Annotated in this window: 51 protein-coding genes (2 of these 51 only partly in view); 21 read left to right on the top strand and 30 right to left on the bottom strand. The window is 68.2% G+C overall.

Going from position 1 to position 55,924, the window contains the following annotated elements; translation table 11 throughout:
• A protein-coding gene (locus ACERLL_RS05220) for a hypothetical protein (protein ID WP_373655007.1) crosses the window boundary here: on the bottom strand, positions 1-731 show its 5' portion. 610 nt of this gene lie to the left of the window's left edge; 731 of the gene's 1,341 nt are visible here — the first part of the coding sequence; the start codon lies at positions 729-731; its stop codon lies off the left edge, out of view.
• A 108-nt stretch (positions 732-839) separates the two neighbouring features.
• The gene (locus ACERLL_RS05215; protein ID WP_373655006.1) at positions 840-1,160 is read right to left on the bottom strand and encodes a hypothetical protein; all 321 of its coding nucleotides are present in this window, start codon (positions 1,158-1,160) and stop codon (positions 840-842) included.
• An 82-nt stretch (positions 1,161-1,242) separates the two neighbouring features.
• Here ACERLL_RS05215 and ACERLL_RS05210 point away from each other — a divergent pair, with 82 nt between their 5' ends.
• Entirely contained in the window at positions 1,243-1,740 is a 498-nt protein-coding gene (locus tag ACERLL_RS05210) for a Fur family transcriptional regulator (protein ID WP_373655005.1), read from the top strand.
• Positions 1,741-1,752: 12 nt separating this feature from the next.
• Here ACERLL_RS05210 and ACERLL_RS05205 read toward each other — a convergent pair whose 3' ends face one another.
• The 5 genes from ACERLL_RS05205 to ACERLL_RS05185 all read right to left on the bottom strand — a co-directional run bounded on the left by ACERLL_RS05205 (position 1,753) and on the right by ACERLL_RS05185 (position 6,381).
• Positions 1,753-2,913: a hypothetical protein gene (locus ACERLL_RS05205; protein ID WP_373655004.1), complete on the bottom strand. Its 1,161-nt coding sequence runs from the start codon at positions 2,911-2,913 to the stop codon at positions 1,753-1,755.
• A 460-nt stretch (positions 2,914-3,373) separates the two neighbouring features.
• Positions 3,374-3,856 carry an FKBP-type peptidyl-prolyl cis-trans isomerase gene (locus tag ACERLL_RS05200; RefSeq protein WP_373655003.1) on the bottom strand — a complete coding sequence of 161 codons (483 nt, stop codon included), beginning with the start codon at positions 3,854-3,856 and terminating at the stop codon, positions 3,374-3,376.
• Positions 3,857-3,978: 122 nt separating this feature from the next.
• Complete coding sequence (locus ACERLL_RS05195; protein WP_373655002.1) at positions 3,979-4,818, bottom strand: FAD/NAD(P)-binding protein; 840 nt, start codon at positions 4,816-4,818, stop codon at positions 3,979-3,981.
• Complete coding sequence (locus ACERLL_RS05190; RefSeq protein WP_373655001.1) at positions 4,811-5,908, bottom strand: 4Fe-4S dicluster domain-containing protein; 1,098 nt, start codon at positions 5,906-5,908, stop codon at positions 4,811-4,813. Before ACERLL_RS05190 ends, ACERLL_RS05195 begins: the two co-directional genes overlap by 8 nt.
• A gap of 116 nt (positions 5,909-6,024) precedes the next feature.
• On the bottom strand, positions 6,025-6,381 hold the full coding sequence (locus ACERLL_RS05185) for a DsrE family protein (protein WP_373655000.1): 357 nt from the start codon (positions 6,379-6,381) through the stop codon (positions 6,025-6,027).
• Between the two features lie 570 nt (positions 6,382-6,951).
• Here ACERLL_RS05185 and ACERLL_RS05180 point away from each other — a divergent pair.
• Positions 6,952-7,299 carry a hypothetical protein gene (locus ACERLL_RS05180; RefSeq protein WP_373654999.1) on the top strand — a complete coding sequence of 116 codons (348 nt, stop codon included), beginning with the start codon at positions 6,952-6,954 and terminating at the stop codon, positions 7,297-7,299.
• Positions 7,300-7,525: 226 nt separating this feature from the next.
• Positions 7,526-8,044, top strand: a complete 519-nt coding sequence (locus ACERLL_RS05175; protein WP_373654998.1) for a retropepsin-like aspartic protease — start codon at positions 7,526-7,528, stop codon at positions 8,042-8,044.
• 81 nt (positions 8,045-8,125) lie between these two features.
• Here the strand turns inward: ACERLL_RS05175 and ACERLL_RS05170 are convergent, their stop codons facing one another.
• From ACERLL_RS05170 to ACERLL_RS05150, 5 genes are all read right to left on the bottom strand, one after another.
• Positions 8,126-8,764, bottom strand: coding sequence for an EF-hand domain-containing protein (locus ACERLL_RS05170; RefSeq protein WP_373654997.1), 639 nt, complete (start codon positions 8,762-8,764; stop codon positions 8,126-8,128).
• A gap of 89 nt (positions 8,765-8,853) precedes the next feature.
• The gene (locus ACERLL_RS05165; RefSeq protein ID WP_373654996.1) at positions 8,854-9,186 is read right to left on the bottom strand and encodes an EF-hand domain-containing protein; all 333 of its coding nucleotides are present in this window, start codon (positions 9,184-9,186) and stop codon (positions 8,854-8,856) included.
• Positions 9,187-9,885: 699 nt separating this feature from the next.
• Complete coding sequence (pepN, locus tag ACERLL_RS05160; protein ID WP_373654995.1) at positions 9,886-12,558, bottom strand: aminopeptidase N; 2,673 nt, start codon at positions 12,556-12,558, stop codon at positions 9,886-9,888.
• Positions 12,559-12,598: 40 nt separating this feature from the next.
• Entirely contained in the window at positions 12,599-13,015 is a 417-nt protein-coding gene (locus tag ACERLL_RS05155; protein ID WP_373654994.1) for a secondary thiamine-phosphate synthase enzyme YjbQ, read from the bottom strand.
• Positions 13,016-13,099: 84 nt separating this feature from the next.
• The gene (locus ACERLL_RS05150) at positions 13,100-13,351 is read right to left on the bottom strand and encodes a hypothetical protein (protein WP_373654993.1); all 252 of its coding nucleotides are present in this window, start codon (positions 13,349-13,351) and stop codon (positions 13,100-13,102) included.
• A 168-nt stretch (positions 13,352-13,519) separates the two neighbouring features.
• Here ACERLL_RS05150 and ACERLL_RS05145 point away from each other — a divergent pair, with 168 nt between their 5' ends.
• The 3 genes from ACERLL_RS05145 (at position 13,520) to ACERLL_RS05135 (ending at position 19,360) form a co-directional block, all read left to right on the top strand.
• Positions 13,520-14,245 (top strand): hemerythrin domain-containing protein, encoded by a 726-nt coding sequence (locus ACERLL_RS05145; RefSeq protein ID WP_373654992.1) that lies wholly within the window; start codon positions 13,520-13,522, stop codon positions 14,243-14,245.
• 453 nt (positions 14,246-14,698) lie between these two features.
• The gene (locus ACERLL_RS05140; RefSeq protein ID WP_373654991.1) at positions 14,699-16,423 is read left to right on the top strand and encodes a potassium/proton antiporter; all 1,725 of its coding nucleotides are present in this window, start codon (positions 14,699-14,701) and stop codon (positions 16,421-16,423) included.
• A 231-nt stretch (positions 16,424-16,654) separates the two neighbouring features.
• Entirely contained in the window at positions 16,655-19,360 is a 2,706-nt protein-coding gene (locus ACERLL_RS05135) for a cation-transporting P-type ATPase (protein WP_373654990.1), read from the top strand.
• Between the two features lie 27 nt (positions 19,361-19,387).
• On the opposite strand, the gene ACERLL_RS05130 is transcribed toward ACERLL_RS05135, so the two are convergent.
• Positions 19,388-21,013: a BCCT family transporter gene (locus ACERLL_RS05130; protein WP_373654989.1), complete on the bottom strand. Its 1,626-nt coding sequence runs from the start codon at positions 21,011-21,013 to the stop codon at positions 19,388-19,390.
• A gap of 126 nt (positions 21,014-21,139) precedes the next feature.
• Here ACERLL_RS05130 and ACERLL_RS05125 point away from each other — a divergent pair, with 126 nt between their 5' ends.
• On the top strand, positions 21,140-22,783 hold the full coding sequence (locus tag ACERLL_RS05125) for a cation:proton antiporter (RefSeq protein WP_373654988.1): 1,644 nt from the start codon (positions 21,140-21,142) through the stop codon (positions 22,781-22,783).
• Between the two features lie 79 nt (positions 22,784-22,862).
• Here the strand turns inward: ACERLL_RS05125 and ACERLL_RS05120 are convergent, their stop codons facing one another.
• The 3 genes from ACERLL_RS05120 to ACERLL_RS05110 are packed head-to-tail and all read right to left on the bottom strand — an operon-like array spanning position 22,863 to position 26,697.
• A complete protein-coding gene (locus tag ACERLL_RS05120) occupies positions 22,863-24,827 on the bottom strand; it encodes a transglutaminase TgpA family protein (RefSeq protein ID WP_373654987.1) in 1,965 nt (654 codons plus the stop codon).
• A complete protein-coding gene (locus ACERLL_RS05115) occupies positions 24,824-25,780 on the bottom strand; it encodes a DUF58 domain-containing protein (RefSeq protein WP_373654986.1) in 957 nt (318 codons plus the stop codon). The genes ACERLL_RS05120 and ACERLL_RS05115 overlap by 4 nt, the downstream gene beginning before the upstream one ends.
• A complete protein-coding gene (locus ACERLL_RS05110) occupies positions 25,780-26,697 on the bottom strand; it encodes an AAA family ATPase (protein WP_373654985.1) in 918 nt (305 codons plus the stop codon). Before ACERLL_RS05110 ends, ACERLL_RS05115 begins: the two co-directional genes overlap by 1 nt.
• 263 nt (positions 26,698-26,960) lie before the next feature.
• Here ACERLL_RS05110 and ACERLL_RS05105 point away from each other — a divergent pair, with 263 nt between their 5' ends.
• The 6 genes from ACERLL_RS05105 to ACERLL_RS05080 all read left to right on the top strand — a co-directional run bounded on the left by ACERLL_RS05105 (position 26,961) and on the right by ACERLL_RS05080 (position 33,738).
• Positions 26,961-27,983: an HlyD family secretion protein gene (locus tag ACERLL_RS05105; protein WP_373654984.1), complete on the top strand. Its 1,023-nt coding sequence runs from the start codon at positions 26,961-26,963 to the stop codon at positions 27,981-27,983.
• On the top strand, positions 27,964-29,760 hold the full coding sequence (locus tag ACERLL_RS05100) for an ATP-binding cassette domain-containing protein (RefSeq protein ID WP_373654983.1): 1,797 nt from the start codon (positions 27,964-27,966) through the stop codon (positions 29,758-29,760). Before ACERLL_RS05105 ends, ACERLL_RS05100 begins: the two co-directional genes overlap by 20 nt.
• A 31-nt stretch (positions 29,761-29,791) precedes the next feature.
• On the top strand, positions 29,792-30,910 hold the full coding sequence (locus ACERLL_RS05095; protein ID WP_373654982.1) for an ABC transporter permease: 1,119 nt from the start codon (positions 29,792-29,794) through the stop codon (positions 30,908-30,910).
• A 10-nt stretch (positions 30,911-30,920) separates the two neighbouring features.
• Positions 30,921-32,024, top strand: a complete 1,104-nt coding sequence (locus ACERLL_RS05090; RefSeq protein ID WP_373655195.1) for an ABC transporter permease — start codon at positions 30,921-30,923, stop codon at positions 32,022-32,024.
• A 95-nt stretch (positions 32,025-32,119) separates the two neighbouring features.
• On the top strand, positions 32,120-33,235 hold the full coding sequence (gene hemH / locus ACERLL_RS05085) for a ferrochelatase (protein ID WP_373654981.1): 1,116 nt from the start codon (positions 32,120-32,122) through the stop codon (positions 33,233-33,235).
• Between the two features lie 95 nt (positions 33,236-33,330).
• Positions 33,331-33,738, top strand: a complete 408-nt coding sequence (locus tag ACERLL_RS05080) for an MAPEG family protein (RefSeq protein WP_373654980.1) — start codon at positions 33,331-33,333, stop codon at positions 33,736-33,738.
• Positions 33,739-33,858: 120 nt separating this feature from the next.
• Here ACERLL_RS05080 and ACERLL_RS05075 read toward each other — a convergent pair whose 3' ends face one another.
• From ACERLL_RS05075 to msrA, 5 genes are all read right to left on the bottom strand, one after another.
• Positions 33,859-34,500: an iron-containing redox enzyme family protein gene (locus tag ACERLL_RS05075; protein WP_373654979.1), complete on the bottom strand. Its 642-nt coding sequence runs from the start codon at positions 34,498-34,500 to the stop codon at positions 33,859-33,861.
• 20 nt (positions 34,501-34,520) lie between these two features.
• Positions 34,521-34,904: a truncated hemoglobin gene (locus ACERLL_RS05070; RefSeq protein WP_373654978.1), complete on the bottom strand. Its 384-nt coding sequence runs from the start codon at positions 34,902-34,904 to the stop codon at positions 34,521-34,523.
• Between the two features lie 8 nt (positions 34,905-34,912).
• Entirely contained in the window at positions 34,913-36,535 is a 1,623-nt protein-coding gene (locus tag ACERLL_RS05065) for a BCCT family transporter (RefSeq protein ID WP_373654977.1), read from the bottom strand.
• Between the two features lie 141 nt (positions 36,536-36,676).
• Positions 36,677-37,057 carry a DUF423 domain-containing protein gene (locus ACERLL_RS05060; RefSeq protein WP_373654976.1) on the bottom strand — a complete coding sequence of 127 codons (381 nt, stop codon included), beginning with the start codon at positions 37,055-37,057 and terminating at the stop codon, positions 36,677-36,679.
• A 629-nt stretch (positions 37,058-37,686) separates the two neighbouring features.
• Positions 37,687-38,139 carry a peptide-methionine (S)-S-oxide reductase MsrA gene (msrA, locus tag ACERLL_RS05055; RefSeq protein WP_373654975.1) on the bottom strand — a complete coding sequence of 151 codons (453 nt, stop codon included), beginning with the start codon at positions 38,137-38,139 and terminating at the stop codon, positions 37,687-37,689.
• A 182-nt stretch (positions 38,140-38,321) separates the two neighbouring features.
• Here msrA and ACERLL_RS05050 point away from each other — a divergent pair, with 182 nt between their 5' ends.
• Both ACERLL_RS05050 and ACERLL_RS05045 read left to right on the top strand, forming a co-directional pair.
• Entirely contained in the window at positions 38,322-39,539 is a 1,218-nt protein-coding gene (locus ACERLL_RS05050) for a BtaA family protein (protein WP_373654974.1), read from the top strand.
• A complete protein-coding gene (locus tag ACERLL_RS05045) occupies positions 39,536-40,180 on the top strand; it encodes a class I SAM-dependent methyltransferase (protein WP_373654973.1) in 645 nt (214 codons plus the stop codon). The genes ACERLL_RS05050 and ACERLL_RS05045 overlap by 4 nt, the downstream gene beginning before the upstream one ends.
• Positions 40,181-40,224: 44 nt before the next feature.
• Here the strand turns inward: ACERLL_RS05045 and ACERLL_RS05040 are convergent, their stop codons facing one another.
• Positions 40,225-41,214 carry a M14 family metallopeptidase gene (locus ACERLL_RS05040; RefSeq protein WP_373655194.1) on the bottom strand — a complete coding sequence of 330 codons (990 nt, stop codon included), beginning with the start codon at positions 41,212-41,214 and terminating at the stop codon, positions 40,225-40,227.
• A 107-nt stretch (positions 41,215-41,321) separates the two neighbouring features.
• The gene (locus tag ACERLL_RS05035; protein WP_373654972.1) at positions 41,322-42,755 is read right to left on the bottom strand and encodes a glutamate-cysteine ligase family protein; all 1,434 of its coding nucleotides are present in this window, start codon (positions 42,753-42,755) and stop codon (positions 41,322-41,324) included.
• A 253-nt stretch (positions 42,756-43,008) separates the two neighbouring features.
• On the opposite strand from ACERLL_RS05035, the gene ACERLL_RS05030 reads away from it, so the two are divergent.
• Positions 43,009-43,407, top strand: coding sequence for a hypothetical protein (locus ACERLL_RS05030; protein WP_373654971.1), 399 nt, complete (start codon positions 43,009-43,011; stop codon positions 43,405-43,407).
• A gap of 43 nt (positions 43,408-43,450) precedes the next feature.
• Entirely contained in the window at positions 43,451-43,828 is a 378-nt protein-coding gene (locus ACERLL_RS05025; protein WP_373654970.1) for a hypothetical protein, read from the top strand.
• Positions 43,829-44,000: 172 nt separating this feature from the next.
• On the opposite strand, the gene ACERLL_RS05020 is transcribed toward ACERLL_RS05025, so the two are convergent.
• Complete coding sequence (locus ACERLL_RS05020) at positions 44,001-44,231, bottom strand: hypothetical protein (protein WP_373654969.1); 231 nt, start codon at positions 44,229-44,231, stop codon at positions 44,001-44,003.
• Positions 44,232-44,843: 612 nt separating this feature from the next.
• Here ACERLL_RS05020 and ACERLL_RS05015 point away from each other — a divergent pair.
• Entirely contained in the window at positions 44,844-46,352 is a 1,509-nt protein-coding gene (locus ACERLL_RS05015) for a R3H domain-containing nucleic acid-binding protein (protein WP_420018518.1), read from the top strand.
• A 57-nt stretch (positions 46,353-46,409) separates the two neighbouring features.
• Positions 46,410-47,492: a methyltransferase domain-containing protein gene (locus tag ACERLL_RS05010; RefSeq protein ID WP_373654967.1), complete on the top strand. Its 1,083-nt coding sequence runs from the start codon at positions 46,410-46,412 to the stop codon at positions 47,490-47,492.
• 118 nt (positions 47,493-47,610) lie between these two features.
• Here the strand turns inward: ACERLL_RS05010 and ACERLL_RS05005 are convergent, their stop codons facing one another.
• The 3 genes from ACERLL_RS05005 to ACERLL_RS04995 all read right to left on the bottom strand — a co-directional run bounded on the left by ACERLL_RS05005 (position 47,611) and on the right by ACERLL_RS04995 (position 50,383).
• Positions 47,611-48,123 carry a hypothetical protein gene (locus ACERLL_RS05005; protein WP_373654966.1) on the bottom strand — a complete coding sequence of 171 codons (513 nt, stop codon included), beginning with the start codon at positions 48,121-48,123 and terminating at the stop codon, positions 47,611-47,613.
• On the bottom strand, positions 48,098-49,003 hold the full coding sequence (locus ACERLL_RS05000) for an RsmB/NOP family class I SAM-dependent RNA methyltransferase (protein WP_373654965.1): 906 nt from the start codon (positions 49,001-49,003) through the stop codon (positions 48,098-48,100). Before ACERLL_RS05000 ends, ACERLL_RS05005 begins: the two co-directional genes overlap by 26 nt.
• A 1,074-nt stretch (positions 49,004-50,077) precedes the next feature.
• Positions 50,078-50,383 (bottom strand): antibiotic biosynthesis monooxygenase family protein, encoded by a 306-nt coding sequence (locus tag ACERLL_RS04995; protein WP_373654964.1) that lies wholly within the window; start codon positions 50,381-50,383, stop codon positions 50,078-50,080.
• 151 nt (positions 50,384-50,534) lie between these two features.
• On the opposite strand from ACERLL_RS04995, the gene ACERLL_RS04990 reads away from it, so the two are divergent.
• Together ACERLL_RS04990 and ACERLL_RS04985 are read left to right on the top strand one after the other, a co-directional pair.
• The gene (locus tag ACERLL_RS04990) at positions 50,535-51,038 is read left to right on the top strand and encodes an Hsp20/alpha crystallin family protein (protein ID WP_373654963.1); all 504 of its coding nucleotides are present in this window, start codon (positions 50,535-50,537) and stop codon (positions 51,036-51,038) included.
• Positions 51,035-51,385, top strand: a complete 351-nt coding sequence (locus tag ACERLL_RS04985) for a hypothetical protein (RefSeq protein WP_373655193.1) — start codon at positions 51,035-51,037, stop codon at positions 51,383-51,385. The genes ACERLL_RS04990 and ACERLL_RS04985 overlap by 4 nt, the downstream gene beginning before the upstream one ends.
• Positions 51,386-51,401: 16 nt before the next feature.
• On the opposite strand, the gene ACERLL_RS04980 is transcribed toward ACERLL_RS04985, so the two are convergent.
• The 3 genes from ACERLL_RS04980 to ACERLL_RS04970 all read right to left on the bottom strand — a co-directional run.
• Positions 51,402-52,832, bottom strand: a complete 1,431-nt coding sequence (locus ACERLL_RS04980; RefSeq protein ID WP_373654962.1) for a sensor domain-containing diguanylate cyclase — start codon at positions 52,830-52,832, stop codon at positions 51,402-51,404.
• Between the two features lie 155 nt (positions 52,833-52,987).
• Positions 52,988-53,581, bottom strand: coding sequence for a hypothetical protein (locus ACERLL_RS04975; RefSeq protein WP_373654961.1), 594 nt, complete (start codon positions 53,579-53,581; stop codon positions 52,988-52,990).
• Between the two features lies 1 nt (position 53,582).
• Positions 53,583-55,924, bottom strand: partial view of an efflux RND transporter permease subunit gene (locus ACERLL_RS04970; protein WP_373654960.1) — the 3' portion only. It continues 805 nt past the right edge of the window; the window shows 2,342 of its 3,147 coding nt (coding positions 806-3,147); the start codon falls outside the window, past its right edge; it ends in the stop codon at positions 53,583-53,585.

Raw genomic sequence — 55,924 nt, 5'->3', positions numbered from 1 at the left:
TCCTCCGGGGTCCCGAGGCGTTCCGCCAAATCCGCGTTAAGCCTCGCATCCTCGATGGCCTCTTCGCCGTCGAAGCGGCCCACCACCTCCTGGTCGCCCTGCAGCGCTTCCACGCCGAAGCGGGTATAGAAAGGCGTGGCGGGGGTCCAGGTGAGCTGAGCCCCGGTATCCATGATGCCGTGGGCCCCCAGCAGGTACTTGTAGGGCAGGTTCTGCTCCATGAATTCCCACTGGTGGCGATGCTTCTCGTTGTGGTAGCCGAACCCGGAGAGGAACTTGCCGCCCTTTGCCTGCAGACCGGCTGGCAAGGCGCGGGTGGTGAAGTAGGCTTCCTCCAGGTTCACCCCGCCGTCGTCCAGGATCACCGCCTGCACGAAAGCGTCGAAGTAGGGATCGACGCTGGCGGAGAAGAACAGCTCCGTGGGCTTGAGGTTGAAGCCCTGGGCCTCGCCCCCGTGGCCATGGCCATCACCGTGCCCGTGCCCCCCGTGGGCATGATTGATGCCCTCGGCCATGCCGGTGAGCTCGTCGGCCTCACCGTCGCGATCGTCCCAATAGGCGTTGCCCTCGAGGATCACCGAGATATCGGGATTGAAACGGTTGCCGGAGGTCACCTCGGCGGAGCTGGCGCCGCTGGCTCCGGCACCCATATAAGGGGCGGATTGCCCCCATGCGGCCTCCCCCCCGCCCAGGGCGAGAGTGAGGCCCAACAGCCAGGCAGTACGCTGCATGGAATTACCCTTTCCATAGCGATCCATTGGCGCGGACAGACGCCCCGCCCGCTTCGCGATGCGGAAACGGTGCTTGGTCTGTACGCGGCAAGCTTGTCGGTATCGTTTCTACGAAAGGGCCGGGGAAGGGGGATCACGGGCGGCTGCCGCCGTGCGGACCGCCTGGGGCCGGATCGGCTGGGGGGGAAGGACGGCAATGACGGGCTGCTTTTCGGGGAGTATTCCGCCGCCGCTGCCGGCCAGTGCCGTGGCGTGGGAGATTACACAGACTTCGCAGACCGGGTCGCCGTCCGCCAGGGCGTGGTCCATGGCGTGCACCTGCATGGCCGCCTGGCCCATGAACAGGCCGAGCAGCAGGAGCACGAGCCGCCAGTAGCGGCCCGGGGCATCCGGGAGCAGGTCGGGATTTCGGCGATTACGGCGGTTCACTGGGCTGCGGCGCCTTGTCGGTGCGAAGTACTGATTCGGAATGTTATACTATAACAACTCTCCACTCACAAGGATCGATCCCTTGTCCGAACAGCTTCCCGCTACCCCCTTCCCGGACGAAGAACCGCCAGAGCTTGCGGAGCGCCTGGAACGGGCCCGCGCGCTCTGCGCCGGCCGGGGCCTCCGGCTCACCGCCATGCGCGAGCAGGTATTGCGGCTCATCCTGGCGGCCCGGAGACCGGTCAAGGCCTACGAGCTGCTGGAACGGCTCCGGGGAGAGCACGGCAAGGTGGCGCCGCCCACTGTCTACCGTGCCCTGGCCTTTCTGGAGGAGGCGGGGCTGGTGCATCGGCTGGAGAGCCGCAGTGCCTTTACCGGCTGCACCGAGCCGGGTCACGGCCATACGCCCCAATTCCTGCTATGCCGCCGGTGCGATACGGCGGCGGAGCTGGCCGTTCCCGGTCTCGTCGGAGAGATCGGCCGCGAGTCGGAGGCACACGGCTTCCTGGTGGAGGATCTGGTGCTTGAGGTGCGGGGGCTCTGCCCGGCCTGCCGCTCGGCGGCTCCGGACCGGGCCTGAGGCGGACCGCCGCTACAGGAAGCCACCCTGGTGGTGGCCGAGGTCCATGTTGTACTGCAGGAAGACCCGGTTGCTGCTGTTCTCGTAGCTTCCCTGCTCGATGTCGGAAAGCGACCAGCGGACCCGCAGGCTGGAATGCTCCGTGGGCGACCAAGTGCCCTGGGCCGCGATGTGGCTGGAGCTGCTCCAGGTCTCGCTTCCGGCCATGCTCTCCTGCCCCTTGCCGCTCACCAGCCCGACCACTTCCAGGCGTACGTCGGCCTTCAGGTTGGGCTCGAACCCGTATCGGGCCTGCAGGTAGTAGCCTTCCTGGCTACCCTCTTCCTCCGTGCCCACCTGGGCCGGATCCTCGCCGTGATAGGCCACATCGAGATCCTTCACCGAATACAGGTACTCGGCGGTCAGCTTAAGCTTGCCCTTGCCGAAGGGGGTGGGATTGCTGAGGCCATAGGCCCAGTTGGTTCCGGCCATCCAGTAATCGCCCTTCAGGAGCTCGGTGGAGGGATCGTAGTTGAGCTCCTGGTGGTCGGTGGAGAAAACGCCGTACACGCTGCCCTGGAGCTCCTGCTTGGCACCGATGTCCGGAGCGACCTCCGCGAAGGCCGTGAACAGGCGCGGCCCGTCCTTGGGCTCTCCGTGCCGGTCCACCAGCTCCTCGCCCAATCCGGCCCCTTTCAGGACCGAGGCACCGTCGAACCGGGTCAGAAGCTCCTCGTCCCCCTGAAAGGCCTCCACGCCGATTCGGGCGTGATAATCGGTACCGGGCTTCCAGGTGAGCTGGATTCCCGTATCCCGCAAGTAAAAGGGCTTCTTCAAGAACCAGTACGGCACGTGGCCCTGGCTGTACCCCCACTGACCCGGATGCTTCCGGTGCGGATAGCCGAGGTCGGAGCGGAAGCGTCCCACCTTCAGTTGCCAGCCCCCTGGACTGGTCCGGCTCTCCAGGTAGGCCTCCTGGAGCTGCACCTCGCCGTTGCCGCCCATGGCGCCCTGGACCAGGGCGTTGAAATAAGGCTCCACGGAGGTGGAGAAGTGGAGGTCGTCCGGACGCAGATTGAAGCCGGGATCGCCGACGGCGCTCAGGCCCGGACCGCCCTCCTCCCCACCGATGGCGTGGATACCCCGCCCCGGCGGAGCGGGCTGGAGAGAAGCGGCGAGCGTATTCTGGGACAAGAGGATAACGAGGCCGGCCAGCAGCCAACGGCGCTTACTGGGTCGCCCCCTACGCCCGAGTAAGGGAGAACGGAAACTGGTGTCCATCGCTGCCGGGGTGAATCCCTATATATATTCCCTAAAGGGATTAGGGTTCTCCTGTAACCGGCGCGATTATGGCACCCCTCGGGCGGCTGTAAAAGGCCCTATTTCGGCCGTACTGGCCTAAAATTTCCTTTTCACATTGAAATCAAATGGTAGCGAATAACTACTCACTTTTCCGGGGGAAGGGAGCGCCCCCCTACGAGGGCGGAAGGAAGAGCATGAATTGTTATTACAAAACGGAATTTCCCGGGCAAAACGCGCCCGTGCCACGGGCGAAAGCCCGCCGGATCCGGTACAAAGCTCGGGGGAGAGGCTGCGTCAGGGGGGGAAGATTGCCCGGCCGGACGGTCCCGTCCGGCCGGCAATCGATGCGGGCTTAGTGGTCGTGACCGCCCGGACCGTGCACGTGGCCGTGATCGAGCTCTTCCTGGGAGGCATCGCGCACGTCCACCACGTTCACGTTGAAGTTCAGGGTAACGCCGGCCAACGGATGGTTACCGTCCACCGTCACCTCCTGGTCGCCGGTCTCCAGCACGGTGAGGATCCGCACGCCCTCGTCGGTCTCCGCCTGGAACTGCATGCCGGGCTCGATCTGGTCCGCACCCTCGAACTGCTCGCGGGGGATCTGCATGACCATGGAATCGTCCCGCTCGCCATACCCCTCCTCGGGGGTTATGGTCACCGCAACGTCCTCGCCGGGACCCTTGCCTTCCAGGGCCCGCTCCAGGCCGGGGATGATCTGTCCGTTTCCATGGATGTAGGCCAGCGGCTCACGGCCCTCGGAGGTGTCGATCACCTGGTCGTCGGCATCCTTCAGGGTGTAGTCGATAGAGACGACCCGGTCTTTAGCAGCCTGCATGATGAATTCCTTCTGCTGAAAAATGGCTCAGTCGGAGGCGTTTCTCCAAGCCTATCCGCCTGATTCAGATACTCGCTACCCTACGATAACCCACCAACCGGAGGGAGACCAACCACTCCGGGCTACAGACCCCGTATTTCCAGCAGATCCCGGATCTCCCCGTAGGAAAAAACCGGACCATCGTGGCAGACGAAGTACGGCCCGATCTGGCAATGCCCGCAACGACCGTTGCCGCAGTGGTGGTTGCGCTCCAGGCTCAGCCAGAGATCGTCCGCGTCGAACCCTCGCCGCTCCAGATCGTGCGCCGCCGCCCGCATCATGGGCTCGGGACCGCACATCATGACGGTGGTCCCTTGCGGCCGGAGAGTGACGCGGTCGAAGAGCTCGGTTACCAGCCCCACGTGGCCCGGCCAGTTGGCCCCGGCCACATCGGCGGCCAGGCCCACCTCCGTGTCCGGCTGCCGCTCCCAATGCTCGTAGCGGGGCCGCCAGAGGAGGTCGGCGCCGTGCTTGACCCCCTGCAGGACGGTCAGATGACCGAAGCGTGCCCGGCGGGCCATGATGTACTCGATGACGGAGACCACCGGCGCGCAGCCCAGGCCGCCGGTTACTACGAGCACGTCCCGCCCCTCCGCCCGCTCCATGGGCCAGCCGCGCCCGAAGGGTCCCCGCAGGCCGAGCCGATCACCCTCGGCCAGGCGGACCAGCGGTGTGGTCACCCGGCCCACGCGTCGTATGGTGTGTCCGATCAGCTCGGGCTCGTCGGGATCGGAGCTGACGGAGATGGCCACCTCCCCCACGCCGAACACGCCGAGCATGTTGAACTGCCCCGGCTGAAAGCGGTAGGCGCGGCGCGCCCCGGGATCGGTGAGGCGCAGCCGCAGGGTGGTGATGTCCGCCCCCTCGGCTACTCGCTCCACAACCTCCGCCTCCTCCGGAAGCCACGCCCCGCCCTTACGCATGGTCCGATTCCCGCCCCAGAGCGGCTATTTCCTCGGTGATATCGATGCCGGTAGGGCACCAGGTGATGCATCGACCGCACCCCACGCAGCCGCTGCGGCCGAACTGGTCGTGCCAGCCGCCGAGCTTGTGGGTCAGCCACTGGCGGTAGCGGTTGGTAGTGGTGGCTCGAACCACGATGCCGTGGATATAGCTGTGGCCGCTGGTGAAGCAGGAGTCCCACTGGCGGACCCGGTCGCTCACCCGACCTTCCAGGTCCGGCACCGTTTCCAGGCTGTGGCAGAAGCAGGTTGGACAGACGTTGGTGCAGTTGCCGCAGGACAGGCAGCGCTCCGCCACCTCCTCCCAGCGCGGGTGGGTCTGGCGCTCGAAAAGGAAGTCGCGGAGGTTGCGTGAAGGCAGACCGCGAACCTGCGCCCGCGCGGCGGCCTCGATCTCGGCATTGGCGCACCGGTTCTGCGCAGCCTCCGCGGACTCGGTGGGAAGGGCCTCGAGCACCGTCCGCCCGGCCTCGCTGCCCCCCTCCACCAGGAAGCCCTCGTCCAGCTCCGAGAGCGCCAGATCGAAGCCGTACTCCGCGCGCGGGCCGTCCCCGGTGGAGGCGCAGAAGCAGGTGTCCGCGGGATGGGTGCAGTTCACCGCCACCAGGAAAAGCCGCTCGCGGCGGGCCTGGTAGTGGGGATCGGGCTCGCCCTCCAGGAAATGCCGGTCCTGAATGGCGAGTCCTGCCAGGTCGCAGGCGCGCACGCCGATGACCGCCAGGGGCTCCACGTCCACCTCCTCGGCCTCGAAATGCAGACCGTCTTCCTCCCGCCGCGCCCGCCAGAGGGTCTCCCGGGGGGCGAAGGTGAGCGGCTTGAGCGCCGTGGGCCCATTGGCCCAGGCGAAGTAGCGGCCCGTCCCCTCCTCCAGCCGATAGCTGCCCGGGGCCTGCCGATCCCGCAGACCGAAGCAGAGGTCATCCACCCCGACGACCTCTTCCATGACGATGGCCCCTTCCCGGACCCGCGGGCCCAGACAACGGTAACCGCCATCCTGCAGGACGCCGAGCAGGGCAGAGAAACGTTCGCGGGGCAGAAATCGGTCGGCCATCCGGGAACCCCAGGCGCTGGACTCCCCGACCTTTTTACCCCCGCGCCGCCCCCTCTGCCAATGACAAAAAAGCCCGCCGCTGGGCGGCGGGCCGGATCTCGCGTGCCGAGCCCGGATCAGAAGTCGATGTTCTTGTCGGCTTCCAGCGCGGCGCCCACGAAGTCGCCCATGGTCTTGTAGGAGGCGGTGGCCACCCAGTTCGACTCTCCGACGTCCCGGGCCACCCCGCAGGCCTTGCAGACCCAGACGGGCACGCCCTTATCCACCAGGGCCTCCATGGCGTCCTTCATGGCGGGCATGTTCACCCCCTGCACATGGGGATACACATTCTTGTTGGCCAGAACGGCGCCTTCCCCCTGCAGCCACACGGTCACTTCGTGGCCCTGATCCGCGGCGGCCTTGGCGGCCAGCACGCCGAGGGTGGCCTGGGTAGGGTCATCAGTACCGTGCGTCACGGATACGACCACTTTCATGGCGGATTTACCTCATCTTGCCGGTTCGGTTGGTACAGCGAATGCGGTTCATAGCGGCACAAAGAACCGATTTTAACGCATGGATCGCCCTTACGGACCCCTACGGGGTACTCCGGAAACGCATTGGGCGTGTTCTTGTCCCTCCGTGCCCATCTTTGGGGGATGCCCGAAATACGCAGCACCGATACGGAGAAAAAATTAATCATTTCAATTCAATCACCTGCGTACCAGTAGCCCGCCTTCGCGGTGCTAAAGGGTTTTATTTTGGCTATAAACCCCGGAATTGCCTCCATAAGCAATTCTTTTCGGGTAGCGGATGGTACTGCTTTGTTACTTAGCCTGTCCGACCCCGAAGGCACCTGTAGGAGCGGTCTCCTGGCCGCGACCGTGGACCCGGTTTCGGGAGGTCGCGACCTGGAGGTCGCTCCCACAAGGGCAAATCGAGGCCAATTCAGCCCTCTAACAAAGCAACAATAGGCGGGCGTGCCATCTGGACGAAAAGTGGCATCCCGTCTACATTAATCTTGACAATACCTTACCGCTTTCCTTGGTTAATGGGCGGAGCGACCAATGACCGATACGGTGCATCTTCGCGAAAGCCTCCGGGCGGCGGGGACCCCCGAATTCGAGCAGACCCTGCGGGAGGAGATCCTGCGCAACAACTGGGGCGTGCCGTTGGAGGATTTCTGCCCCATGGAGGCCTGGCCCGGCTTCGATGTGGACCTGAGCCTCTCGGTACACCGCCTGGAGGAAGTGGACCGGACCCTCCGGGTGAAGGCCTTCGTTTCCTTCACCGGGCGCATACCCTCCTATTGCGCCGACCATGCCCATACCGTGCCCGCGGATGGGTTCCTGCGCATCGCCATCGACAAGGATACCGCCGAGGCGCACTTCGAGACCGACCCTATGGGCGCCTGACCGGACTGACAGGCCGCCTTTTCCCGGAATCCGCTTTGATTCCGGTGCGGGACCCATCCGCGCCGCATCCCCTGCCCGCCGGAAGACCGGGCACTGGCGCCAACCCTTTCTTTTCCCGGGTACTCCGGTCCATTCCTCAGGAAAATAAGGGAAGACCCTAGACGGGCCGAACCGGAGCGTGAGAGTATGCGCTCACTTTCAAGAAAGCTCCGGGTACTTGGGACTGATGACCACTTCGCGCGTTGCCCGTCTTGTCATGCTGCTCGTGCTCGCCGCCCCCCTGGCCGCATTGGCGGAGGACACCCAGATCCCCATGCGCCAGAAGAAGACCGCCACCTTCTACGTGCCGGTTCAACTGGGGAGCTCCTTTTCCGGGGAGTTCCTCGTGGATACCGGATCCAGCCACATGGCCATCCGCGAATCCACCCTGCGGGATCTGCAGGAGCAGGGGCATGCGCGCTTCGTCAAGAATCTGGCGGGCCGCATGGCCGATGGCAGCCGCAAGGTAGTGCCCGTTTACCGCATCGACCAGGTCCGGATCGGCAAGAACTGCCTCATAGAAGGTGTGGAAGCGGCCGTATTTCCGGACAGTGCCCGCCCCATCCTGGGACTGAGCGCCCTTCGCCAGGCGGCTCCGGTACGGTTCTCCATGAATCCGCCCACTCTGCAGCTGAGCCGGTGCGGCGGCCGCACCGCCGCCACCGGCGGATCGGGCGCCGTGGCCCAGGCCGAATCCCGCGAGTAGCCCTACCCTACTGAAAAGCCGGGAGGACGGGCCTCCCGGCTTTTCTTGCTCGCAAGCGCACGGACGCGGGAAGGGCGGATCTCACATGCCGCCGCCCTGGCGCTTCTGCATGCCGCCCTCCTCCTGGGCCCGAAGGTCCGCCTCGAACTGGGCGAACTCGCCCTCGTCGAGGTTCTCGTCCTCGTCGGTGTCGTATTGCCCGAAATTCTCGGAGAGCATGTGGGGGCCGGCTTCCTCGGCCTCTTCCAGGCTCACCACACCGTCACCGTTGGTATCGTATTCCTCGAACTTCGGGCTTTCCTCCGTCATACCGGTCTGATCCTCCTCGAACTGGGCGAACTCGCCCTCGTCGAGGCTTTCGTCCTCGTCCCGGTCGTAATCCTCGAGATTGCCGGAGAGCGACTCGGGGCCGTACTCCTCCGCTTCGGCGGCACTGATCTCCCCGTCGTTGTTGACGTCGTACTCGTCGAAGTTGAGCAGCTGCGTGCCCTCGAAGCGGGCGAACTCCCCCTGATCCAGGCGGTCATTGTCGTCCGCATCGTACTGCTCGAATTCCTCGGCGAGCATATCCGATTCGGCTTCCCGGGCCTCCTCCAGGCTTATGGTTCCGTCCCCGTCGGCATCGATTTCATTGAACTTTCCCGCGTCGCCGGCGTGGGCGGCCCCCACCGGTCCGATCAGCAGGACGGCGAGCAAGGCGAGACTGCGATTCCATTGCATGCCGCAATTCCTTTGCTGAGGGATGCAGTGACATTACACAAAAGGGGCCCGTGCAGGCCCCTTATAGGCTGCGGGCGGGAGTAGCGGGCCTACATGCCGCCGCCACCTCCTTCTTCCATACCCCCGTCTTCTTCCTGCATGCCACCCCCTTCCTGGGTCTCCTCGGCCTCGAAGCGGGCGAACTCCCCCTGATCCAATTCCTGGTTGCCGTTTTCGTCGTACTGCTCGAAATTCTCGGACAGCTTCTGGGATTCGGCGCTCTGGGCCTCTTCCATGCTGATCTTGCCGTCGCCGTCCTTGTCGTATTCCTGGAACTTGCTGGTTCCTCCCCCATGCTCCCCTTCATGCATCTCCGCCTGGACGGCGCCGGCGGATCCGATCAGGAGGGCGGCGAACAGGGCAAGGCTGCGATTCCATTGCATGAGCAATTTCCCCATTGGTTGACGGTTGCAATGTCGCACGAGGCGCCCATGCGGGCCCTCTACCCGGGAGTTGCCAAGGTCGTGCCAAACCGTCGGTATCGTTTAATAACAGCGGACTGGACCGGCGCCGCCAGCACGCCTTGCCGCGGGCGGCCCGGGAGGTGTTCAAAAAGCTGACGGCGGAACGCCCGTTCGGGCAGCGTCCGTTACCGCCTCGAATAGGGGGAATCCTTACTCGCAGGGCCCATGCCGATAAGCATATGCATGGAGAGGCATAGGGGGTACTCCGATCCTACTCTACCCCTCCCCCGCCAAGGCCGTACCGGGTCACTGACCCCATTCAACAACAGGTAGATAAGCGGCTATCCGATCCCCGGGGAAAGCGGCGGGAGCGATTCTTGTAAAGAATTTCGACAGCGGGACCATGGGGCCGGAATCGGGCTTCCCCGACAGGACGTTGGCGGCCGCCCGAAGCGCCTTCCGGCCCGATCGGGGGAAAACCGGAGGGCCCCGAAGCCGGGCTCCGCAACGAGGGAGGAAGGGGCTTTCGAGGTTGTGACCGCATCTTGAAGGACTATCGGGCAGGCCGGGGGCGGACGGCGTCGTCCACGGGGAGAAGGGGCGCGGATCCGGGACCGGATCGTCAAATTTGTTGACATCCGCCGGTCCCGGGTCGCGCTGCCGGTCCGACGAGGGGAGTTATCCCCCCTCGCCGTCGCCCAAGCTCTTAGTGACGATCTCGAAGGTGTCGCGGGAGAGCTGGGGCTCCCGGCGGATGCGCTCGAGCTGCTCGCGCATGAGCCGCTGCCGCTCCTCGTCGTAGCGGCGGAAGCGGCTGAAGCCCCGCGCCAGCGCGGCCGCCATCTGCGGATTGATGCCGTCCATGTGCAGCACCTGGTCCGCGAAGAAGGCATAGGCCGTCCCGTCCGCGGCATGGAAGCGGTAGGGGTTGCCGCGGGCGAAGGCGCCCAGCACCGCCCGAACCTTGTTGGGATTCTTGTGGTTGAAGGCGGGATGGTCCAGCAGCGCCTTGATCCGGTCCAGGGTACCGTAGACCGGCGAGGAGGCCTGGATGGCGAACCATTTGTCCACCACCTCGGCTTCGTCCTTCCATTGCTCGTAGAAGGATTCCAGCGCCCCCCCGGTCCCGGCCACGTCCTCGGCCACCATGGGCCGCAGGGCGCCCAGCCGGTCGGTCATGTTGGTGGCCTGGCGGAACTGCTCCCGGGCCGCCTCGATCCCGGCCTCGTCGCCGCCCGCCACCAGATAGGCCAGGGACAGGTTCTTGAGCCGCCGCCGGGCGATGGCCTCCGGATCCGCGGAATATTCACCATCGGCCTGATGGGCCCGGTAATTGTAGAGGAAGTCGTCCCGCAGGGCCTGCGCCAGGCGCACCCGGATGGAGCGCCGCGCATGGTGGATGGCCTCCGGGTCCACGGGCCAGTCCATGAGATCGGCCAGATAGCTCTCGTCCGGCTGGGTGAGGGCCTCCGCCACCAGGGCCTTGTCCCCGGTTCCGCCGCGGAGCAGGGCACCGAAGGCATCCACCAGGGTACCCTCCAGCTCGATCTCCGCACCGGACCGGTAAGCGGTCATGGCCCGGAATAGCGCCCGGCGGGCCAGCTCCTGGCCGGCTTCCCAGCGGTTGAAGAGGTCCTCATCGTTGGCCAGCAGGAAGGCGAGATCCTCATCCCGATAACCGAACTCCAGACGCACCGGGGCGGAAAAGCTGCGCAGCAGCGAAGGTACCGGCTCCTCGGGGATCCCGGAGAAGGTGAAGGACTGCTCCGCCTCCCGCAGCTCCAGCATGCGGGTGGTCTCCGCCCGCTCGCCCTCGCCGGTGAGCCGCGGCGCCAGGCCGTTGCCGTCGCCGTCCAGCAGCCCCACGGCGATGGGGATGTGCATGGGCTCCTTTTGCCGCTGTCCGGGCGTTTCCGGTATCTCCTGGCGCATGTGCAGGGTGTAGGTGCCTGCCTCCGGATCGTAGTCGCCGTCCACGTGGATGCGCGGGGTCCCGGCCTGGGTGTACCACAGCCGGAACTGGGAGAGATCCCGCTCGCTGGCGTCCTCCAGCGCCCGTGCAAACTCCTCGGTGGTTACCGCCTGGCCGTCGTGGCGCTGAAAGTACAGGTCCGTGCCCCGGCGGAAGTCCTCGGCGCCCAGGAGGTTGTACATCATGCGGATCACTTCCGCGCCCTTCTCGTACACGGTGGGCGTATAGAAGTTGCTGATCTCGATGTAGGAGTCCGGACGGACCGGATGGGCGGTGGGCCCGTCGTCTTCGGGGAACTGGGCGGTGCGCAGCCGGCGAACGTCCTCGATGCGCTGCACCGGCGCGGAGTAGCGGTCGCCGGCGAACTGCTGCTCGCGGAAGACGGTGAAGCCCTCCTTCAGGGAGAGCTGGAACCAGTCGCGCAGCGTGACCCGGTTGCCGGACCAGTTGTGGAAGTACTCGTGGCCGATGATGGCCTCGATGCGCTGGAAATCCGCGTCGGTGGCCGTTTCCGGCTTGGCGAGGATGGCACTGGTGTTGAAGATGTTGAGGCCCTTGTTCTCCATGGCCCCCATGTTGAAGTCCTCCACCGCAACCACCTGGTAGACGTCCAGGTCGCATTCGCGGCCGTAGGCGGTCTCGTCCCAGGCCATGGCTGCCTTCAGGGAGCGCATGGCATGGTCCACCTTGTCCTCGTTGCCGTGCTCCACGTAGATGTGCAGGGCCACCTCGCGTCCGGACAGAGTGGTGAAGGCATCGCTCACGCGTGCCAGGTCGCCGGCCACCAGGGCGAACAGGTAGGAGGGCTTGGGATGGGGATCCTCCCACTGCACCCAATGGCGCCCCCCGGGGAGCGTGCCGGCGCCGATGCGGTTTCCGTTGGAGAGCAGCACGGGGTAGCGCTCCGCGTCCGCCACGATGGTGGTGGTGTAACGGGCCATGACGTCGCTGCGGTCCGGGAAGTAGGTGATGCGCCGGAAGCCTTCGGGCTCGCACTGGGTACAGAAGGTGCCGCTGGACTTGTAGAGCCCCTCCAGGGCGGTGTTCTCCTGCGGCCGTATGCTGGTGGTGATCTCCAGGGTGAAGTGCTCCGGGACCCCGTGGAGGGTCAGCGATTCCTCGTTCAGCTCATAGTCCGTTTCCGGCCAGGGGCGGCCGTCGACGGCCACTTCCAGCAGCTCCATCTCCCGGCCGTTCAAGAACAGCGCCCCGGGCTCGGCCCGGTCCGGGTTGGCCCGGACGGCCAGGCGGGCGTGCACGCTGGTCCACTCCTCTCCCAGCTCGAAGTGCAGATCGACGGTATCCACCACGTAGGCTGGCGGGGTGTACTCCGCCAGCCGCACGGGCTGCGGCTGTTGGGTATTGCGAACGTCTGCCATGACGGTCCTTCCCGGTTTATGAACGGGGATTGCGCGTAGGTTATTCGCCCTGAACAGTCACGGTGATCCGGCGCCGGAAGCCGTCGTAGCGGTGCTCCCACAGGTAGACCCCCTGCCAGGTGCCCAGCATGCAGCGGCCCTCGGAGACGGGGAGGGTCACCTCCGTGCTGGTGAGGACGCTGCGGATGTGCGCGGCCATGTCGTCGGGCCCTTCCAGGTCGTGGCGGTAGGCCGGATCGCCGTCGGGCGCTAGACGCTCGGCGATGGTCTCCAGGTCCCGCCGCACGGTGGGGTCGGCGTTCTCCGTGACGATCAGAGAGGCGCTTGTATGATGTTGGAAAACGTGACAGGTGCCGCGGTTGCATCCCGACTGCCGCACGAGGTCCTGGATGCGCTCGGTGATCTCATAGGTGCCCCGGCCGTCGGTGGCGATGCTGAAGGTCTCCTGGACCACCATGGTGCTACCCTCCCGTGCGCGTCGATAAACACGACAAGGTACCCCGAACCCGGCGGGGGAGCAAAAGGAGGCATCCCCGCGGAGCTATGCCTCCGGCGACGGCAGCCCGCGCTTCTCCCGCTGCTTCTCCACCAGCAGCAGCAGCGGCTGGAGATTGATCTTCTCCTGCGCGGTCACCTGCGCGTCCTCGTAGATGGCATGCCGGCCCAGGCGCTCCACTTCCAGGAGCTCCTCGTCGCTGAGCGCATCGAAGGAGAAGTCCCCGCTGGCGTCGGCGTATTTCGCTTCCAGCGCATCGAAGTAGTCGGCGAGGGCGGGCCTGTAATCATCGCTCATGTCGTTTGCTCTCCGCGCAGGTGGGGGTAGGCTGGCCATCACCGGGTCCGGTCGCCGCCGACCGGACCCGGGATACTACAATTAGGCAATGGGACCACAGGACCGGCGGGCCGTTTCGGCGCCCCCTGGAACAGCCCGCCAGCGTAGACCCTAAGGGAGCTCGAGACCATGACGGAACCCGCCCAGCCTCGGAATCTGGACCTCCGCGACGAGCCGCGCCCTCGCATGGCCGCCCTGGCCGCCGTTCAGCAGCGGGAGGGCGGCGTCCCTCTGGAGATCCTGTTCGCGGAAGAGCCTACCCTGCTCATGCAGGCGGTATCCCTCATGGTGCGCAACCGGATCCACTGGGACCTAGTGGACGGCGAGGAGGAAGCCTGGCGGGTGCGGGTGGTGGACCGGGATTCCGTGGAGCCCGACTCCCTCACCGACCTCCTGTCCCGCGATCACGAGCGCCTGGACCGCCTGTTCGGCATCGCCTTGCAGCATGCCAACAAGGGCGAGATCGCCGCCGCCCTTCCGCTCGTGGAGGCCTGCCATCAGGGACTGCGCCGCCACATCTACTGCGAGAACGACGTCCTCGCCCCCCATTTCGGCATACCGGAGGCAACGGCCCAGGACGACCCCACCAGCACCATGATCCAAGAGCATCGGACCATCCTGCAGGAGATGGCGGAGATCCGCGACATGGCCCGCCTGGAGGAGGCCGCTGATGCCTCCATGATCGCCGCCCTCATGGGCATCCTTTCCGGAAGCCTGGCCAAGCACGAAGGCCGGGAAGAGCAGAACCTTTTCCCGAAGTGGGAGGCGGCAATGCGCCGGGATCCCCACCCGGAGCTGCTGGCGCGGGCCAAGACCATCCTGGACGGCGGCGAGGACGGCCTGCTGCCCGAATAACTCCCGCGGCTCACTCGCCGTCCCGGATCCGTTCCATCCTCGATCAAGTAAAGAAGACGGATTACCACACGGCCCGCTTGCAGCGGATTTTTGGGCATCCGGGCGCGCAGATTTTCAATACGGGAGCTCGTGCTCTGTCGCAGAAATTCGTAACCAAAATGGGGTCCCCGGGAGGCGGGGCAAGCCCTCAGGCTCCAGGGGGCCCTGCCCTGCGGGCATCCCTGCAGTCGCTTTCCGGGCTTATCCCGCCTCCCGGGTCCGACCCAAGGAATAGAGAAAGAATTTCTGCGACAGAAAACTCGGTGCAATTTTCCATTTTTTTCACGCTTCCGGGCCATGCTCGGATTTGTCCAAAAATTGCGGCTGACCGCAATCTTTATGGGCTGCCATTGGCGAGCGAATTAACACACTCGGCGGAGCGGAACCTGCCCCGCTGGGCTTCTCTAATAAACCATGGGTGACATCAATTCCTTCATCCTGGCCGCCGGGATTCTGGTACTCTCCAGCATCCTTCTGAGCAGCCTGTCAGCGCGTATGGGGCTGCCCCTCCTCCTCATCTTCCTGGTGGTGGGAATGCTGGCAGGGGAGGACGGTCCCGGGGGCATCGATTTCGATGATTTCAGCACCGCCTTCCTGGTGGGGAATCTGGCCCTGGCCATCATCCTTTTGGACGGCGGCCTGCGTACCCGCTTTGCCACCTTTCGGGTGGCGCTCAGGCCGGCGACCATCCTGGCCACTTGGGGGGTATTCCTCACCACGGCCCTGGTGGGGGGCTTCGCCACCCTTGCATTCGGGGTGGATTGGCGTTACGGACTGCTTCTGGGCGGCATGGTGGCTTCCACGGACGCAGCCGCCGTTTTCTCCCTCCTGCGGCACAGCACGGTACAGCTCAATGAACGGGTTCGATCCACCCTGGAGATCGAATCCGGACTGAACGATCCGCTGGCGGTGTTCCTGGTGGTCGGCCTCGTGGGGCTCATCCTGGAGCCCCGGGAAACCACCGTGCCCGGGCTCATCCTTTCCCTGGCCCAGCAATTCGTGCTGGGGGGCCTCGGCGGACTGCTCGGGGGCTGGCTGGTGGGCATGCTCGGCGAGCGGGCCCGGCTCACCGAAGGGCTCTTCGCCCTGCTCATCGCCTCCGGCGGCTTGGTGGTATTTGCCGGGGTCAACCAAATCGGCGGCAGCGGATTCCTGGCCATCTACATACTCGGACTGGTCACGGGGAACTGGCGCCATCGCCCCCTCGACCCGACGCTCCAGGCCATGGATGGGCTGGCCTGGCTCTCCCAGGGCGGAATGTTCCTGCTTTTGGGACTCCTGGTAACCCCCTCCGAGCTTCTGAAACATCTGGGCACCGCCCTGGCCGTGGCGTTTTTCCTGATCCTGGTGGCCCGCCCTGCGGCAATCTTCACGGGGCTTTCGCCGCTGCGCTTTCCCTGGCGGGAAATGGCGTTCATCTCCTGGAACGGTCTTCGCGGCGCGGTTCCCATTATCCTTGCCATTTTCCCGGTCACGGCGGGCCTGGACGATTCCAGGCTGCTTTTCGATATTGTTTTCGCCGTGGTCCTGGTCTCCCTATTGGTGCAGGGGCCGACTCTCCCCTGGGCGGCCCGAATGCTGAAGGTGGCGGTTCCTAGCCGGGGTGAGCCAGCGACGCGCCGTGAGCTTTGGAGGGGCGAGCGCCGCACCATCGAGCTGATGCAATTGCAAGTGGGCGAGAACGCAGCGGCGGTGGGCCGCAATCCCGGGCAGATGCTTGCGGCGGCCATGGACCCGTGTGCCGCCGCCGTAATGGTGGTGCGTGATGGCTGGCCCTGGCTTCCGGGGAAAATCCGTGCGGTGCGTTCCGGAGACCGGATCTGGGTCATCGGCGATCCGGACAAGCTGGCCCATTTGTTCCCGCTCTTCGCCACCAGGGAGCCCGCCGGGGAGCTGGCGGAGACGGAATTTTTCGGGGAGTTCGCCGTGCGGGGAGACGCGCCGGGCGAAGATCTGGCGCTTATGTATGGAATCCCGCTCACGCAGGAGGAGCGGGGAATGGCCCTCGGAAACGTGTTTGCCGTCCGCATCGGCCGGGTTCCGGTGGTCGGCGACCGCGTGCAAGTGGGCCGAATCCAGCTGGTGGCGCGGGAGGTACAGGGAACAACGGTCAGCAGGATCGGCCTGAAGCTCCATTGACCGGCCGGAATAGAGCGGACCATCCAGGCCCGCCCATGGCTTCCCGGGAAAGTGGTGATTGATGTCCGCACAGAGGGCGGGCGGAGAAAACGGTAGCAAGGTTGGACAGTGGCACGCCCTCAGGCAGTCCGGCCGGTGGACCATTGCAAGCCGGGAGGCCAGCCCTGTTACAAGCGGCTTTTCTGGGACACGCTGGGCTTGAAAGTGATTTCCGGCTCCCAGGAGGCCCTGTTGCGGACAGCAGAAGGCCAGTGCCGCTGGCACGCAGCTCCCATCGGACAGGTTTTCGAGCTCCTGGATACCGGGCCGGAGGGCCTGAGCTCCGGGGAGGCCAGGATCCGGCTGGAGAGGCATGGCCTGAACCGGCTGCCGCAGCCGCGACGCCGGGGGCCGTTGGCGCGCTTCCTGGCGCAGTTCTCCAACCTGCTTATCCAGGTGCTGCTCGCGGCGGCGGTGATCACGGGCCTGCTGGGCCATTGGGCCGATACTCTGGTGATCGGCGGCGTGGTGCTGTTGAACGCCGTTATCGGCTTCGTCCAGGAGGGCAAGGCAGAAAATGCCCTCCAGGCTATCCGTAATATGCTCTCCCCCCAGGCGGCGGCATTTCGCGATGGCCATGTAACCACGCTGCCGGCCGAAGAGCTGGTGCCCGGGGACGTCGTCCAGCTCCAGGCCGGGGACAAAGTTCCCGCTGACCTCCGTCTCTTTCGTGCCAAGGGCCTGTCCATCCAGGAGTCGGTGCTCACGGGGGAGTCGGTTCCCGTGGCCAAGGGCAGCTTAGCGGTGACTGCCGACGCCCCACTCGGCGACCGGAGTGCCCTCGCCTATTCGGGCACGTTGGTAACCTCCGGACAGGGGTTCGGAGTGGTAGCAGCCACCGGGGCGGAGACGGAGATCGGCCGGATCAGCGGCATGCTCGCCGAGGTGGATAGCCTGACCACGCCGCTTCTGCGGCAGATGGAGGTCTTCGCCCGCTGGCTGACCGGTGTGGTTCTGGCCGTGGCGGCGCTGCTGTTCGGTTTCGGGATGCTGGTGCGGGATTTCGATGCCGCCGAGGCCTTCATGACAGTGGTGGGCATCGCCGTGGCGGCCATTCCGGAGGGGCTGCCCGCCATCCTTACCGTGACCCTCGCCATCGGCGTCCAGGGCATGGCGCGGCGCAATGCCATCATCCGCCGCCTCCCCGCGGTGGAGACGCTCGGCTCGGTTTCGGTGATCTGCAGCGACAAGACCGGCACCCTCACCCGCAACGAGATGACCGCGCGTGCCGTGATGACGCCCGCAGAAACCTTCGCCGTGGCCGGCACCGGCTATGACCCCCACGGCGACTTCGAGCGGGAGGGCGAGGCCGTTGAGCCGGGCGCCCAGCCGTTTTTGATGGAAGTGCTGCGGGCCGGGGTGCTCTGTAACGACGCCGGCGTCCGGCAAGACGACGGCGGAAACTGGCAGGTCGGGGGCGACCCCATGGAGGGCGCCCTCCTGGTGCTGGGGCGCAAGGCGGGGATCGACCAGGACGACCTGAAAGGCCGCCTGCCGCGCACCGACGAGATCCCCTTCGAGTCGGAGCACCGCTTCATGGCCACCCTCCACCACGACCACGAAGGGAACGCCACGGCCTTCCTCAAAGGGGCTCCAGAGCAGGTCCTGGAGATGTGCCAGTGGCAGGGCTCGCGGGAAGAAGGCGCCCCCCTCGATCGTGAGTATTGGCGGCAGGGCATCGAAGAGCTCGCCCGAGGGGGCATGCGGGTCCTCGCCATTGCCGCCAAGCCCCTGCCGAAACATGCCCAGGAATTAACCTTCGGGGCCGCCGAGGAGGGGCTGACCCTGCTGGGCCTGGTGGGTCTTCAGGACCCGCCGCGCGAGGAGGCCGTGGAGGCGGTGGCCGAGTGCCAGGCCGCCGGGATCCGGGTCAAGATGATCACCGGCGACCATGCGAGTACCGCGCGGGCCATCGCCGGACAGCTCGCCGTGCACAACAGCGGCGATGTGCTCACCGGTGCCGATCTCGAGCGGTTATCCGACGCGGAGCTGTTCGAGCGGGTGGCGGACACGGACGTCTACGCCCGTACCACGCCGGAGAACAAGCTGCGGTTGGTGGAAACCCTCCAGCGCCACGGCCTGACCGTTGCCATGACCGGTGACGGCGTCAACGATGCCCCGGCCCTCAAGAGGGCCGACATCGGCATCGCCATGGGCCGGAAAGGAACCGAGGCGGCCAAGGAGGCGGCGGAGATGGTGCTGGCCGACGACAACTTCGCCTCCATCTCCCGGGCGGTGCGGGCGGGGCGCACGGTCTACGACAACCTGAAAAAGGCCATCGCTTTCCTCCTACCGGTCAACGGCGGCGAGTCGCTGAGTATCGTCGGCGCCCTGTTGATCGGCCTGACCCTGCCCATCACGCCTCTGCAGATCCTCTGGGTCAACATGGTCAGCTCGGTGGCGCTGGCCATGGCGCTGGCCTTCGAGCCGGCGGAGCCGGGGGTGATGAAGCGTCCGCCCCGACCCGCGAAGGAGCCCCTGCTTTCCGGCTTTCTCCTCTGGCGGGTGGTGTTCGTCTCAACCCTGTTCTTCACTGCCATACTCGGCATCTTCGCCTGGTCCGTGGAGCATGGCTCCACACTGGAGGAGGCGCGCACCTATTCAGTCAACACGCTGGTTCTGCTGGAGGTGCTCTATCTATTCAGTATCCGCTACCTCCACGCGCCGGCCCTGAGCCGGAGCGGCATTCGTATAACCCGCGCTGCCGGCATCTCGGTGCTGGTGGTGGTCCTTCTGCAGCTGATCTTCACCTACGCCCCCTTCATGGAGGCCTTTTTCGAAACGCGGCCCATCGACTTCCTGCACGGCGCCGAAATCCTGGGTATAGGAGTCCTGTTCTTCGGCCTGCTGGAGGTGGAAAAGCGGGTGCGGCGGCGCACGGGCTGGGGAATCCGGTAAACGTTTGGCAAAGCCCGCCGAGGCCGGCTACAGCCGCTCCTCCTCATGCGCTCTCCAGGTCGCCGTTTCCGTATCCACCCCCGTCCAGGGCTCCTCGGGGAGGTGGTGCTTAATGCCCTCGCGCGGGGCGAAGCGCTCCTCGCGCAAGCCTTTCAGTACTCCGGCCATCATCAGGAGCATGATGAAGGAGAAAGGCAGCGCCGCGGCGATGACGGCGTCCTGCAGGGTCTGGGTGCCGCCGCCCACCACCAGCACGGCGGTGAGCACGCCGATGCCCAGGCCCCAGGCGATGCGATGGCGCAGGGGCGGGCTGGGGTCACCGTAGGCCATGATGGTGTTGATCACCAGGGTTCCGGAGTCGGCGGAAGTGATGAAGAAAATGGCGATGAGCAGGGTGGCCAGGACGGCGGTACCCGTGGCCAGGGCCTCGACGCTGGTGAGCGCCTCGATGGTGCGGTACAGGGCCACGGTGACGTCCTGCTGCACGGCGCCGGCGATGGCCACCGTGTCGTTCATCTCCAGGTCGATGGCGGTGCCGCCGAGGGCGGCGATCCAGAGGAAGTTGAACACCGCGGGCAGCAACAGAACGCCGAACACGAACTCACGCAGGGTGCGCCCGCGGGAGATCCGGGCGATGAACATGCCCACGAAGGGCGACCAGGCGATCCACCAGCCCCAGTAGAATACGGTCCACTCGGTATGCCAGTCGCGGTGGCCGTCCATGCCGGTCCAGAAAGAGCGGCTGATGAGATTCTGGAAGTAGTCGCCGCCGGCCTGCAGGAGATAGCCGAACAGCTGCCAGGTGGGACCCAATACCAGAAAAAGCACAAGCAGCAGAACGGCCAGCCATAGGTTGAGCTCAGACAGGCGCCGCACGCCGCGGCGCACCCCCGAGGCCACGGAGGCGGTGGCGGCCAGGGTAACTGCGGCGATGATGGCGAGCTGCAGGGCCTGGCTGCGCTCGATGCCGAGCAGTTCGGAGAGGCCCGTTTCCATCTGCTGGGCGCCAAAGCCCAGGGTGGTGGCCACGCCGAACACCGTGGCCAGCACGGCGAAGATGTCCACCAGGTGTCCGGCAGTTCCGTGGATTCGGTGGCCGAGCAGTGGATGGAGGGCGGAGCGCAGGGTCAGCGGCAGGCCCTGGCGGTAGGCGAAGTAAGCCAGGGATAGGGCCACCACGGCGAACACGCTCCATGCGGACAGTCCCCAGTGGAAGAAAGTGAGCCGCAGCGCCGCCGTCGCCGCTTCCGGCGTGCCGGCCGCCTCCACCAGCGGGTTGTCGCCGAGGTGCAGTATGGGCTCGGCGACGCTCCAGAACAGCAGGCCAACGCCGGTGCCGGCGGCGAACAGCATGGCCAGCCAGGGGATCAGGGTGAACTCCGGCTGCTCCAGGTCGCCACCCAGGCGGACGTTCTTGTAGCGGCCCACGCCAAGCCAGAGGACGAAGGCGAGGATGAAGGCCACGAGCCCCACGTAGTACCAGGCCAGGAAGGGGTTTATCTGTTCACGCAGGTCGGCCAGGAGCCGGGCGGTCTCGCCGCTGACCAGGGTGCCGAGCAGGAGCATGGCCACCATGAGGGTGGCGGCCCCCAGGTAGACCACCGGGCTCATGCCCTTGAGAGGGCCGCGCGCGGCCCGTTTCCCTCCCTCCATGCCATCTCCCGTGCTTGCATTCGTGGACATACCCCGGATGGACCTCCCGATGCGATCCGCATCGGTTCCTGCCGCCGCGCGCAGGCCCTAGAATGAGGAAACCCTTGACGCCCACCGGGAATACGCATGCACTCCACCTACCACGAGATCGCCCTGCTGCTGCTCATCTCCGCGGCCGTGGGCCTGCTGGGCATACGGCTGCGTCAGCCGCTGATCGTGGCCTTCATCGTGGTGGGGCTGACGGTCGGTCCCGCCGGGCTGGGGCTGGTGAGTGCCCACGACCAGATCGATCTTTTGGCGCAGATCGGCATCACCATCCTGCTGTTCCTGGTGGGGCTGAAGCTGGACCTTCACCTGGTGCGCCGGCTGGGACCGGTGGCCCTGGCCACCGGGCTCGGCCAGCTCACCTTCACGATTCTGTTCGGCTTCCTGCTCAGCCTGGCCCTCGGCCTGGACACCATGACAGCGCTGTACGTGGCGGTGGCCCTCACCTTCTCCAGCACCATCATCATCGTCAAGCTCCTGTCCGACAAGCGCGAGATCGACGCGCTGCACGGCCGCATCGCCATGGGCTTTTTGATCGTGCAGGACATCGCCGTGGTGGCGGCAATGGCCCTGCTCGGCGCTTCGGGGAGTCAAGAGGGCGGACTGGTAACCGCGCTCACCGCGGCCGGCACACTGGTAGCGGTACTGGGCGCGCTGCTGCTGCTCATGCGCTACGTCTTCCCGCGTCTGGTGCAGACGCTCGGCCAGTCCCACGACTTGCTGCTGATCTTCGCCGTGGCCTGGGGCACCGGCCTGGCGAGCCTGGGCGAGGTGGCCGGCTTCGGCAAGGAGGTGGGGGCATTCCTGGCGGGCTTCTCCCTGGCCTCCACGGGCAATCGGGACCTGATCGGCGACCGACTCACCAGCCTGCGCGATTTCCTGCTGCTGTTCTTCTTTATCGAGCTCGGCAGCCGGCTTGACCTCTCCACCCTGGGTGGAGAGCTGGGGCCGGCGGTGGTGCTGTCGCTGTTCGTGCTGGTGGGCAACCCCCTGGTGGTGCTCGGCATCATGGGCTTCATGGGCTACCGCAAGCGTACGGGCTTCCTCGCCGGACTCACCGTGGCCCAGATCAGCGAGTTCTCCATCATCTTCACCGCCATGGGGATCTCCATGGGCCACATCAGGGAGCAGGCCCTGGGCCTGGTAACCCTGGTGGGCCTGGTGACCATCACCCTGTCCACCTACATGATCCTCTACTCCAACCGCCTGTACGCCTGGGTGGAGCCCTGGCTGGGGATCTTCGAGCGGCGCCACCCCCATCGGGAGATGGCCGTGGAGGAGCGGGGCCGGGCCCTGCGCGAGGCGCGGGTGGTAGTGCTGGGCATGGGTCGCCTGGGTCGGCGGATCGCAACCCGCCTTCAGGCCGACGGAGCGCGCGTGGTGGGGGTGGACTTCGATCCCGAGGCGGTTCGCCGCGCCGAGGAGGAGGACATCACCGTTTACCCGGGGGACGCCTCCGATCCCGAAGTGGTCGGGACCCTGCCCGACAGCCCGGATACGTACCTCATCAGCACGGTGCCCAAGGCTGAGCCCAACCTGGCGCTGTGGCGGGGCCTCCGCCAGAGCGGAAACGAGGCGGAGGTGCTGGTGGCCACCTTCAGCGAGCGGGACGCCGAGCGCTATGGCGAGGCGGGCATCCAGCGGCTGCTGCTGCCCTACGCCAGTGCCGCCGAGCACGCCGCGGACCTGGTGGCGCGGGAGCTGGAAACGGGGGCCCGGGTGTAATCCCCCGCGTGCACCCTGTCCGGACGGCCGCCGGCTTCTCCGGGCAGGCGGCACGCGCCGCGTGGACAGCCCCCTCGGATCATGCTTGCGCCCGGACGCGCCGCGGAGAGAAGCCGGCCACCCGGCGGCGCAGGCTCCGGACGTCGTTCGGACCGCCCCGCTCCTCGTAGCGCAGCCTGATATACAGGCGGGCGAGATCCCGGACCTCCCTGGCCAGATCCGGCCGCGACCCCGCCACGCGCTCTGCGTAGGCCCGCGGCCCCTCGGCCCGGTGCCTCGGCAAGCCGGCCCGTGCCAGCTTCCGCTCCAGGCGCCCGAAGGCCGCCTCCACGGGACCGGAGCGCACGCGGCCCCGCCACAGCACCAGCAGCGCCACCAGCCCACCGGACAGGACCAGTCCGGCGGCCAGCGCCCCCACCATCCGCGGCCACTGACCAAGGCCGACCCGGCCCAGAACCGCCCTTTGCGCCTCCGCATCGTAGCCGAGCACCCACCGGTCCCAGGCGGTTTCCAGGGCATCCAGCCGGAGCCGGACCCCCCGCAGCCAGCCGCCGTCGGCGCGCGCCATCAGGGGAACCGGATCGTCCTCCGGCACCGACCCGTCCAGGCCTTCCTCGGCCCGCGCCGGAGAAACAGCCGTGGTGGGGTCCACCCGCACCCACCCCCGGTCGGGGAGCCACACCTCGGTCCAGGCGTGGGCATCCGCCTGGCGGACGATCAGATAGTCCCCGCTGGGATTGCGCGTTCCGCCCAAATAGCCGGTGACCACCCGGGCCGGCACCCCCGCGGCCCGCATCAGGAAGGTGAATGCCCCCGCATAGTGGCCGCAGAAGCCCCTGCGGCTGCCGAACAGGAATGCATCCACCCAGTTGCCGTCCAGCTCGGGCGGCGTGAGGGTGTAGGCGAAACCGCCCTCGCGGAAGTAGCGCAGCCCCCGCGCCACCACCGCGGCGCTGTCGGCGGTGGCGCGCCGCCACTCTCGGGCCAGGGCCCGGGCCTGCGGATGGGCATCCGGCGGGAGCTCCAGGAATCGGGCGCGACGCTGCTCGGAAAGCCCCCGCCCGATGCGGTGCTCGGTGAAAGAGCGCACCCGGTAGCGCCGTACCCGGTGCACGGGCTCCCCGGTCAACAGCTCGAAGCGCCCCGAGACCCGCGCGCCGCCCGGGGCGCCCCCCGGCAGGTCCAGGGCGAACAGCCATTCGCGATGGTGCGGCTCCAGCAGGACCCGGTACTCGGCGGGCCGCCCCCGACTTTCGATGCGCGGGGGCGACACCTCCCGCCCCGGGCCTGGCCGCCAGGTGCCGCCGTCGTAGGCCGCCAGCACCGGCCCCCGCCAGTAGCGCTCCCCGGCCGGGGGCGGAGCGCCGTCGAAGGTGGCGCGGAAGGCCACCGCGTCCGACCGGCTCAGACGGCTGATGGCGCCGGGCGCCAGGCGATCGTCCAGCCCGGTGACTGCCCGTCCCTGGTCGGGCAGGCCCCAGAGCGGGCTGCCCAGGCGGGGAAAGAACAGAAACAGCACCAGCATCACCGGCAGCCCCTGGAGGGCGAGGCGGGCGGCCAGCCCGGCATGCGCCCAGGGGTGCTCGCCCCAGGCCTCCCGGGAGACCGCCACCAACAGGCTGGTCAGGCCCCACACCGCCGCCAGCAGGTACGCCACCGTCCAGGGCGCCTGTGAGGCGAGAAACTGCGCGGCCACCAGGAAATAGCCCAGATAGAGGAGCACCAGGGCATCCCGGCGGCGGCGCAGCTCCAGCAGCTTCAGGGCGGCCATGGCCGTAAGCAGCGCCACCCCGGCCTGCAGTCCGGTGAGGGTACCGAAGGCCGCGCCCACGCCCCCCGCAACCACCACGGTCAGCCCCACGCGGGCCGGCCGGCCCGGTAGGGCGCTCCCCCGCCGGGCCGCCCAGACCCGCCACATCCCCACCCCCAGCACCCCGGCGCCGAGCCAGAGCGGCAGACGCACCAGATGGGGCGCGAGCACCCCGCCCAGCACGGCCACCAGGGCCGTAACCAGGGGCGCGGAGAGCCGGGGGCTGGTGCTCACGAGCCCCAGCACGCGAGGGCCGCGAGGCAGCGGTGGCGATGCTCCGCACCGCGCCCCGGAGGGATCTCCCGCCCCGGCAGCCGGAGGCCGTAGGGACGGGCCTGGTGCTCGGCGTCCAGCACCCAGCGGCAGAGCCGCGACAGGCGCGCCTCCGGCTCCAGACCCTCCAGAGCCGCCCAGTCCAGCCAGGCCGGCGTGGCGGCGGCCCCCGCGAACACCTTGGTCTGGGGATCCTGGCCGCGCGCCACCAGACGCCAGGCCACGTGGCGGGGCGGATCCCCGGACTGGTAGCGCCGCAGGCCCCGGAAGTCGCCGGTATCCTCACCTCCCTCACCACCCGATTCGCCGCCGGTGGCAGCGGGCGGTTCGGGCACAGTGCCGCTCTCCGGGCGGGGGTACACCACGCAGCTCCAGTCGGGCCGTACCCAGGACCAAGCCTGAAAGAGGCCCGCCGGAAAGCGGCTCCCCACCACGAATCGCCCCACGGGCAGGGGGCCACGCTCCTCCGCCGGCACCTCCACCACCAGGTCGCCGCTGCCGTCGGCGGGGACGTCCGCCGACGGGCTCCGGTGCGCTTCCCGTAGCAGGGACAGGCCCATGCGGCTGCGGCCGGAGGATTCGGCGAGCCGCACATGGAACCGGGCCACGCCCCCGGCGAATACCGGGTCCGCGCCCCGACCCTGTACCGTCACGCCCAACAGGTTGCGGAAATTGTGGAGCATGGCGGCGTTGGCCACGCCCGCCAGGAGGAAGACCAGCAGGTAGGCCATGCTGTTGCCGTAGTTCACCGCCCCCAGCCAGATAGCCCCCAGCAGGGCGGCGAAGCCCAGACCGGCGCGGGTGGGCAGGATGAAGATCCGCCGATAGGTCAGGGCTACCCGGCCGCCCTGCAGGCCCATGCGCCGGGCCACGAGGCGGTCCACCACGCCCTGCAGGAAGCGCGGCGCCCGCATCAGGGGATGGCCACCTCGTCCATCACCGCGGCGGTGTGCTCCAGGGACGAACGTCCCTCCTCGCTCGGCAGCGGGTGCAGGCGGTGGGCGGCCACGGCCGGGAAGACCGCCTGCACGTCCTCCGGCAGGACGGCCTGCCGGCCGTCCACCAGCGCCCAGGCCTGTGCGGCCCGCAGCAGGGCCAGACCCGCCCGGGGCGAGAGGCCCGTGCGGAAACGGCCCACCTCCCGGGTGTGCGTGAGCAGGGCCTGAACGTAGTCCAGCAGGGCGGCGGAAGCATGCACCTCGGGGACCGCCCGCTGCAGGGCGTCCAGGGTATCGGTGTCCATGGCGGTTGTGAGGCGCTGCACCAGGGTGGCGCGGTCCTCCCCTTCCAGCAGCTCCCGCTCCGCCCGCGTGTCCGGATAGCCCAGGGATAGCCGCATGAGGAAGCGGTCGAGCTGCGACTCCGGCAGGGGGAAGGTTCCGATCTGCGACAGCGGATTCTGGGTGGCAATGACGAAGAACGGCTCCGGCAGATCCCGGGTCGCTCCCTCCACCGTCACCTGGCGCTCGCCCATGGCCTCCAGCAGGGCGCTCTGCGTCTTGGGCGTGGCGCGGTTCACCTCGTCGGCCAGCACCAGCTGGGCGAAAAGCGGCCCCTGATGGAAGACGAAGCCGCCCGTTTCCCGCTCGTAGACGGAAGCACCGACGATATCCGCCGGAAGCATGTCGCTGGTGAACTGGATCCGCTGCAGGTCCAGGCCCAGCAGCCGGGACAGGGCATGGGCCAGGGTGGTCTTGCCCACCCCGGGCAGGTCCTCGATCAGGAGGTGTCCCCGGGCCAGCAGTCCGGCCACCGCGAGCCGCACCGCCTCCTCCTTGCCCAGCAGAACCTGGTTGACGGACTGCAAGAGCGCGCGAACCGGCGCATCCATGGTGATCGTTCTCCTCGTGGTTCTGGCAGCCCCACCATACCGGTACCGGCCGCGACGGCAAGGAGGCCGGCCCTCCGCCCAACCTTGCCCCCGGCCGCACCGCGGTCAAGCGGTGTCTATCAACTTCCGGGACAGGAGGGGACAGCATTCCGCCATCAGGACCCGCGCAGCGGGGCCGGAGGACACGGGCCACAACCCTTCCGCGCGGCGCTACGCGCTGGTTACACTGCCAATAACAGTCACCCCCCGCCCGGAAGATGTCCATGCCCCGCGCTCTCCGTTATCTGCTTCCCCTGCTCCTCCTGGGAGCGGCGGGCGGTGGTCTCTATTGGTACCTGCAGACCCCGGAGTCCGGACAGAACGGCCCCATCACCCTCTACGGCGATGTGGACATCCGCGAGGCGGAGCTGGCGTTTCCCCTGTCGGCCCGCATCGCCCGGGTCCCCGTGGAAGAGGGCGACCGCGTGAAGGCCGGGGACCTCCTGGCGGTGCTGGACCGCGAGCGTTTGCGCCAAGCAGCCGCCGAGGCCCGAGGGCGGATGGAGGCCGCCAAGGCCGAGCTGGAGGCCCTGGAGGCAGGCTCCCGGCCCGCGGAGATCCGGCGGGCCCGGGCGGAGACGGAGGCCGCCGAGGCGACCGCCAATCTCGCCCGGCAGGCGCTGGAGCGCCTGCGCAATCTGGCGGACGAGCGGTTCGTGCCCCAGCAGCGCCTGGATGACGCCGAGGCCGAGCTGGCGGCCAGCCGGGCGCGCCTGCGGGCGGCCCGGCAGTCCCTGGCGCTTCTCGAGGAAGGCCCCCGGAAAGAGGACATCCGCGCCGCGCGGGCCCGCTCCCGGGCGACGGAGGCCGAGTACCGCAGGCGCCGGAAGGAGCTAGCCGACGCCCGTTTGCAGGCCCCGGCGGCGGGCATCATCCGGAATCGCCTCATGGAGCCCGGCGAGGTGGCCACCCCCCAGACTCCGGTACTTACCCTGGCCCGCCGCGACCGCATCTGGGTTCGGGCCTTCCTTCCCGAGCCGCAGCTGGGTCGGGTCCGGCCCGGCATGGCCGCCGAGATCCATACCGACACCTACCCGGACCGCAGCTTTCCGGCCCGCGTCGGTCACATTAGCCCCACCGCCGAGTTCACGCCCAAGACCGTGGAGACCACCGAGATCCGCCCGGAGCTGGTCTACCGCACGCGGATCAACGCCTGCAAGCCCTACCCCGAGCTGCGCCTGGGCATGCCGGTCACCGTGGTGATCCGGCCCGAGGTGGCCGGCAAGCGTGCAGAGCCCTGCCCATGAGCTCATGACGGCCGAAGCAGCGGACGCCGCGCCCCCGGAGCCGGCCATCCGGCTCGACGGGCTGGTCAGGACCTTCCCCGACCCTGCCTCGGCGGGCCGGGTGCGGGCGCTGGACGGCCTTTCCGTGCGGATCACCGGCGGCCGGGTAACCGGCGTAGTGGGCGCCGACGGGGCGGGAAAGACCACCCTGCTGCGCCTGCTCGCCGGCCTGCTGCTCCCGGACGAGGGCCGGGTGCGGGTGCTGGGCGGAGACCCGGCCGCCGGCGATCCGGCGCTGCGCGACCGCCTCGGCTACATGCCCCAGAGCTTCGGCCTCTACCAGGAGCTCACGGTGGCGGAGAACCTGCGCCTCTACGCCGACCTCCACGGACTCCCGGGCGCGCGGCGGGCGGAGCGCTTCGAGGAGCTGTTGGCCTTCGCCGGACTGGCCCCCTTCGTCCACCGCCGCGCCGGCCGGCTTTCCGGCGGCATGAAACAGAAGCTGGGGCTTGCCTGCACCCTGGTCCAGCCCCCCGAGGTGCTGCTGCTCGACGAGCCCACGGTGGGGGTGGATCCCCTTTCCCGTCGGGAGCTGTGGACCATCATCTACCGGCTCGTCGAGGGGGGTATGAGCGTGGTGGTGAGCACCGCCTACCTCGACGAGGCGGAGCGCTGCGCCGAGGTCCTGCTCCTCCATCAGGGCCGGCTCCTGGAGCAGAGCGCGCCCGGCCCCCTGGCCGGGGAGGCGGCCGGACGTACCTTCGCCCTTTCCGGCCTGGACCCGGAAGCCCGCCACCGGCTGCTCATGGAGCTTCCCGACCAGCCGGGTATCCGCGACGTGGTGGCCCAGGGCCGGCGCCTCCGCGTGCTCACGGACGGCCGGATCCCGGCATCGCCCCCGGGCCTGGACGAAGCCCGATTCGAGCCGGCGACGCCGCGCTTCGAGGACGCCTTCATCGCCCGTCTGCTGGATGCGGGGGCCGAGCGGGAGAGCGCCTTCGACGGCGAGGCGGTGCCGGCGGGGCCCGGGCACGGCGACGCCCACGCCCTGTACCTGTCCGGAGTGAGCCGGCGCTTCGGCGATTTCCACGCGGTGCGGAAGGTGGGCTTCCAGGTATATCCCGGGGAGATCTTCGGCCTGCTGGGACCCAACGGCGCCGGCAAGTCCACGCTCATCAAGATCCTGTGCGGACTGCTGCCGCCCAGCGCTGGCGAGGTGCGGGTAGCCGGGGTGGACGCCCGCAAGGCGCCGGCGGCGGTGCGCGCCCGGCTCGGCTACATGTCCCAGCAGTTCTCCCTCTACGGCGACCTGTCACCCACCCAGAACCTGCGCTTCTTCTGCCGCGCCTACGGGCTGCGGGGCCGCGCCATGGAGGAGCGCGTGGCCCGGACGCTGGCGGAGCTCAAGCTGGAGAGCGTGGCCGGCGCGGCCAGCGGCAACCTGCCCCTGGGCTACAAGCAGCGCCTCGCCCTGGGCACCGCCCTCCTCCACCGCCCGGACATCGTCCTGCTCGACGAGCCCACCTCGGGCGTGGACCCCCTCGCCCGGCGCGGCTTCTGGGCCTGGATCACGCGACTGGCGCAATCCGGGGTCACCGTGCTGGTCACCACCCATTTCCTGGAGGAGGCGGAGTACTGCGACCGGCTGGGGATCATCTACGCCGGCGAGCTCGCCGCCCTGGACACCCCGGACGGCCTGCGCGAGCGCTACCGCGGCGCGAACAATCCGGATCCCACGCTGGAGGACGCCTTCGTGGCGCTCATCGAGGAGCGGCGCAGGGAGGAGGACGGCCATTGAACCGCCTTCCGCCGTTCCCGGGTGTACCGGCATGCTGACCGAAGGCCGCCGCCTCTGGGGACTGGTGCGCAAGGAGACGCTGCAGATCGTCCGCGATCCGAGCAGCATCGCCATCGCCTTCGTGCTGCCCCTGATCCTGCTGCTCATCCACGGCTACGGCATCTCCCTGGACGCCGAGGTGGTGCCGGTGGGCGTGGTGCTGGAGAGCGACGCCGAGGAGGCGCGCAGCTTCGCCGCGGCGCTGGAGGCCTCCAGCGCCTTTCGCACCACCCTTTTCCGGAACCGGACCCCGGCCACCCGAGCGCTCCTGACCGGGCACCTGGATGCGGTGGTGGTGCTGCCACCCGATCTGGAGCGGCGCCTGCGCGGGCCGGGCACGGATCCCGCCGTCCAGGCGGTGGTGGACGGCGTGGACGCCAACCACGGCAGGCTGGTGCGCGGCTACCTGGAGCGGGCCTGGACCCAGTGGGTACAGGAGCGGATCGTTGGCGCGGAGCGGGGCGCCACCGTGAACTTGGCCTACCGCATCTGGTTCAATCCGGAGCTGCGCAGCCGCCATTACCTGGTTCCGGGACTCATCGCCATCATCATGACCCTCATCGGCGCCATGCTCACCGCGCTGGTGGTGGCCCGGGAGTGGGAGCGCGGCACCATGGAGGCTCTGCTGGTGAGCCCTATCAGCGTCAATCAGTTCCTGCTGGGCAAGGTCCTCCCCTACTTCCTGCTGGGCATGGCCGGCATGGCCTTCACCACGGCCATCGCGCTGTTCCTGTTCCAGGTGCCCCTGCGCGGCTCCCTGCCGGTACTGTTCGGCGCCGGCGCCCTGTTCCTGCTGGCCGCCCTCGGCATGGGACTGTTCATCTCCACAGTCGCCCGCTCCCAGTTCATCGCCGCGCAGGTCGCCATCCTGGCTACCTTCCTGCCAGCCTTCATCCTGTCGGGCTTCATCTTCGATATCCAGTCCATGCCCTGGCCCGTGCAGGCCCTCACCTACCTGCTGGCGGCCCGGTATTTCGTCAGCATCCTGCAGACGGTCTTCCTCGCCGGCGACGTGTGGGCGGTGATCCTGCCCAACGCCGCCGCCCTGCTGGGTATGGCCGTGCTGTTCCTGGGCCTGACCCGGGCGCGAACCCGCAAGCGGCTGGAATAGGAGAAGCGCGATCGCCAGCCTGAACCGGATCTGGGGACTGATCGTCAAGGAGCTCCTGGCCCTGCTCAAGGACCCGCGGGCGCGCGTGGTACTCATCGCGCCGCCCCTGGTACAGCTCCTGGTGTTCGGCTACGCGGCCACCTTCGACGTCAACGACGTCCGGGTGGGGGTGCTCAACCGCGACGGCGGGGAGCTTTCCCGGCGGCTCGTGGCCGGTTTCTCCGGGGCACCCGCCTTCCATGTCACCCGCCACCTGGACCAGATCCGCCAGGCCCGGCCCCTTTTGGGGGACAAGAAGGTGGACATGGTGCTGCACATCGGCCCCGATTTCGGCGCCCATCTCCACCGGGGACGGGCCGCCCGGGCGCAGGTGCTGGTGGACGGCCGCAACTCCAACACCGCCGCCATCATTTCCCAGTACGCCGGCAGCATCGTCGCGGCCTTCAACCGGGAGGCCCTGGGCAACGGCGGGGACGCGGAGCTGGCGATCCGGGCCTGGTTCAATCCCAACCTGGTGAGCCGCTGGTTCATCGTGCCGGGGCTGGTGGGCGTGCTTACCCTGGTGGTGACCACGCTAGTCACCGCCCTGTCGGTGGCCCGGGAGCGGGAGGCGGGCACCTTCAACCAGCTCCTGGTCACCCCGCTCCGGCCCCCGGAGATCCTCCTCGGCAAGGCCCTGCCGGCCATCTTCATCGGCCTGGCGGAGGCCTCCGTCATCGTGGCCTTCGCGGTTTTTTGGTTCGGTGTGCCCCTCGCCGGGGACCTTCGGCTGCTCTACTTGGGCCTGCTGCTGTTCATGCTGTCCACGGTGGGCATGGGGCTGTTGATCTCCTCGCTGTGCGCCACCCAGCAACAGGCCTTGCTGGGGGCCTTCCTCTATATCGTCCCCGCCATCATCCTGTCCGGCTTCGCCACACCCATCGCCAACATGCCGGAGACGGTCCAGGACCTGACCCTCCTGGACCCCCTGCGCTACTGCCTGGTGGTAGTGCGCGGGGTCTTCCTCAAGGACCTGCCCCTGGAGCTGCTGCTTCCCCAGCTCTGGCCCATGGCGCTCATCGGGCTAGTCACCCTGTCGGCGGCGGGAGCGCTGTTCCGAAGCCGTCTCGGCTAACGGCGAAGACACGACAAGCAGCGGCCCACCCTTCTTGTGCGCGGCTGTATCGGTACAATGGGCCCTCTCCCAACCCAAGGCCAGCGAGGAAGACCATGCCGCGCTTCAAAGGGGAACCGGACTACCGCCACGGCAGTCCCGAGCGCACGGGCGTGCTGCTCACCAATCTGGGCACCCCGGACGCCCCCGACCGCCCGTCCCTGCGCCGCTACCTCAGGGAATTCCTGTGGGATCCGCGCGTTGTGGAGGTTCCCCGGCCGCTGTGGTGGCTGATCCTGCACGGTGTGATCCTGCGCACCCGACCGGCCCGCTCCGCGGAGTCCTACGAGCAGGTCTGGGACACCATGGGCGAGGGATCGCCGCTGATGGCCATCTCCCGCCGTCAGCGGGAAGGCCTGCAGGCGCGGCTAGAGGCGCGCTTCGACGGTCCGGTAACGGTGGCTCTGGGCATGCGCTACGGCAGGCCCTCGCTGGCGGAGGGGCTGGCGGAGCTCAACCGGGCCGGCGCCCGGCGCATCCTGGTGCTGCCGCTCTACCCGCAGTACTCCGGCTCCACCACCGCCTCCACCTTCGACGCGGTGACCCGGGAGCTGCGGAGCTGGCGCTGGGTACCGGAGCTGCGCTTCATCCAGCACTACCCCAAGGACCCGGGCTACATCGCCGCCCTGGCCGACAGCGTCCGCGAGCACTGGGCCGCGCACGGCGAGCCGGACCGGCTCGTGATGTCCTTCCACGGCGTGCCCAAGCGCTATCTGCTGCAGGGCGACCCCTACCACTGCGAGTGCCAGGCCACGGCCCGGCTGCTGGCGGAGGCCCTGGGGCTGCCGGAGGAGCGCTGGCAGGTGACCTTCCAGTCGCGCTTCGGCCGGGCCGAATGGCTCCAGCCCTACACGGACGCCACCATGCAGGCCCTGCCCGGCGAAGGGGTGAAGAGGGTGGACCTGATCTGTCCGGGCTTCCCCGCCGACTGCCTGGAGACCCTGCAGGAGATCAACGACGAGAACCGCGAGTACTTCCAGGCCGCCGGCGGCGAGACTTTCCACTACATCCCGGCGCTGAACGACCGCGCGGACCACCTGGACGCGCTGGCGGAGCTGGCCGCGCGCCACTGCCAAGGCTGGCCGGAGCACGCCGGATGGGACCCCGCCCGGGCCGAGGCGGAGGCGGAAGCCAGCCGGGAGCGCGCCCACGCCCTGGGCGCGGAGCGGTAGCGTCCAGCGCAGAAACTCGTTGCCGTTCCGAGAGCCGGATGGCGCCGGGCGCGCCCTCCGGCCACCACTTCCCAGCCGAGACCGGGAGGAAAGCCATGCCCGTATCCATTACCAGCCTGTACGCCGCCCTGAACGCCCTGGTGCTGATAGGGCTGGCCATCCGGGTGAGCGCGGTGCGCCGAGCGGCGGGCATCAATATCGGCACCGGGGCACATCCGGGCCTGGAGCGGGCGGTCCGGGCGCACGCCAATGCCGCGGAGAACATCCCCATGGGGATGGTGCTGCTGCTCACCCTGGAGCTGGTGGGGGGCGCGGCGTGGCTGCTCCACGCCTGCGGAAGCCTGTTCGTGGCGGGACGGGTGCTGCATGGCTGGGGCTTAAACCGCTCGGCCGGGGCCTCCTTCGGCCGGGTGGCGGGTATGACGCTCACCTGGGGGATTATGGCGGCCCTGGCCGCGGCCAACCTGCTGGCCCTGGCCGGCTTACCGGCAATCCGGGCCTAAGGTCCGGAACGGCCCTCAGGATTTTAAGCTACGCAATGGGCCCCGGCGGAAGCGGCCACCGCTCCCGCCGGGGTTTTCGATCGGGCGATCCGGATCCGGGGGTGCCGGGACGGGCCGGCCTCAGGCGCGGAAGAGCCCTCCGAACAGCCGATAGTTCACCCGCGCGGCCTCGATAATGGCCTCCTGGTCCACGGGCGCTTCGATGCCGTCCAGCAGCTCGCGCAGCTCCGCCACATGCTCCACGTCCATGTCGCCGTGGGAGCTCAGGAAGCTCAGCCCCTCGGGCGGCTCCAGCCCCAGCCGGGCGGCCAGCGCGTCGGCGGCCCGGGAGGCGAGGTCGGCGGCGGTCTCCTCGAGAACGTAGATCATGCCGAACACCGCGCAGGGACTCACCCGCTCCACCGCGTAGTAATTGTAGCCGATCAGGGCCTGCAGCTCGGGACTCGGGGTGGAGCTGCGAACCGCCTCGGGATCGCCGCCCAGGTCCCGGACGTCGCTCAGGACCCACTCCTCGTGGCCTTTCTCCTCCTCGATATCGTGATAGAGGGCATAGCGGAGCTCGCGGCGGTCCTCGCCCATGCGCGAGGCCGCGGCGGCCATGGTGGGGCAGAAGTGCCATACCATGTGGTACAGCTGGGTCAGGAAACCGAGGTATTCCTCCTTGGCGAGGCCCTCGGTGACCAGATGCTGAAGGCCGGGCATCTCCCGGAGCTCGGTGCGTTGCTCCAGGGTGGCGTCGTAGAAGCGCTGGTAAAAGGCCATCGGTTCCCCCTTTCGGCCCGTCAGCGGGCCCGGATCACGTGAGCGCGCATCCTGTCTCCCACGGCTTCCGCCATCTGCCGCCACTGGTCCGCCAGCTCGGGCTCCAGATGCGCTTCCAGGGTTTTCTGGAACAATAACAGCCACCTATCCAGAAGGCTACGCGTAATCCCCAGGGAGCTGTGGGCACCGATCATATCCACCACGGGGGGCTCGGCCATCCGCCCGCCCATGGCGACCCACCAGTAGCCGATAACCTTCTGCTCGTGCGCCTCCCGATCGGCAATGGGGAGGAAGAACGGGGCGAGCGCCTCGTCGGCCCGCAGCCGCTCATAGAAATCCCGCACCACGGCTTCCACCCGATGGTAGCCGATCTTGTCGCACAAGGGCTCCAGCTTGCGGACCATGGGCGGCCCTAATCCTCCTCCAGCGGCGGCGTGGCCCGGTATTCGCGCTCCGTGCTGAAAGGCACCCCACGCTCCTCCCAGGGACGCAGATCCAGATGCTGTTCGTAGACATAGCGCTGCATGCCCTTGATCAGGGTGTAGCACATGATCAGCAGCAGGATGCCGAAGGGGAACCCGGTGGTGATGGACGCGGTCTGCAGGGCGGTGAGGCCGCCGCCCACCAGCAGCACCGCCGCCACGATCCCCTCGGAGACCGCCCAGAACACCCGCTGTGTGGTGGGCGGATCGGCCTTGCCGCCGGCGGTAATGATGTCGATTACCAGGGAGCCGGAATCGGAGGAGGTGACGAAAAAGGTGATCACCACGAGGGTCGCCAGCAGGCTGGTGATGGTGGCCAGGGGAAGATGGTCGAGGAAGGCGAACAGGGAGCGGGCCACGTCCTGCTGGGCCACCGCGGCGATGCCGCCGTCACCCATCATCTCGATCTGCAGGGCGCTGTCGCCGAAGATGGTGAGCCAGATGAAGGTAACCACGGTGGGGATGAACAGCACCGCGGCTATGAACTCACGGATGGTGCGGCCATAAGAGACCCGGGCGATGAACATGCCCACGAAGGGCGACCAGGCGATCCACCAGCCCCAATAGAACACCGTCCAGTCGTTCTGCCACTGGGTGTGCGTATAGGTCTCCGTCCAGGTGGCCAGCGTGGGGAAATTCTGCAGGTAGAAGCCCAGGTTCTCCACGAAGCCGTTGAGCAGGAACAGCGTGGGCCCCACCAACATGACGAACAGCAACAGCAGACCGGCCACCACCATGTTGGTCTCCGAGATGCGCCGGATGCCCTTGTCCAGGCCGGATACCACAGAAACCGTAGCGATGGCGGTAATGATGGCGATGAGCACGATCTGCACCGGCAGGCCCTGCTCCAGCCCGAACAGATAATTCAGACCGCCGTTCACCTGCTGCACCCCCAGTCCGAGGGAGGTCGCCACCCCGAACAGGGTAGCGAGGGTGGCGAGGATGTCGATCATATGCCCCGGCCACCGGTAGATTCGCTCACCGAGCAACGGATGAAAGGCGGAGCGGATGGAAAGCGGCAGTCCACGGTTAAAACCGAAGAAAGCCAAGCACAGGGCAACGAAAGCGTAGATGGCCCATGCATGCAATCCCCAATGCAGATACGCAATCCCCATGGCATCTTCAGCGGCCAGCACCGTCCTGGGCTGGGCGTTGTGGGGACTCAGCGGCGGATTGATGTAGTGGAGGATGGGCTCCGCCACCCCGTAGAACACCAGTCCGATGCCCATACCCGCGGAAAACAGCATGGCGAACCAGCCCACGTAGCCGAATTCCGGGCGGGCTCCGTTACCACCCAGCCGGATACGGCCGAAACGGGTGAACAGCAGGACCAGCATGAAGCCCAGCAGGATGTTCACCGCCAGGACGAAGAACCACCCGGTGTAGGTGGCGATGGTCGCCTGGACCGTGCTGAACATCTCCTCGGCCACGTCCACGTTGGCGATGGTGATGGCCACGAACAGCACGATCAGCGCCGCGGCGGTGAAGAAGACCACTGGGTTCAGATCGATATACGGCTCGCCCCGCCGATTTCGGAGCACCAGATTCTGCATGGACGCACGCCTCCTGCTTCCGGGCTTTCCGGACCCGGTCCATTGGCGGGCGGACCGTCCCGGTCCAGACTCCCGATATTGCAAGTATAGGGGTTCCGGGACTCTATCAGGGCGGCCCCCGCGGCACCAGCAAGCGGCGGGTCAGGGGGCGCGCCAGACGGCGAGCGCGAACAGGATCCAGGAAAGGATGAAGGCGGTTCCTCCCAGGGGCGTGATGGCGCCCAGCCAGCCCGGCCCGCCCAGGGCGAGCCCGTAGAGAGTCCCCGCGAAGATCAGGATACCGGCCAACATGACCCAGCCGGCGGCCCGCAGCCAGGGCAGCGGACCGAGGGTCAGGACCACCACGCCCACCAGGATCAGGCCCAGGGCGTGATAGAAATGGTACTCTACGCCCGTGTGGAACACCTCCAGCATGCGCTCTCCGAGCTTGCCGCGCAGCCCGTGGGCGGCAAAGGCCCCGAGGATCACGGCCACGGCGGCATTGGCCGCCCCCAATATCAGAAACTTATGCCCTACCGGCATCGCCCAGCCTTTCTCATTTCTTCTCAGGGATTGCGTTTTTTCTTTTAGACGTTCCCCGCCCGAATCGTAAGCTCTCCCAGCCCTCCCTTCCCTTATTTGTCTATTTGTCGCCCGGTGGCTCCCTCCTGGGGGCTAAAGCCCCGAAAAAGATGGAACCTCGCCCCTGAGCCCCACTGACAGCCCATTTCTGCAAGCGCGGACCCTCACCGGGCCTTGCACCGGCGGAAAGATTCCTCCTCGGGAATGGCCTGTCCAGCAACCTTCCACCGAACGGGCAGCCCGCCTGATTCTGGAAGAGGGAATCCCAACCGCCAAGGAGCACGGCCTCTGGCAGGAGCGGGTGACTTCCGGACCGGCCCAAGCCAGGAGGTCGCACTCCGGCGGACCGTACGCACCCACTGGGACGACTCCGGCGTGGACCGGGAACCGTCCGCCGGAGAGCAGGGCGAACCGTCTCCTGCCGCGCATCCGGCGAGGCCGCGGCCGGAGACCACCCCGTTCAGCCGGCCCGGGAAGATTCAGGGCGGCGAAGGCGTGCAGCAGCAATCCGACGCCGAGGGCCGGGGGCGCGACGAGCTGCCCACCAGATCTTGAAGAGCACGGCCTACGCCCCGCCGGAATACGTGGGCTCAGACCATTCCCCGCTTTTCCAGGTAGCGCTGGTGGTAGTCCTCCGCCGCATAAAAGTCGGGCGCCGGGACGATCTCCGTGGCGATGGGGCTTCGGTACCGCTCCTGGGCTCGCTCCAGGGAGGCCCGGGCGGCCGCCTCCTGGTCCGTGTCGTGGAAGAAGATCACGCTCCGGTACTGGGTCCCCACATCCGGCCCCTGGCGATTCACCTGCGTGGGATCGTGGATGGACCAGAACACCTCCAGCAGCTCTTCGTAGCCGAGGCGGTTCGGGTCGAACTCCACCCGGACCGCTTCGGCGTGGCCCGTCTTTCCCGTGCACACCTGTTTGTAGGTGGGATGCTCGACATCCCCGCCGCTGTAGCCCACCGTCACGTCGGTGACCCCTTCCACGCGGCGGAAGGCCGCCTCGATCCCCCAGAAACAGCCGGCTCCAAAGGTTGCGATTGCCATCTCTCCCTCCATTGCTGAACGGCATTCGGGCGCCGGGACCGTCTTCCATTGGACCATCGGCACGCGCTCGGGATCGGCGCTTCCGGGACGGCGCGCTTCGGGCCCGGCTCCGTTGTAACGGGCCTGCAACTCCGGGCCCCTAGGGTGGCATTTCGATGCCACATTTCCGGGAGCTGCCCCTGATGGAAACCCGCCAACTGCTGGACGAGGCCGTGCGGGACGACGCCGACCGGCCGAGCCGGCCCCTGCAGGACCGCCTGTTCACCCTCCTGTTCCGGGGGTTCGTCTATCCCCAGATCTGGGAGGATCCGGCGGTGGACCTGGCCGCCATGGAGCTGGAGCCGGGCCACCGCGTGGTCACCATCGCCTCCGGCGGCTGCAACGTCCTGAATTATCTGGCCGCCGCGCCCGTGCGGATCACGGCACTGGATCTGAATCCCGCCCACCTCGCCCTCACGCGCCTCAAGCTCGCCGCGGTGACATATCTGCCCGGCCATGAGGATTTCTTCCGCATGTTCGGACATGCGGACGAGCGGGACAACGTGCGGCGCTACGAGCGCCACCTGCGGGAACGGCTGGACCCGGAGACCCGGGCCCACTGGGAAGCCCGGCAGGGACTGCGCGGTCGCCGCATCGACCTGCTGGCGCGTAACCTGTACCGCTACGGCCTGCTGGGCCGCTTCATCGGCGGGGTCCACCTGCTGGCCCGCCTGCACGGCCGTAATCCGCGCCGGGTCCTGGCGGCCGCCGGCCCCGAAGAGCGCCGCGAGGCCGTGCGGCGCGTCACGCGGCCGGTGTTCGCCAACCCCCTGGTACGCGCCTTCTGCCGCATGCCGCTTTCCCTTTACGGACTCGGCATCCCGCCGGCCCAGTTCCGCAGCCTCACCGCCAGCGCCGACGGCGACCTGCCCGCGCTGCTGCGGGCCCGCCTGGAGCGTCTGGCCTGCGATTTCCCCATGGAGGACAACTACTTCGCCTGGCAGGCCTTCGGCCGCGGCTACGACCGCAAACAGCGCAAGGCGGTCCCGGACTACCTGAAGGAGGAGCACTTCGGCGCCCTGCGCGAACGGGTGGACGGCGTCACCACCCGCCAGGCCAGCATGACCGATTTCCTCGCCGAACAGCCCGCGGCGAGCCAGGACCGCTACGTGCTGCTCGATGCCCAGGACTGGATGAGCACCCGGCAGCTCGCCGCCTTGTGGACGGAGATCAACCGCACGGCCCGCCCCGGGGCCCGGGTGATCTTCCGAACGGCGGGCGAGGCCAGTCCCCTGGAGAGTACGCTCCCCGCCGCCCTTCTGGAGCCGTGGACCTACGACCGGGATGCGAGCGCCGAGCTCACCGTCCGCGACCGCTCCTCCATCTACGGGGGCTTCCACCTCTATCGGAGGCCGGAATGACCGCGCTGGACGCGGGAGTGCGCATGGATCGGATGTACCGGCTCCAGCGCCACGTCTACGACCTCACCCGCAAGTACTACCTGCTTGGCCGGGACCGGCTCATCCAGACCCTGGACGCGGGGCCCGGCGAGCGGTACGTGGAGGTGGGCTGCGGCACCGCGCGCAATCTGGTGCGGGCGGCGCGCCGCTACCCCGCGGCCCGCTGGTACGGCGTGGAGCCATCCGCCGCCATGCTGCGCACCGCGGGGGCGACGCTGCGCCGCACGGGGCTGGAACAGCGGATCACGCTCGTCCACGGGGACGCGGTCTCCTTCGATCCCGGCCCGGACTGCGGGCTCGATCGCCCGCCCGACGGCATCTGGTTCTCCTACGCCCTGTCCATGATCCCGGAATGGCGGGCGGCCCTGGACCACGCGGCGGCGCTCCTCCCGCCGGGCGGGACCCTGCACGTGGTGGACTTCGGCGACCTCGCCGGACTGCCGCCCCCCTTCACGCGCTTGCTGGACGGCTGGCTCACACGGTTCGAGGTCACCCGGCGTCCGGAGGCCATCGCCGATCACCTCCGCGCCCTGCAGGGGACCCTGGAGGCCACCGCCCTGTACCGGGGCTACGGACTGCTGCTCCGGTTCCAGAAGGCCTGAGCCGGTCGGACCCGACCGCATCGGCAACGGCCTCCGGAGCCGGATCAAGCCAGCGGCGGCAATCGCTCCATGAGGTAGCAGAGGCAGTCCTGACGGATGATGGTCGGATCGTGGCTGAGCATGGAGGGCATGACCCGCAGCCGCGTCCGCAGCTCGCCGCGGTCCACATGGAAATAGCGGTCCGTCACCTCGGCACCCTGCTCGTCGCGGGCGACCACGTAGTCCTCTGCCGCGCCACTGCGCCCCCGCACCTCGGCCAGGCCGGTGCCCGCCGGAAGCTCGCGGAAATTGAGGCGGTCCAGGTCGTCCCGGAGAACCAGCTCGCCCCCCTCGAAGCCGAAGCGCACGGAGTCCCGCACATTGACCGTGGCCACCGTGTGGTAGAGGTCGTAGTCGTGCCGGGGCACCGGGTGGACCGGCACCTCCCGCAAATGCAGCATGGCGTCCACCAGCTCCGCCGCATGGGCCGCGCCCGACGCATCCCCAGGCTGTCCGCATTCCACGGTTATGGCCGGGGCCAGCTCGGCGAAGGCATTGGACTGCACGGCATCAGGGCGGGTGAAGTAGACCACTGTACGGCTGAACAGGGTGGCCAGGTGCAGGAAACGGTGATCGAGGCGGTTGACGCAGCCGTAGTGGGGGTTGCGGCCGGTGTTGTTGTGGATGTCGACGCTGGCGAGCACACCCCGCTCCGCCATGCGCGCGTGGACCTCGGCGGCCAAAGCGTGCTCCGGGGTACCCGAGCCGCGCCAGATGCGATTGTAATCCGGCTGTCCGTCCAGACGGCGCTGGCCGCTCCGGGCGGCGGCCACGTTGCCCACGAATACACTCATGGCACGCGGCAGGGGCCCGCCCCCGTAGCGCCGGAGCACCCGGCGGACCGCCTCCCAGCCGGTGGTCTCGTTGCCGTGCAGCAGCACGGAAACGAACAGGGCCGGCTCGCGGCGCCCGGGTAGGTGGAGGAGGGCCGGGGCGCCCAGGACGTCTTCCAGCTCCCGGGCCTCCCGCTCCAGGAGGCCCTCGGGAAGTCCCATGTACTCGCCCAGTTCGAGCCGTTCCAGGCCATGGGAACGGTGCTCGCCGCTATCCACGATCGACTCCACTCGTTCGGTTGCCCGGCGGCGCAGCCCGGAGAGACCTTCTAGACCGGCCATTCATGCACCGGCGCGCCGCTGTCCTGGTGGCGGCGGTAGGCGGCCACCAGTGCGGCGAAGTCCCGGCCGTGCGCCTGGGTATAGGCGATCTGCCAGGCCGCGCCGGTGCGGTGGCGCCGGACCCGCTCGTCGAGGATGCCCAGGTAGCGTTCCACGTCGCTCCGCCCGCAGCCCAGGTCCTCCAGGCCCTCGCGGGCCTGGGGCAGCAACCGGCTGCGCAGGAGCTCGGCCAGGGGTCGGCGGCGCCCGTCCAGCCAGGTGAGGCTGCCCTTCAGGCCGTGCTTGGCGGCGGTATAGAAGTTCTCCCGCGCGGTGGCGAACTCCAGCACCGCCTCGGGCGGCTCCGGCTGCTCCGCCAGGGTGTGGAGCAGCCCGTAGAAGAGGGCCGCGTTGGCCAGGGTATCGGCCACGCTGGGACCGGCCGCAACCACCCGATGCTCCAGGCGGAGGTGGGGGGTGCCGTCGGTATCGAACCCCAGCAGCGGCCGGACCCAGCGCCAAATGGTGCCGTTATGCAGGCGCAGGTGCGCCATATGCTCCGGCGGATCCTCCAGCTCCACCGGCAGCAGCACCGGGTAATGGGCAAGATTCTCCTCGAAGAGCTCCAGCATGGAGTGCCGGACGTAGCCGCTGCCGAAGGAGGCCCGCTTCACCGGGCCGAAGGCCGCCCCGCCGAATCCACCCGCCGCCACCGACTGCTCGAACAGCGGGATGCGGGTTTCGCGCCATAGCCGCCTGCCGAACAGGAAAGGCGCGTTGGCGCTCGCTCCCACCAGGGGCCCAGCCAGCACCAGGGCGGCATTGTAGTACCGGACGGCCCGCTCCGCGGGCGGCTGCAGGTGGAGCTGGAAGGAGGTGGTCACCGCCTCCAGCATCACGTCCCGATGCTCGGTATGCAGGAATTCGGCCCCCTGGATGTCCAGCATTACGGGTCGGCCGCGCCGCACGCGCATGACCTGCTCGTTCAGGGCCCGGTACCGCTCCAGGGCCGACATATTGTCCAGCCCCAGCATGGCGTCCGTAACCGTGGGCAGGATGCCGATCATGACGGGCGCCGCTTCCAGCGTTTCCGCCGCCTCCCGGCAGCGGGCCCAGTTGGCCGCCAGCTCCGCTTCCATGGCCCCGAGCACGCCCCCGCCGAGCGGCCGGGGCCGGGCACCCAGCTCGAAATTGAACCGGGCCAGCTCGGGGGTCACCTCCGGGAGGCCAACGCGGCGTAGGAATGCCTCGTTGATCGGGGCGGGAACCTGATCCACATCAACCAGCCAGGCTTCGAGCTCATAGCCCGCGACGCCGTGGTGCCGGGAAAACCCCTCCTCCCGGAACAGCTCGCGGAGCCGCTCCGTGTCCCCGCGCAAACGCCGGGCGAAGCGGTCGAAATCCCGCTGCTCGAAGCGACCGCCCTTGATTTCGCGCCCCATAGCCGGAACCGGCCTCTCCGCGGGAGAAGGTTCGAAACCAGTATACCCCCCTTGGCCGGGGCCCTGTCTGCACCCCGGCAATACGGCCTTTTCCCCAGAAAGCCCCTCAAACCCCTAGGGGGATGAGAAAAAGCGGGTTCCATGGTCTAAATGGGGAAAGAGGCATCGCGCCCCGGGCACCCGGGCGCTTGCGCTAACGCTTGCACCAAGATGACGAGCTCAAGATCGAGACCGCTGCCTGAGGAGGCACAGCATGTATGATGTACGCGCCATCCGGTCCATGTACCCGCATCCCATGCCGGCACGCTGTCTTCACCTCACGGAGCGTGGCTACTGCGTCGGCGGCGCCATCCAATGCTACGTTGACCGGAAAGAAGTACCCTTCGGCGGCGCCTTCCCCAGCCCGCATACCCTGAGCGCCGTCCTCCGGCGGGCCAATCCGCGCCTGAACCGGTTCGAGGCCCGCACCCTGGCCGGGCAGATCACCTCCGCCAACGACACCGGGGAGTTCGATCGCGCCTGGGACCGGGCCAAGGAGGCCCTGAGCCTGCATTACGAGGTGGAGCTTCCCGAGTCCGTGTCACCGGCTCAGCCCGCTTCGGAGAAGACCGTGGAGAGTCCGTCGGCGGACCTCCCCGACTCCTCCGGCTAGACCGGGCCGCCTAATCCGGGGCCCAGCCCCGGCGGGAGCGGTAATGCTTTGGCAAACCATTCGCGCCTACTTTCTGCCTTCGGCCCACCCGGGCCTGCAGCCTGTGAAGGATCGCCAGGGGGAGGAATTCCGTCCCAAGCGGGACGGCTACGGGAGGCGTGTGGAACGGGACGAGTGGGAGAGCGTCTGGGACGGTTATGAAGCCGATCAGCAGAGGGCGCGCAACCGGGCCCTCGTCCGCCCCTTCATGGGCGTGTACATGCGGCGGTGGGCCGGACTCGGCCTGCTGCTTTGGATTCCCAGCGAGCTGTTCCAGTGGAGCGGGCTGCCTCTACTCTCCTGGCCCCTGTTCCTGGCCGCCCTGGGATCCTTCCTGATGGTGTTCCTACTGTTCCTGCTGCGTGAGGAAATGAGCCACTGAGCGCCGGCATCCGCTTCCGGCGCCGCACGGCACCCCGGGCCACCCAGGCCCGGGGCCGCCCTATCCACCGGGAAGCGCGGTCCGTCCTCCCCGCACCTTCCCGAGACAACCGGCCCACCTTTCCCCGGCGCCCGTGCGTGCCTGCAACGGAGCGACCGGGGCACCCCACCGTTCACAGACCGGCCAGGAGCGTGGTGAGCATCCCCTTTAGTCCGCTCACCACGGCCTGGAGTCCCGAAGAGGCCAAGGAGCTGTACAGGGCCGTGATCTGGTTGAGGATCGGCAACCGCTCCAGGGCGGGAAGCGCCCATTCGGAGTACAGAGCATCCTGCGGTGAGTCGGGCTCCTCTTCCGGCAAGGAGCTGAAGGCGGGAGAAGCGTGGTCTTCAGTGATACTCGGCATAGCGGTTTTGGTTTGCACCTCCTTCGGTTGCGGAACGATTCGGTTCTGCGGGCCCTTCCATGGTCAGTCCGCGCGCCCGCGTTCGGCATCATCAGAACCCGGCTGGAAACCAGGACAACGATCGGGAAGAGATGGAGCATGCCCAGCCTGGTCCGGCGAGGGGCCGGGGCGGCTTGGCGTACGGAAGAACCGGCGGCCGGAGAATGCCGTCCGGTACAATGGTGGGGTCCCCTGTTCGAGCCGGGGGGACGAAGCACGCTGCAAGGCCGATGAGATCCTCATGGGCAGTGGAAGATCAAAGGCCGCCATCTCTGCGGAATTCCTTTGATTTTTAAATTCTATACCAAAATCCGAAGAAATTCAACCGACAAATCCGGATGTTATCCGGGATCATTGCGGAAACGGCCAGAATTTTCCCCATGCACCGGCCGCTTCACTCCCGGCTCCCCGCAAGGACGCGGACCGGGAACCCCGCCGCTCTCCGTTGATCTATAAGGGAAAGATTCCTCCCCGCCAATTACCTTCAGGAACGCCGTGAACGAGCACCCCCTTACCCAGAACGACGACCTCCACCTCCTGCTTGCCACGCTGCCCCGGTCCTTCCGGGAACGGATGGCGGATCTACCGCTCGAGGGCCTGGTGGAGATCGTCCTCGACGTGGGCCGTCCGGCCCAGGCGCGCTATCCCGATCACGCCCGGGACCTGGGCCCGGAGACCGTAACCCGCGAGCACCTGGACCGGGTGGTGGCCTCGCTGGGGGAGTTCAGCGCGGACAACCGCGCCGGCATCGAGGGGACCCTGCACCGCATCTCCGCCATCCGGAACCGGCAGGGACGGGTGGTCGGCCTCACCCTCCGGGTGGGGCGCGCCGTGTACGGCACCGTGGAGCCCATCCGCGACCTGGTGGAATCGGGCAAGGGAGTGCTGCTGCTGGGGCGCCCCGGCGTGGGCAAGACCACCATGCTGCGCGAGGTGGCGCGAATTCTCGCCGATGACCTGGAAAAGCGGGTGGTCATCATCGATACCTCCAACGAGATCGCCGGCGACGGCGACATCCCGCACCCCGCCATCGGCCGGGCGCGGCGGATGCAGGTCCCCCATCCCGACCAGCAGCATGCCGTGATGATCGAGGCGGTGGAGAACCATATGCCCGAGGTGATCGTCATCGACGAGATCGGCACCCGAGAGGAGGCCAACGCGGCACGCACCATCGCCGAGCGGGGCGTGCAGCTCATCGGCACCGCCCACGGCAACACCCTGGAGAACCTCGTCGCCAATCCCACGCTCGCCGACCTGGTGGGGGGCGTGAAAACGGTCACCCTGGGCGACGAGGAGGCCCGCTTCCGCGGCACGCAGAAGACGGTCACGGAGCGTCGCGGACCACCCACCTTCGATTCCGTGGTGGAGCTGCCGAGCCGCGAGGAGATGCGCCTGCACCCCAACACGGCCCGTGCGGTGGACGAGCTGCTGCGGGGCGTACAGCCCCGGCCCCAGCGGCGCACGGCGATTCCGCACGGCGCGGACCACCCGGCGGAGACCAGCCAGGAGCCCCGCGCCCAAGCCCCGGAAGCCCCACCGGAGCCCATCGAGCCCCTTCCCGTTGGCGAGCCGCCGGGACCGGCACCGGCGGAGGAGTCCGCCCCGGGACCTTTCGGCGCCAGCGGCCCGGTGCGCATCTACCCCTATGCGCTTTCCCGGGACCACGTGGAACGGGTCATCCGCGACCTCCGCCTGGAAGCCCACACCGTGGACCGCCCCGAGCGCGCCAACCTGGTGATCGCCCGCCGCTCCCGGTCCGACGACCCAAGGCTTCGCCAGGTGCTGGAGGCCACCGGCGCCCCGCTGCACGTGGTCAAGAAGAACACTACGGCCCAGATCCGCCGCCTCCTGGAGAAAGTCTTCAACGTCCTGAACGGCCTGGCCGACGAGGAGGTGAGCGAGGCGGTGCGCGAGGCGGAGAGCGCCGCCTGGCAGGTGCTCACCGAGGGCGAGCCCATCGAGCTGTCGCCGCATTCCGGCAAGGTCCGGCAGGTTCAGCACGAGGTGGCGGTCCGGTACCATCTGGTGGCCGAGAGCGTGGGCAGCGAGCCGCTGCGCCATCTGGTGATCCATCCGGCTTAGTCCCCGGGAGCGGCCTCCCGGGCCGCCCCCTCCCATTCCCCGACCCTCGGGAGCCCCGTGCACGCATCCGAACCGCCGCAGACCGAGCTGGCCTTCACCACCAACCCCGGGCTGGAAGACCTGGTGGCCGCCGAATTCCGGGAGCGCCTCGCGGCGCACGATCTGGAGCCGACGACCCTCGACCACCGGCCCGCCCGCTTCCCGGGCTGGGTGAACCTCCGACACCCCGCCGCCCTGGAAACGCTGCTCGCGCCCGCCCGGGCCATGCGCTCCGTTCATCACGTGCTGCGCCCCGTGGCCGCTTTCGAGCTGGAAGGCGACCGGCCGCTGGAGCTACTGGAGGCGCGGCTTCGGGAGCTGGACTTTCCGGAGCTCGCCGACGCTGCGCCGTTCCGGGTCACCAGCGAGCGGCTCGGCGAGCACACCTTCACCAGCCACGATCTGCAGCGGGTGGCCGGGGCGGTGCTCGTGGATCGCTACGCGGCCCCGGTGGACCTGAAAGGCTACGCCGTGAACATCCGCGTGGACGTCCATGGGACACGCTGCGCGGTGGCGGTGCAGTGCACCCGCAAGGCCCTGTCCAACCGCTACCGGCGGGCCGACAACCCACGCGTCGCCCTGCGCGCCAACGTGGCCTACGCCTGTCTGCGGCTCGGGGCGGTGGGGAGGGACACCCGCCGCATCCTGGATCCCTACTGCGGCTCGGCAACGGTGCTCCTGGAGGCGGGGGAGCTCCTGCCCGGGGCGGAGCTGTATGGCGGCGACTGGAACGCCCGCTCCGTGGCCGGCGCCCGACGGAACCTGGAGAACGCCGGCCTAGCCGGACGGGCCCGGGTGGAGCAGGCCGACGCGCGCCATCTGGCCGAGCACTACCCGGAAGGTTTCTTCGACGCCGTCGTCACCAATCCCCCTTACGGCATGCGCATCGGCAAGGACATTCAGTTCTTCCCCTTCTACGCGGGGCTGCTGCGCCGGACAGGGACGGTACTGCGCGCGGGCGGACGGCTCGTGGTGCTGGTCCGCAAGCGGGGGGCGTTCAACGAGGCGGTGAAGCAGGTGGGCGGGCTCCGCATCCGCCACATCCAGGTGGTGGAGACCTCCAACCTGTATCCGGCGATATTCGTGCTGGAAAAGCAGTAAGACAGACAACGCCAAGCCACGAAGTACGCCAAGGAACAGCCCGAAGGAAAAAGGCCAAGTCCTTGGCAGGGCCCGGATGTCTCCAGGCCAGGTACCTGCCCTGGCTTCTTGACGTTTTCTACGCCCTCTCCGGCCCCTCCGCCAGCTCCGTCCGTGGCATGAGCTGGTTCGGCCAGCCCTTGGGCGTATCCAGGATCAGGCGTCCCTTGCGTACCCAGCCGCGGCCGAGCACCGCCCGTGGCGCGCGGATGATGTAGGGTCCGCCCTTCTCGTCCAGGGGCTCGTGCTCGATCTGGTGGTTGTACATGAGGCGCAGTCCGGTGTCCCAGTCCACGTCCACCACGTTGCGGGTGGCCGCGCCACCGAACCGGCGCAGGAAGGCATTGGTGGGGAAGCCGCGCGGCGGCGGCTGGCGCATGACGGCAAGCCCCACCCAGTCCACCTTCACCCCGTCGGGCGGGGCGCAGTCCTCGTGGGCAATCCAGATGGGCTTGTCGGGCTTGCCGCCCCGCCGCCACCAGAGCCGGTGGTGACCGAACAGGGTGCGGTCCAGGCCGAAGCGGTCCTCGAGATAGCGCCAGACCTCCCCGGCTTCCGGATAGGGCTCATAGACGGCGGAGTCTTGCGACAAAGAAGCCTCCCGTGTCATTGAGGTGGGGCCAGAAGCGGATGGCGTTGGCGACGTCGGGCCGGAAGCTTCTCCCCTGCCACTCGGTGACGCCCGGCGCCACGCGGACCCCCTCCGGCACCCGGATCGGCTCGATCTCGGCCTTCTCGGGGTAGATGCCGTCCAGCACCGCCTCGTTCTCCTCGGGGGCGTAGGTGCAGGTGGCGTAGATGACGGTGCCGCCCGGGCGCACCAGCTCCACGGCGCGGCGCAGCAGCCCTTTCTGGACACTGGCCAGCTTGTGGAAGTCGTCCTTCACGATCTGGGGCCGCTTGCCGCCGCCCGCCTTGCGGGTAGTGCCCTCCCCGGTGCAGGGGGCGTCCACCAGGACGCGGTCGAAGCAGGCATCTCCGGGAATCTGGGCGCCGCCCATATTGGAGGAGGCCACGCAGGTGAGTCCCAGGCGGGCCACCACGTCCTGCACCCCCTGCAGGCGGCCCCACTTCCGGTCGTTGGCCATCAGCCGGCCCCGGTCGGCCATGGCCACGGCGGTGCGGGCGGCCTTGCTGCCGGGCGCAGCGCACATATCCAGCACCGCCTCCCCCGGCCGGGCATCCAGCGCCCAAACCGGCCACAGACTCACCTCCTCCTGGGTGTGGATGAGCCCCAGAACGAATTCCGGCCACTTGCCCGGGCGGGCCGCCCCGGCGGGAATCCGCCACGCGGCGTCGAACCAGGAGACCCGCTCCGCCTCCGGGCAGCGGTCGTGGATCCAGCCCTCCACCTCCTCGGCGGTGGTGCGCACGGTATTGGCCCATACTACGCGGTGCAGGGGCTCCTCGGCCGCCGCCAGGAAGGCCTCCAGGTCGTCGACGATGGGGGCGTAGCGGTGCAGGTGCTCCATGGGATCGGCCTCCGGCCTCGGCAAAGCGCCACAACCTAGCCGACACCGGCGGCTGGGGCAACCGGCGGCAGGGAGAAAACGCCAAGGCGCCGAAGCCCAAGGAGCAGGGCGCCTGCCCCCGTCAAAGCCAGGGTTCCGGGCACCGGGATATCGGTGGGGTAGGAGGGGGTAAGCAGATAGGCGTGGGGGAATCGCCCTCCAAGGAGAACGTGGCGGCCATCTGGTCCCGATTGTTCAGGGCCATATCAGAGGGGGCCCTGCCATGCAGGGGATCGGATTCCGCCAACCGGCTCCCAAAGAACCGGCTGGCTTCCCTTCAGGCCTACTACCTGTCCCTTATTATTGAGGCCGGTAAGACTTATCCCCTTCTTGCTGCCGAAAACCGTCAGGCCTTTCCGGAGATCCCAGAGGAAGGGCGTCCCTGATCCCGTGCCGGCTTGCTCCCGCCAGGCTTTCCCGGCCACCTGGCCGCCCTGATTGATAAATTCCGCCCTGCTTTCCTCGAAACCGGGCGGCGTACCCAGATTGGTCATTCCGCTTCCCCGTTCCCAGAGGAATGCACGCTCGCCCCTGACCGGTTGCGCTACTGCCAACGACCTGTTCACAGTCGTTGAGGTCAGCCGCGAAGGTCGCATCCTTGCCGCCGGGAAGGTCGCCGAGATCGGTGGAAGTAAAAGAGGTGAGCGGTGCCGCGGAGGAAGCAGTTGTTATACCCAGCAGGGCGGCACCCAAAAGGGCATGGGGAAATCGGGGCTCGGATTGCCTGGACATGGTTGCGCTCCATTTCGGTTTCATGGGCCCAACCAGTAACCGGCAGCAACCATTCCGGGTGGGTATCCCCCTGATAAACGGGGCCAAAGGAAAAATATGAAAAATTTTTCGACGGCGCGGTGTTAAGGCGGCCTACAGCTTCCCGTCCCATGCCTACAATCCCCTCCGGGGAACGGCCGGTCCAGGACGGAACAGCGTCGCTTCACCACCGTGGCCTCCTCGATGGGCGAAATCGGGCGTTTCCGATAGCACGTAGGATCCACCTTTGCGGCGCATTTCCCCAATGCCCAGGTGTTTTTCCCATTACTCCGGCTCCTGGGACAGGGCCACCTCGTGGATCTCCATCTGGTTGCTTCCGGCGAACATCTCCCGGGGCGGCGGATCGGCGTGGGCGGCGCGAAAATCCTCCGATTCCGTCCAGGCCCGGAAGGCGGCCTCCGATTCCCAGTAGGTCTTCACCACGTACGGTTCGGATTCCTTGGGGCGCAGTATCTCCATGCGCACGAAGCCGGGCTGGCTCTCCACCTGGCCCGCGCGGTGACGGAAGCGCTCCTCGAAGGCCTCCTCCCAGCCTTCCGCCACCGGTATACGATTGGCTACCACGATCATGACTTCCTCCTGTCCGCGAGTGGGCTGAGCGGGTCGATACCCCGAGGCGGGCGCCCCGCGGCGGCCATTGCGAAGGTATTGATTTTCCCCGTGTGCGCCCCCATTTGAAATAGGGAAGAAGACCCAGTTCAGCATCGAGGGAGGAAGAATCGTGAACGGACTGGACCAAGTTCGCCGCGGCCTCGGCCGCGCCTGGGACAGTGTTCTCGAAGGCTGGCAGCACCTGCGGGAGAACGCCGCGGGCGCCATCACCCGATTCGTGCCCTCCAAGGAGGCCGAGGAGGTGGAGACCTCGGAGGACCGCATCGCTCTCCACAGCCCGCGGTGGGGCCTGATGGCCGCCGAGGTGCGGGAGAGCGAGGACGAGGTCACCGTGCGCCTGGAAGCCCCCGGCATGGAGCCCGGCGATTTCGACCTCCGCGTGGAGGACGGCTACCTGCTGATCGCCGGCGAGAAGCGGGTGGAGCGCGAAGACCGAAAGAGCCGGCATTACGTGCTCGAAGCCGCCTACGGCCGCTTTGAGCGGGCGGTCCCCCTGCCCGTGGCGGTGGACGAGGAGCAGGCCCGCGCCCAGTACCGCCGCGGGGTCCTGCACGTGACCCTGCCCAAGTCGGAGCGCGCCCGGCACCGCCGTATCGCCGTGGAGCGTGACTGATCGGGGCCGATTCGGAGCAAGGCGGGACCTCCTGGCCCTGCGCCCTGTGCGGACGCATCGGGCCCCGTCTCACCGTGCATCATCTCATCCCCCGGGCCATGCACCGCCGCAAATGGGTACGCCGGCGCTTCGGCAGCGAGGAGCCCAAGCGCCGGCTTCTGTACGTCTGCCATCCGTGCCATAAGCACATCCACGCCGTGCTCACCGAGCAGGAGCTAGCGCGGCACTACAACACCGCCGAGGCCCTGCTCGGGCACCCCGACATCCGCCGCTTCGTGGCCTGGATCGCCGACAAGCCGGCGGATTTCCGGCCCCGAACCCGGCGCATGCGGCGGGAATCGGGCTAACCCCCGTCGGGCGGGATCAGGAGGCCGGGTCCGGCTCCGCCCGACAGACCTGATCGCGCCCCTCCGCCTTGGCGCGATAGAGGGCCTCGTCCACGCGGCGGAGGAACGTTCCCTCCCCCTCTCCCGATTCATAGGCCGCCACCCCGAAGCTGGCGGTCACGATCTGCTCCGGGATGGGGAAAGCGTGCTCGGCGACGGTCTGCCGGATCCGCTCGGCGAGCTCGAAGCCGCCGCGCTCCCCGGTCTCCGGCGCCAGCACCATGAACTCCTCGCCGCCCCACCGCGCCAGGATGTCCACGTCCCGCAGTCGGGTACCCGCCACGGCCACCACCTCCTGCAGAACCCGGTCACCGCTCTCATGGCCGTGGCTGTCGTTGACCCGCTTGAAGTGATCCACGTCGAACATGATCAGGGTCAGGGGCCGGCCGTAACGCTCCGCCTTCCCCACTTCCCGGGCCAGATCCTGCTCGAACTGCATGCGGTTGGCGATGCCCGTCAGCAGATCCGTGGTAGCAAGCCGGGTCAGCTCCTCCTCCAGGTGGCGGCGGTGGCTGATGTCCACGCCCATGCCCGCGAGATAGCGATCGCCGTCCAGGTCCACGCGGAAGCTGGCGAAGAAGAACGGCCGGGCCTCCCCCGAGCGCAGGACCAGGTCCGCCTCCAGGCTGGACGCTCCCGCGTCGAAGGTCTCCTGGATCATCCGGGATACCCGGTCGCGCTCCTCGGACCGGAAGAGCTCCAGGGGATGCAGCTCCTCCACCTCCGCGCCGGAGTAGCCGCTCACCTGTTCCAGGTTGCGGTTCCAGCGGCAGAAGCATCCCTGCTGGTCCACCAGATAGAAGATACCCGGCAGGCTGTTGATCACGGCGTTTGCGAAGCGGCTCTCCCGCTGGAGGGCCCCTTCCATGGCCTTCTCCAGGGAATTGTCCTGGAACAGGAGGAGGTACTCCCGGCGCGGGCCCCGCGGCACCTCGCTCACGGCCATGCGCACGGGGAAGGCGTGACCCGCCTGGTGCAGGCAGTGCACCTCCCGGGCGGGTCCGCCGGCGGCCTGCTCCTCCGCCTTGCGATGGAAATCGAGAAAATGGGGGTCGGCCGCCGCCGTGGAGTCCGGGAACAGGCGCGCGACTGGTAGTTCGGCCGCCTCGCCGGGTCCGTAGCCGAACAGCCGCTCGGCGGCGGGATTGAGGGCGGCTATCCGGCCGTGGTCATCCACCAGCACCAGGGCGGCCGGGAGATGGCTCCATTGCGTGCGGAGCCGTTCCTCGCCGGAAACGGCCCGGCGGGCCCGCCGCCGCTCCCGGAGCGCCCAGAACGCCGTCCCGACGACCACCACCAGCAGCGCCGTCCAGCTCCAGGCGCCTCCCGCCGGCCCCCAGGAGAGGAATCCGGCGGCCCATGCCCCTGTCCGGCTCGGCAGGAGGGCCATGCGATCCGAGGCGGTCAAAGGCGCGTCCTTCCCCCTGACAAGGGATTGCCGGCGACGGGATGTCCGCCCCCTACCGGAGCAATCTCCTATACCGCGGAACGCGCTGACAATGTCCGCTGCCCGGCGGCGTCAAGTAATGGTCACGGGCTGTCCGGGAAACGCGAGCGCGGGGCTCAGAACCGCCGCCGCACGCCCAATGCGGGGATATTGGAGCCGCCGTCCTCCGCCACCAGGCCGAAGGCGTCGGAGCGGTGATGGAGACGCAGCGTGGCGGCCCAGGGCCCCCAGGCCGCCGGGGAGTGGGTGATCTCCATGAACCAGTAGGTGAGGAAGCGCTCGGAGCCGTGCCGGTTGAAGCGCGCCTCCAGGCGGGGCGTGCGGCTGGCCCAGGAGGGCCCGATGCCGAAGGCGGCGGTGGTCCGCGCCCGAGACCGCCAGGGGAAGCTGCGCCACCGGAAGACAAGGGCGCCGTTGAATTCCCAATGGCTCTGCCCCCCGAAGTGCCTGACCACCTGCGCCTCCCCTTCGAGCAGCCAGCGGGGTTCCCGATCCAGCAGGGTCCAGCTCGGCACCACCGCGAGGATGTGGCTGTTCAGGAAGCTGGTCTGGCGGGGGCTGATGAAAAAGCTCTCCCAGCCGTTATCGGTCAGGCGTCCCGCGAACAGCGACAGGCCGTTCAGCTCAGCGCCCGCGGCGGAACCGCCCCCGCACAGACCCCACGCCGCCAGCATCAGCATTGCATGTATGGGACCTCGCCGGCCGCGCATCTCAGGCTTCCCCTTCCCCCCGGCGCGCTCCCGCCAGGTCCTGCTGCAGCGAAAGGAGCGCCGGCACCAGCACCAGGACCAGCACGGTGGCGAAGGCCAGACCGAAGGTGATGGAGACCGCCATGGGGATCAGGAACTGCGCCTGCAGGCTGTCCTCGAACAGCAGCGGGGTGAGCCCGGCGATGGTGGTCAGGCTGGTGAGCACCATGGCCCGCAGGCGGCGGCAGGAGGCCTCCACCAGCGCCCGGCGCACGGGCATACCCTCGCCGACCAGATCCCGGAAGAAGCTCACCAGGATGATGGAGTTGTTCACCACGATCCCCGAGAGTCCGAACAGGCCGAACAGGGACAGCACGGTGAGGTCGATGCCCATCAGCCAGTGGCCCACCAGCGCCCCCACCAGGCCGAAGGGGATGGCCGCCATGACCACCAGGGGCCAGGCATAGGAGGCGAACACCGCCGCAAGCACCAGGTAGATCAGCACCACCGCGATGAGTAGGCCCCGCTGCATGTCCGCCATGGTCTCCGCCTGGTCTTCGGCCTGCCCCACATACTCGTAGCTGATGCCGTACTCCCGCTCCAGGCCGGGCAGCACCTCCTGCTTAAGCGCATCCAGCACGCGATTGGTGTTGGTCACCTCCCGGTCCACATCCGCCTGGACGTGAACCGCCAGCTGGGCCTCGGCGTGGCGCATGGCCTCGAAGCCGCGCCGGGTTTCCAGCTCCACCACCGAATCCAAGGGCACCATGCCGCCGTTCGGCAATCGGATGGGCAGCCACTGCAGCGCGCCCATGTCGTTCTGCACCGCTTCAGGCAGGGTCACCCGGACCTCCACCTCGTCCTGGCCGCGGTTGAAGATCTGGGTCAGATGGCCGGCGTAGGCGGCCCGCAGCTGGCCACCCACCACCTCCTCGCTGAGACCCAGGGCGCGGCCCTCGCCGTTGACCCGGTAGATGACCTGCTCGCGGCCGTAGGGCATGTCGTCCTCCACCGCCGACAGCCCCGGATAGCCCTCCAGGGCCCCGGCCAGCTCGCGGGCGGCGGCTTTGAGCCGCCGGGGCTCGGCATCGGTTAGGCGGATGCTGATGTCCCGGCCCGGGGGTCCGCCGGTAGGGGCCGTAAGGGTGAAGGACTCCATGCCCGCGGGCCGGCGGATGTTCTCCCGCCAGCGGGCGATAAAATCGCTGGCCTGAATGGCCCGCTGCTCGGGGCTGATCAGCTCCACCAGCATGGCACCGAACTGGTCGCCGGTCTGCTGGCCACCCACCGCCTCTTGGCCCACGGTGGTGCCGTGGCTCGCCACGGCGATCCGTACTGGATGGCTCTTCAGCTCGCGGTTGGTGGCCTCCAGGGTCTGCCGGAGGTGCGCAAGGAAAGTATCCACGTCCTCCCGGGGGGTCCCAGCCACGAACTTGGCATTGGCCTGGATGAGGTTGCCCTCGGGCGAGGGGAAGAAGGAGAACGGCAGGCGACCACCCGCCAGCAGTCCCACCGCCGCGATGAGCAGCGCCACACCGGCCACCACCGTGGTGCCCCGGTAGCGCACCACCCGCTCCAGGGTGCGGCGGAAGGGGCCGTCACGGAAACGGTTGAAGCCCCGCTCGAACCGGGCCCGGAACCCCTTGCCCTCTCGCTCCCTCTGCATGCCGCGCAGGGCGGTGCCCAGGTGGCTGGGAAGCACCAGGAAGGCCTCCAGCAGCGAAGCGGCGATAACGCAGATCACCACGAAGGGGATATCGAACAGGATCATACCGATGGTGCCGCCCACCAGCATGAGCGGCAGGAAGGCGGCGATGGTGGTCAGGCTCGAGGACAGCACCGGCGGCCACATGCGTCGGGCGGCGTTCACGGCCGCCTCATCGGGCCCCTCCCCGTCCCCCTGGTAGCGGGTCAGGGCCTCCTCGCCCACCACGATGGCGTCGTCGACGATGATCCCCAGGGTCATGATCAGGGCGAACAGCGAGATCATGTTCACCGACCCGCCCAGGCCGTAGAGGATGGCCAGCGCCGCCAGGAAGGACACCGGGATGCCCAGGGCCACCCACACCGCCACCCGGCCGCGCAGGAACAGGAACAGGATGGCGAGCACCAGGAGCAGGCCGCCGGCCCCGTTCTTCACCAGCAGCATGATCCGCTCCTGGAGCAGGCTCCAGGCCTCGTTGTAGGTGGCCAGGCCGACGCCGGGCGGCAGGGTGGGCTTCACCTCCGCTACCCAGTTGCGCAGGACGCGGGCCGATTCCAGGGTGTCGCCGGTCTGGCTGCGCATGAGCGCCAGCTCCACGGCGGGCTGCCCACGGTGGGTCAGCCGTACCTCACCCTCGCGGTCCTGGAGCTCGATGCGGG

The sequence above is a fragment of the Thiohalorhabdus sp. Cl-TMA genome (assembly GCF_041821045.1).
GTDB lineage: Bacteria > Pseudomonadota > Gammaproteobacteria > Thiohalorhabdales > Thiohalorhabdaceae > Thiohalorhabdus > Thiohalorhabdus methylotropha.
This window is presented reverse-complemented; position numbering and strand designations above follow the sequence as displayed.

What these genes read in the sequence shown, in the direction of transcription:
- ACERLL_RS05200 (WP_373655003.1), bottom strand. Translation starts at nt 3,856, where the DNA reads ATGCAGGCTGCTAAAGACCGGGTCGTCTCTATCGACTACACCCTGAAG.
- ACERLL_RS05195 (WP_373655002.1), bottom strand. Translation starts at nt 4,818, where the DNA reads ATGCGTAAGGGCGGGGCGTGGCTTCCGGAGGAGGCGGAGGTTGTGGAG.
- ACERLL_RS05190 (WP_373655001.1), bottom strand. Translation starts at nt 5,908, where the DNA reads ATGGCCGACCGATTTCTGCCCCGCGAACGTTTCTCTGCCCTGCTCGGC.
- ACERLL_RS05185 (WP_373655000.1), bottom strand. Translation starts at nt 6,381, where the DNA reads ATGAAAGTGGTCGTATCCGTGACGCACGGTACTGATGACCCTACCCAG.
- ACERLL_RS05180 (WP_373654999.1), top strand. Translation starts at nt 6,952, where the DNA reads ATGACCGATACGGTGCATCTTCGCGAAAGCCTCCGGGCGGCGGGGACC.
- ACERLL_RS05175 (WP_373654998.1), top strand. Translation starts at nt 7,526, where the DNA reads ATGACCACTTCGCGCGTTGCCCGTCTTGTCATGCTGCTCGTGCTCGCC.
- ACERLL_RS05170 (WP_373654997.1), bottom strand. Translation starts at nt 8,764, where the DNA reads ATGCAATGGAATCGCAGTCTCGCCTTGCTCGCCGTCCTGCTGATCGGA.
- ACERLL_RS05165 (WP_373654996.1), bottom strand. Translation starts at nt 9,186, where the DNA reads ATGCAATGGAATCGCAGCCTTGCCCTGTTCGCCGCCCTCCTGATCGGA.
- pepN (WP_373654995.1), bottom strand. Translation starts at nt 12,558, where the DNA reads ATGGCAGACGTTCGCAATACCCAACAGCCGCAGCCCGTGCGGCTGGCG.
- ACERLL_RS05155 (WP_373654994.1), bottom strand. Translation starts at nt 13,015, where the DNA reads ATGGTGGTCCAGGAGACCTTCAGCATCGCCACCGACGGCCGGGGCACC.
- ACERLL_RS05150 (WP_373654993.1), bottom strand. Translation starts at nt 13,351, where the DNA reads ATGAGCGATGATTACAGGCCCGCCCTCGCCGACTACTTCGATGCGCTG.
- ACERLL_RS05145 (WP_373654992.1), top strand. Translation starts at nt 13,520, where the DNA reads ATGACGGAACCCGCCCAGCCTCGGAATCTGGACCTCCGCGACGAGCCG.
- ACERLL_RS05140 (WP_373654991.1), top strand. Translation starts at nt 14,699, where the DNA reads ATGGGTGACATCAATTCCTTCATCCTGGCCGCCGGGATTCTGGTACTC.
- ACERLL_RS05130 (WP_373654989.1), bottom strand. Translation starts at nt 21,013, where the DNA reads ATGGAGGGAGGGAAACGGGCCGCGCGCGGCCCTCTCAAGGGCATGAGC.
- ACERLL_RS05125 (WP_373654988.1), top strand. Translation starts at nt 21,140, where the DNA reads ATGCACTCCACCTACCACGAGATCGCCCTGCTGCTGCTCATCTCCGCG.
- ACERLL_RS05115 (WP_373654986.1), bottom strand. Translation starts at nt 25,780, where the DNA reads ATGCGGGCGCCGCGCTTCCTGCAGGGCGTGGTGGACCGCCTCGTGGCC.
- ACERLL_RS05110 (WP_373654985.1), bottom strand. Translation starts at nt 26,697, where the DNA reads ATGGATGCGCCGGTTCGCGCGCTCTTGCAGTCCGTCAACCAGGTTCTG.
- ACERLL_RS05105 (WP_373654984.1), top strand. Translation starts at nt 26,961, where the DNA reads ATGCCCCGCGCTCTCCGTTATCTGCTTCCCCTGCTCCTCCTGGGAGCG.
- ACERLL_RS05095 (WP_373654982.1), top strand. Translation starts at nt 29,792, where the DNA reads ATGCTGACCGAAGGCCGCCGCCTCTGGGGACTGGTGCGCAAGGAGACG.
- hemH (WP_373654981.1), top strand. Translation starts at nt 32,120, where the DNA reads ATGCCGCGCTTCAAAGGGGAACCGGACTACCGCCACGGCAGTCCCGAG.
- ACERLL_RS05080 (WP_373654980.1), top strand. Translation starts at nt 33,331, where the DNA reads ATGCCCGTATCCATTACCAGCCTGTACGCCGCCCTGAACGCCCTGGTG.
- ACERLL_RS05075 (WP_373654979.1), bottom strand. Translation starts at nt 34,500, where the DNA reads ATGGCCTTTTACCAGCGCTTCTACGACGCCACCCTGGAGCAACGCACC.
- ACERLL_RS05070 (WP_373654978.1), bottom strand. Translation starts at nt 34,904, where the DNA reads ATGGTCCGCAAGCTGGAGCCCTTGTGCGACAAGATCGGCTACCATCGG.
- ACERLL_RS05065 (WP_373654977.1), bottom strand. Translation starts at nt 36,535, where the DNA reads ATGCAGAATCTGGTGCTCCGAAATCGGCGGGGCGAGCCGTATATCGAT.
- ACERLL_RS05060 (WP_373654976.1), bottom strand. Translation starts at nt 37,057, where the DNA reads ATGCCGGTAGGGCATAAGTTTCTGATATTGGGGGCGGCCAATGCCGCC.
- msrA (WP_373654975.1), bottom strand. Translation starts at nt 38,139, where the DNA reads ATGGCAATCGCAACCTTTGGAGCCGGCTGTTTCTGGGGGATCGAGGCG.
- ACERLL_RS05050 (WP_373654974.1), top strand. Translation starts at nt 38,322, where the DNA reads ATGGAAACCCGCCAACTGCTGGACGAGGCCGTGCGGGACGACGCCGAC.
- ACERLL_RS05045 (WP_373654973.1), top strand. Translation starts at nt 39,536, where the DNA reads ATGACCGCGCTGGACGCGGGAGTGCGCATGGATCGGATGTACCGGCTC.
- ACERLL_RS05040 (WP_373655194.1), bottom strand. Translation starts at nt 41,214, where the DNA reads ATGGGACTTCCCGAGGGCCTCCTGGAGCGGGAGGCCCGGGAGCTGGAA.
- ACERLL_RS05035 (WP_373654972.1), bottom strand. Translation starts at nt 42,755, where the DNA reads ATGGGGCGCGAAATCAAGGGCGGTCGCTTCGAGCAGCGGGATTTCGAC.
- ACERLL_RS05030 (WP_373654971.1), top strand. Translation starts at nt 43,009, where the DNA reads ATGTATGATGTACGCGCCATCCGGTCCATGTACCCGCATCCCATGCCG.
- ACERLL_RS05025 (WP_373654970.1), top strand. Translation starts at nt 43,451, where the DNA reads ATGCTTTGGCAAACCATTCGCGCCTACTTTCTGCCTTCGGCCCACCCG.
- ACERLL_RS05020 (WP_373654969.1), bottom strand. Translation starts at nt 44,231, where the DNA reads ATGCCGAGTATCACTGAAGACCACGCTTCTCCCGCCTTCAGCTCCTTG.
- ACERLL_RS05015 (WP_420018518.1), top strand. Translation starts at nt 44,844, where the DNA reads ATGGCGGATCTACCGCTCGAGGGCCTGGTGGAGATCGTCCTCGACGTG.
- ACERLL_RS05000 (WP_373654965.1), bottom strand. Translation starts at nt 49,003, where the DNA reads ATGGAGCACCTGCACCGCTACGCCCCCATCGTCGACGACCTGGAGGCC.
- ACERLL_RS04995 (WP_373654964.1), bottom strand. Translation starts at nt 50,383, where the DNA reads ATGATCGTGGTAGCCAATCGTATACCGGTGGCGGAAGGCTGGGAGGAG.
- ACERLL_RS04975 (WP_373654961.1), bottom strand. Translation starts at nt 53,581, where the DNA reads ATGCGCGGCCGGCGAGGTCCCATACATGCAATGCTGATGCTGGCGGCG.